The 57,671-nt window shown below is 30.6% G+C and carries 54 protein-coding genes, 1 tRNA gene and 1 pseudogene (2 of these 56 running past the window's edge); 18 read left to right on the top strand and 38 right to left on the bottom strand.

Translation table 11 applies throughout. The features are described from left to right. The 6 genes from BIV18_RS05560 to BIV18_RS05585 form a co-directional block, all read right to left on the bottom strand. Positions 1 to 855, bottom strand: partial view of a potassium/proton antiporter gene (locus BIV18_RS05560; protein WP_075659668.1) — the 5' portion only. It extends 747 nt beyond the left edge of the window; 855 of the gene's 1,602 nt are visible here — the first part of the coding sequence; its start codon is at positions 853 to 855; its stop codon lies off the left edge, out of view. 94 nt (positions 856 to 949) lie between these two features. Then, positions 950 to 1,231 carry a hypothetical protein gene (locus BIV18_RS05565; protein WP_075659669.1) on the bottom strand — a complete coding sequence of 94 codons (282 nt, stop codon included), beginning with the start codon at positions 1,229 to 1,231 and terminating at the stop codon, positions 950 to 952. Further along, on the bottom strand, positions 1,224 to 2,420 hold the full coding sequence (locus BIV18_RS05570) for a pyridoxal phosphate-dependent aminotransferase (RefSeq protein ID WP_075660383.1): 1,197 nt from the start codon (positions 2,418 to 2,420) through the stop codon (positions 1,224 to 1,226). Before BIV18_RS05570 ends, BIV18_RS05565 begins: the two co-directional genes overlap by 8 nt. An 11-nt stretch (positions 2,421 to 2,431) precedes the next feature. Then, on the bottom strand, positions 2,432 to 3,388 hold the full coding sequence (locus tag BIV18_RS05575) for an ATP-binding protein (protein ID WP_075659670.1): 957 nt from the start codon (positions 3,386 to 3,388) through the stop codon (positions 2,432 to 2,434). Further along, on the bottom strand, positions 3,363 to 4,373 hold the full coding sequence (locus tag BIV18_RS05580) for a DnaD domain protein (protein ID WP_075659671.1): 1,011 nt from the start codon (positions 4,371 to 4,373) through the stop codon (positions 3,363 to 3,365). The genes BIV18_RS05575 and BIV18_RS05580 overlap by 26 nt, the downstream gene beginning before the upstream one ends. Before the next feature lie 3 nt (positions 4,374 to 4,376). Beyond that, the gene (locus BIV18_RS05585; RefSeq protein WP_075659672.1) at positions 4,377 to 4,949 is read right to left on the bottom strand and encodes a GNAT family N-acetyltransferase; all 573 of its coding nucleotides are present in this window, start codon (positions 4,947 to 4,949) and stop codon (positions 4,377 to 4,379) included. 185 nt (positions 4,950 to 5,134) lie between these two features. On the opposite strand from BIV18_RS05585, the gene BIV18_RS05590 reads away from it, so the two are divergent. The 8 genes from BIV18_RS05590 to BIV18_RS05625 all read left to right on the top strand — a co-directional run bounded on the left by BIV18_RS05590 (position 5,135) and on the right by BIV18_RS05625 (position 12,499). Then, positions 5,135 to 5,620, top strand: a complete 486-nt coding sequence (locus BIV18_RS05590; protein ID WP_075659673.1) for an Lrp/AsnC family transcriptional regulator — start codon at positions 5,135 to 5,137, stop codon at positions 5,618 to 5,620. Between the two features lie 11 nt (positions 5,621 to 5,631). Further along, positions 5,632 to 6,336 carry a response regulator transcription factor gene (locus BIV18_RS05595; RefSeq protein ID WP_075659674.1) on the top strand — a complete coding sequence of 235 codons (705 nt, stop codon included), beginning with the start codon at positions 5,632 to 5,634 and terminating at the stop codon, positions 6,334 to 6,336. Beyond that, on the top strand, positions 6,336 to 8,135 hold the full coding sequence (locus tag BIV18_RS05600) for a HAMP domain-containing sensor histidine kinase (protein WP_083635535.1): 1,800 nt from the start codon (positions 6,336 to 6,338) through the stop codon (positions 8,133 to 8,135). The genes BIV18_RS05595 and BIV18_RS05600 overlap by 1 nt, the downstream gene beginning before the upstream one ends. Continuing rightward, positions 8,119 to 9,456, top strand: a complete 1,338-nt coding sequence (locus BIV18_RS05605) for a hypothetical protein (protein ID WP_083635536.1) — start codon at positions 8,119 to 8,121, stop codon at positions 9,454 to 9,456. The genes BIV18_RS05600 and BIV18_RS05605 overlap by 17 nt, the downstream gene beginning before the upstream one ends. Before the next feature lie 4 nt (positions 9,457 to 9,460). After that, positions 9,461 to 10,309, top strand: coding sequence for a two-component system regulatory protein YycI (locus BIV18_RS05610; RefSeq protein WP_075659676.1), 849 nt, complete (start codon positions 9,461 to 9,463; stop codon positions 10,307 to 10,309). 47 nt (positions 10,310 to 10,356) lie between these two features. Continuing rightward, positions 10,357 to 11,142, top strand: a complete 786-nt coding sequence (locus BIV18_RS05615; protein WP_075659677.1) for an MBL fold metallo-hydrolase — start codon at positions 10,357 to 10,359, stop codon at positions 11,140 to 11,142. Positions 11,143 to 11,154: 12 nt separating this feature from the next. Continuing rightward, the gene (surE, locus tag BIV18_RS05620) at positions 11,155 to 11,901 is read left to right on the top strand and encodes a 5'/3'-nucleotidase SurE (RefSeq protein ID WP_075659678.1); all 747 of its coding nucleotides are present in this window, start codon (positions 11,155 to 11,157) and stop codon (positions 11,899 to 11,901) included. Between the two features lie 157 nt (positions 11,902 to 12,058). After that, on the top strand, positions 12,059 to 12,499 hold the full coding sequence (locus BIV18_RS05625) for a DUF4825 domain-containing protein (RefSeq protein ID WP_075659679.1): 441 nt from the start codon (positions 12,059 to 12,061) through the stop codon (positions 12,497 to 12,499). A 101-nt stretch (positions 12,500 to 12,600) separates the two neighbouring features. On the opposite strand, the gene BIV18_RS05630 is transcribed toward BIV18_RS05625, so the two are convergent. The 6 genes from BIV18_RS05630 to msrB form a co-directional block, all read right to left on the bottom strand. After that, on the bottom strand, positions 12,601 to 12,831 hold the full coding sequence (locus BIV18_RS05630; RefSeq protein WP_075659680.1) for a hypothetical protein: 231 nt from the start codon (positions 12,829 to 12,831) through the stop codon (positions 12,601 to 12,603). 204 nt (positions 12,832 to 13,035) lie between these two features. Further along, positions 13,036 to 14,358: a magnesium transporter gene (gene mgtE, locus BIV18_RS05635; RefSeq protein WP_075659681.1), complete on the bottom strand. Its 1,323-nt coding sequence runs from the start codon at positions 14,356 to 14,358 to the stop codon at positions 13,036 to 13,038. 238 nt (positions 14,359 to 14,596) lie between these two features. After that, on the bottom strand, positions 14,597 to 14,764 hold the full coding sequence (locus BIV18_RS10960; protein WP_235860796.1) for a hypothetical protein: 168 nt from the start codon (positions 14,762 to 14,764) through the stop codon (positions 14,597 to 14,599). A 157-nt stretch (positions 14,765 to 14,921) separates the two neighbouring features. Continuing rightward, positions 14,922 to 15,116, bottom strand: coding sequence for a helix-turn-helix domain-containing protein (locus BIV18_RS10965; RefSeq protein WP_235860797.1), 195 nt, complete (start codon positions 15,114 to 15,116; stop codon positions 14,922 to 14,924). 386 nt (positions 15,117 to 15,502) lie between these two features. Further along, a complete protein-coding gene (gene glsA, locus BIV18_RS05645) occupies positions 15,503 to 16,471 on the bottom strand; it encodes a glutaminase A (protein WP_235860798.1) in 969 nt (322 codons plus the stop codon). A gap of 133 nt (positions 16,472 to 16,604) precedes the next feature. After that, positions 16,605 to 17,546, bottom strand: a complete 942-nt coding sequence (msrB, locus tag BIV18_RS05650) for a peptide-methionine (R)-S-oxide reductase MsrB (protein ID WP_075659684.1) — start codon at positions 17,544 to 17,546, stop codon at positions 16,605 to 16,607. 331 nt (positions 17,547 to 17,877) lie between these two features. On the opposite strand from msrB, the gene BIV18_RS05655 reads away from it, so the two are divergent. The 5 genes from BIV18_RS05655 to BIV18_RS05675 all read left to right on the top strand — a co-directional run bounded on the left by BIV18_RS05655 (position 17,878) and on the right by BIV18_RS05675 (position 23,583). Continuing rightward, complete coding sequence (locus BIV18_RS05655) at positions 17,878 to 18,525, top strand: ZinT/AdcA family metal-binding protein (RefSeq protein WP_075659685.1); 648 nt, start codon at positions 17,878 to 17,880, stop codon at positions 18,523 to 18,525. A 59-nt stretch (positions 18,526 to 18,584) separates the two neighbouring features. After that, positions 18,585 to 19,880: a metal ABC transporter substrate-binding protein gene (locus tag BIV18_RS05660; protein ID WP_075659686.1), complete on the top strand. Its 1,296-nt coding sequence runs from the start codon at positions 18,585 to 18,587 to the stop codon at positions 19,878 to 19,880. Positions 19,881 to 19,883: 3 nt separating this feature from the next. Continuing rightward, entirely contained in the window at positions 19,884 to 20,558 is a 675-nt protein-coding gene (locus BIV18_RS05665; RefSeq protein ID WP_075659687.1) for a metal ABC transporter ATP-binding protein, read from the top strand. Next, the gene (locus tag BIV18_RS05670) at positions 20,545 to 21,390 is read left to right on the top strand and encodes a metal ABC transporter permease (protein WP_075659688.1); all 846 of its coding nucleotides are present in this window, start codon (positions 20,545 to 20,547) and stop codon (positions 21,388 to 21,390) included. Before BIV18_RS05665 ends, BIV18_RS05670 begins: the two co-directional genes overlap by 14 nt. 189 nt (positions 21,391 to 21,579) lie before the next feature. Next, positions 21,580 to 23,583 (top strand): C69 family dipeptidase, encoded by a 2,004-nt coding sequence (locus BIV18_RS05675; RefSeq protein ID WP_075659689.1) that lies wholly within the window; start codon positions 21,580 to 21,582, stop codon positions 23,581 to 23,583. 67 nt (positions 23,584 to 23,650) lie between these two features. On the opposite strand, the gene BIV18_RS05680 is transcribed toward BIV18_RS05675, so the two are convergent. From BIV18_RS05680 to BIV18_RS05695, 4 genes are all read right to left on the bottom strand, one after another. Continuing rightward, positions 23,651 to 24,301, bottom strand: coding sequence for an aspartate/glutamate racemase family protein (locus BIV18_RS05680; RefSeq protein WP_075659690.1), 651 nt, complete (start codon positions 24,299 to 24,301; stop codon positions 23,651 to 23,653). Then, positions 24,298 to 25,491, bottom strand: a complete 1,194-nt coding sequence (locus BIV18_RS05685) for a hydantoinase/carbamoylase family amidase (protein ID WP_083635537.1) — start codon at positions 25,489 to 25,491, stop codon at positions 24,298 to 24,300. The genes BIV18_RS05680 and BIV18_RS05685 overlap by 4 nt, the downstream gene beginning before the upstream one ends. 64 nt (positions 25,492 to 25,555) lie before the next feature. Further along, the gene (locus tag BIV18_RS05690; protein WP_075659691.1) at positions 25,556 to 26,968 is read right to left on the bottom strand and encodes a dihydroorotase; all 1,413 of its coding nucleotides are present in this window, start codon (positions 26,966 to 26,968) and stop codon (positions 25,556 to 25,558) included. Positions 26,969 to 27,010: 42 nt separating this feature from the next. Continuing rightward, positions 27,011 to 28,441, bottom strand: a complete 1,431-nt coding sequence (locus BIV18_RS05695) for a sodium:solute symporter family protein (RefSeq protein ID WP_075659692.1) — start codon at positions 28,439 to 28,441, stop codon at positions 27,011 to 27,013. Positions 28,442 to 28,708: 267 nt separating this feature from the next. Here BIV18_RS05695 and BIV18_RS05700 point away from each other — a divergent pair, with 267 nt between their 5' ends. After that, positions 28,709 to 29,608: a LysR family transcriptional regulator gene (locus BIV18_RS05700; protein ID WP_075659693.1), complete on the top strand. Its 900-nt coding sequence runs from the start codon at positions 28,709 to 28,711 to the stop codon at positions 29,606 to 29,608. Positions 29,609 to 29,705: 97 nt separating this feature from the next. Here the strand turns inward: BIV18_RS05700 and BIV18_RS05705 are convergent, their stop codons facing one another. The 10 genes from BIV18_RS05705 to folE form a co-directional block, all read right to left on the bottom strand. Further along, the gene (locus BIV18_RS05705) at positions 29,706 to 30,662 is read right to left on the bottom strand and encodes a glutathione S-transferase family protein (protein ID WP_075659694.1); all 957 of its coding nucleotides are present in this window, start codon (positions 30,660 to 30,662) and stop codon (positions 29,706 to 29,708) included. A 107-nt stretch (positions 30,663 to 30,769) separates the two neighbouring features. Next, entirely contained in the window at positions 30,770 to 32,614 is a 1,845-nt protein-coding gene (ftsH, locus tag BIV18_RS05710) for an ATP-dependent zinc metalloprotease FtsH (protein WP_075660385.1), read from the bottom strand. An 85-nt stretch (positions 32,615 to 32,699) separates the two neighbouring features. Then, positions 32,700 to 33,740, bottom strand: a complete 1,041-nt coding sequence (locus tag BIV18_RS05715; RefSeq protein ID WP_075659695.1) for a ribonucleotide-diphosphate reductase subunit beta — start codon at positions 33,738 to 33,740, stop codon at positions 32,700 to 32,702. 20 nt (positions 33,741 to 33,760) lie between these two features. Further along, positions 33,761 to 36,289, bottom strand: coding sequence for a ribonucleoside-diphosphate reductase subunit alpha (locus tag BIV18_RS05720; protein ID WP_075659696.1), 2,529 nt, complete (start codon positions 36,287 to 36,289; stop codon positions 33,761 to 33,763). A gap of 213 nt (positions 36,290 to 36,502) precedes the next feature. Then, positions 36,503 to 38,257, bottom strand: a complete 1,755-nt coding sequence (locus BIV18_RS05725; RefSeq protein ID WP_075659697.1) for a copper amine oxidase N-terminal domain-containing protein — start codon at positions 38,255 to 38,257, stop codon at positions 36,503 to 36,505. Positions 38,258 to 38,704: 447 nt separating this feature from the next. Further along, complete coding sequence (locus tag BIV18_RS05730) at positions 38,705 to 39,424, bottom strand: hypothetical protein (RefSeq protein WP_075659698.1); 720 nt, start codon at positions 39,422 to 39,424, stop codon at positions 38,705 to 38,707. A gap of 37 nt (positions 39,425 to 39,461) precedes the next feature. Further along, on the bottom strand, positions 39,462 to 40,034 hold the full coding sequence (locus BIV18_RS05735; protein ID WP_075659699.1) for a glycoside hydrolase family 73 protein: 573 nt from the start codon (positions 40,032 to 40,034) through the stop codon (positions 39,462 to 39,464). Further along, on the bottom strand, positions 40,024 to 40,842 hold the full coding sequence (gene folK / locus BIV18_RS05740; RefSeq protein WP_075659700.1) for a 2-amino-4-hydroxy-6-hydroxymethyldihydropteridine diphosphokinase: 819 nt from the start codon (positions 40,840 to 40,842) through the stop codon (positions 40,024 to 40,026). The genes BIV18_RS05735 and folK overlap by 11 nt, the downstream gene beginning before the upstream one ends. Positions 40,843 to 40,852: 10 nt before the next feature. Next, positions 40,853 to 41,347, bottom strand: a complete 495-nt coding sequence (locus tag BIV18_RS05745; RefSeq protein ID WP_075659701.1) for an HD domain-containing protein — start codon at positions 41,345 to 41,347, stop codon at positions 40,853 to 40,855. Continuing rightward, a complete protein-coding gene (folE, locus tag BIV18_RS05750; RefSeq protein ID WP_075659702.1) occupies positions 41,347 to 41,901 on the bottom strand; it encodes a GTP cyclohydrolase I FolE in 555 nt (184 codons plus the stop codon). The genes BIV18_RS05745 and folE overlap by 1 nt, the downstream gene beginning before the upstream one ends. 174 nt (positions 41,902 to 42,075) lie before the next feature. Here folE and BIV18_RS05755 point away from each other — a divergent pair, with 174 nt between their 5' ends. Then, positions 42,076 to 43,434, top strand: a complete 1,359-nt coding sequence (locus tag BIV18_RS05755; protein ID WP_075659703.1) for a D-alanyl-D-alanine carboxypeptidase family protein — start codon at positions 42,076 to 42,078, stop codon at positions 43,432 to 43,434. A gap of 188 nt (positions 43,435 to 43,622) precedes the next feature. On the opposite strand, the gene BIV18_RS05760 is transcribed toward BIV18_RS05755, so the two are convergent. From BIV18_RS05760 to BIV18_RS05775, 4 genes are read right to left on the bottom strand one after another with little or no spacing between them, the layout of a single operon-like run. Continuing rightward, positions 43,623 to 44,801 carry a pyridoxal phosphate-dependent aminotransferase gene (locus BIV18_RS05760; RefSeq protein WP_075659704.1) on the bottom strand — a complete coding sequence of 393 codons (1,179 nt, stop codon included), beginning with the start codon at positions 44,799 to 44,801 and terminating at the stop codon, positions 43,623 to 43,625. After that, positions 44,801 to 46,201, bottom strand: coding sequence for a dicarboxylate/amino acid:cation symporter (locus BIV18_RS05765; protein WP_075659705.1), 1,401 nt, complete (start codon positions 46,199 to 46,201; stop codon positions 44,801 to 44,803). Before BIV18_RS05765 ends, BIV18_RS05760 begins: the two co-directional genes overlap by 1 nt. Positions 46,202 to 46,247: 46 nt before the next feature. Beyond that, positions 46,248 to 47,531, bottom strand: a complete 1,284-nt coding sequence (locus BIV18_RS05770; RefSeq protein WP_075659706.1) for an aminotransferase class V-fold PLP-dependent enzyme — start codon at positions 47,529 to 47,531, stop codon at positions 46,248 to 46,250. A 24-nt stretch (positions 47,532 to 47,555) separates the two neighbouring features. Continuing rightward, positions 47,556 to 48,512: an aminopeptidase gene (locus tag BIV18_RS05775; protein WP_075659707.1), complete on the bottom strand. Its 957-nt coding sequence runs from the start codon at positions 48,510 to 48,512 to the stop codon at positions 47,556 to 47,558. Between the two features lie 184 nt (positions 48,513 to 48,696). Here BIV18_RS05775 and BIV18_RS05780 point away from each other — a divergent pair, with 184 nt between their 5' ends. Then, positions 48,697 to 49,350, top strand: a complete 654-nt coding sequence (locus BIV18_RS05780; protein WP_075659708.1) for a GntR family transcriptional regulator — start codon at positions 48,697 to 48,699, stop codon at positions 49,348 to 49,350. Between the two features lie 333 nt (positions 49,351 to 49,683). Here BIV18_RS05780 and tnpA read toward each other — a convergent pair. Continuing rightward, positions 49,684 to 50,157: pseudogene (gene tnpA / locus BIV18_RS05785) on the bottom strand (IS200/IS605 family transposase). Between the two features lie 232 nt (positions 50,158 to 50,389). Here tnpA and BIV18_RS05795 point away from each other — a divergent pair. Then, positions 50,390 to 50,466 (top strand) — tRNA-Arg (locus BIV18_RS05795). Positions 50,467 to 50,502: 36 nt separating this feature from the next. On the opposite strand, the gene cutA is transcribed toward BIV18_RS05795, so the two are convergent. Beyond that, entirely contained in the window at positions 50,503 to 50,820 is a 318-nt protein-coding gene (gene cutA / locus BIV18_RS05800) for a divalent cation tolerance protein CutA (RefSeq protein WP_075659710.1), read from the bottom strand. A gap of 89 nt (positions 50,821 to 50,909) precedes the next feature. Between cutA and BIV18_RS05805 the strand changes: the two genes are divergently transcribed. After that, positions 50,910 to 51,242: a phage holin family protein gene (locus BIV18_RS05805; protein WP_075659711.1), complete on the top strand. Its 333-nt coding sequence runs from the start codon at positions 50,910 to 50,912 to the stop codon at positions 51,240 to 51,242. Between the two features lie 169 nt (positions 51,243 to 51,411). On the opposite strand, the gene BIV18_RS05810 is transcribed toward BIV18_RS05805, so the two are convergent. The 6 genes in view from BIV18_RS05810 to gyrB are tightly spaced (at most 9 nt apart) and all read right to left on the bottom strand, a layout consistent with a single transcriptional unit that may run on beyond the window. Next, entirely contained in the window at positions 51,412 to 52,053 is a 642-nt protein-coding gene (locus BIV18_RS05810; RefSeq protein WP_075659712.1) for an HlyC/CorC family transporter associated domain-containing protein, read from the bottom strand. After that, positions 52,053 to 52,838, bottom strand: a complete 786-nt coding sequence (locus BIV18_RS05815) for a SigB/SigF/SigG family RNA polymerase sigma factor (RefSeq protein WP_075659713.1) — start codon at positions 52,836 to 52,838, stop codon at positions 52,053 to 52,055. The genes BIV18_RS05810 and BIV18_RS05815 overlap by 1 nt, the downstream gene beginning before the upstream one ends. 9 nt (positions 52,839 to 52,847) lie before the next feature. Beyond that, positions 52,848 to 53,195 carry an ATP-binding protein gene (locus tag BIV18_RS05820; protein ID WP_075659714.1) on the bottom strand — a complete coding sequence of 116 codons (348 nt, stop codon included), beginning with the start codon at positions 53,193 to 53,195 and terminating at the stop codon, positions 52,848 to 52,850. Between the two features lies 1 nt (position 53,196). Beyond that, positions 53,197 to 53,508, bottom strand: coding sequence for an STAS domain-containing protein (locus BIV18_RS05825; RefSeq protein ID WP_075659715.1), 312 nt, complete (start codon positions 53,506 to 53,508; stop codon positions 53,197 to 53,199). A gap of 8 nt (positions 53,509 to 53,516) precedes the next feature. Then, on the bottom strand, positions 53,517 to 55,946 hold the full coding sequence (gene gyrA, locus BIV18_RS05830; protein ID WP_075659716.1) for a DNA gyrase subunit A: 2,430 nt from the start codon (positions 55,944 to 55,946) through the stop codon (positions 53,517 to 53,519). Between the two features lie 9 nt (positions 55,947 to 55,955). Then, on the bottom strand, positions 55,956 to 57,671 hold the 3' portion of the coding sequence (gene gyrB, locus BIV18_RS05835; RefSeq protein ID WP_075659717.1) for a DNA topoisomerase (ATP-hydrolyzing) subunit B. Its footprint extends 198 nt past the window's final position; only the last 1,716 of its 1,914 coding nucleotides appear in the window; its start codon lies beyond the right edge, outside the window; its stop codon occupies positions 55,956 to 55,958.

Here is a 57,671-nt window from a genome sequence, read left to right on the forward strand (position 1 = left end):
TATTATCAAGTGTATGTCAGACAAAAGTCCCAATAAGAAAAACATTGCAATCTGAAAAATTGTTGAAAGCCCGTCATAGAAAAATACTACATCTCTTTTTTTTCTAAACTCGTGATTTCCAATGTAAATTCCAAGGATATATAATGCTAAATATCCGTTGCCACCAACAAGTGATGTTAGAGAATAAGTTCCCAACATCATCGTTGCTATAAAAACTGAGAAGAGTCCTTCTTCGTCAAGGGATAATATCTTTATAATTTTTATAAAAATAAATCCAAGTAAAAATCCACCGAGAACTCCAAGGACAACTTGTTGCAAAATAATTACTGGAACTGAAACACTATAACCAGATAAAATTGACAAAAACACCATTGTCATTGTATATGCCGTAGGGTCATTAGAACCGCTTTCGATTTCAAGAAGTGATGCTGTGGAATATTTTAAGTTTAAGTTTTTTGAAACTAAAATATTGGATACAGAAGCATAATCTGTTGAAGCAACAACTGAGCCAAGTAGCATTGATTCCAAAAAATTAATTTTTAAAATGTAATGGCAAAAAAGTCCAGTTAATATTGCAGTTGCAAAAACACCTAAAGTAGCAAGGCTTATGGACTCTTTGGCAGTAGGACGACCCATTGTCCAGTTCGTTCCAAATCCACCGTAAAAAATTATTATCATAAGTGAAATTGAGGCAATGTTTTCTGCAACTTTATAATTATTAAAATCATACCCTAGTGCTGAAAATAAAACTCCCAGTGCCAAGAACAAAAGCAGTGCGGGAAGGCCTGATCTGTTTGAAATTTTTGTGGCGATAATCGCCAATAATAATACTAATGTTATAAGTAATAGATTCATAATTCTCCTATTTTTTAAAAGGAACTGCCTATGACAGTTCCATATATTTTAATTATAACATATTTAATTAATTAAAGTTGCAAAATAATCAAATTTAAATTTTATTTGCAGATTTAAATACATAGAACAAAATTCCCGTCAAAGCGTAAAATCCAATTAAAATAAAAAACAATGCTCTATTTTTATTTATCGCTGCCATTAAAAGAGTTAGTAATACTATGACAATTGCTAGAATAATTTGTACCCTTCTTAGAGTCTCATTTATTGCACCTGCACTTGTCTTTATATATTGATTTGCTAAAACTGAAATCATTATAAGTGTTGCTATAAAAATTAAAACTTTTTCTAAAATTTTTAAAATCTTATCTCTATTCATTTTCACTCACATAAGCCTTAATTCCTTCTTTTAAAATTTTCATGCTTTTTTTAAGAGCATCTGTATTTAATATAAAAGCAAGTCTTATCATTTGCTTTCCTTCTTCTTTGTTTTTAAAAAATCCCTTTGCTGGTGCAAATACAAGAGTTTCTCCGTCAATATCAAAGTTTTCAATCATCCATATTGCAAATTTTTCTGTATCGTCGACAGGAAGTTTTGGCATTACATAAAAAGCTCCCTTTGGTTTTTTTACTTTCACGCCTGGAATGCTAATTAATTCTTCATAAATTACATCGCGTCTTTTTTGATATTCTTTGTTTACCTCTTCAAAATAACTTTTGTCTATTTCATATAGTTTTGCAGCAGCCATTTGTTCAATAGTTGGTGCAGCAAGTCTACAATTGCAAAGTTTATTTATTCCATCATTAAAGGCTTTGTTTTTTGATGCAACTGAGCCAATTCTTGCACCACAAGCACCAAATCTCTTTGAAATTGAATCGATTAAAATTAAGTTTTCTTCGATTCCTCCCACCTCTCCAAAGGATTTATAATTGTTGCCATCGTAGACAAATTCTCTATACACTTCATCTGCTATAATGAATAAGTCGTATTTTTTTGCGAGATTGACTATTCTAATAATTTCTCCTTCAGAATAAAGTGCTCCTGTTGGATTAGTTGGGTTTGAAAGTAAAATTGCAACTGTCTTGTCTGTAATATGCTTTTCAATTTCTTTCTCCTCAGGAAGGGCAAAACCCTTATCTGGATCAGTTTTAAAAACATTTAATTCAACTCCAAGTTGCTCGAATACTGTCATGTAATTTGTATAGAAGGGATCCGTTGTGAGAACTGCATCTCCTTCATCGGCAATAACTTGAAATGTAAATAAAATAGCTTCACTTGCTCCATTTGTGATGTAAATATCATCTGCATCAAAATTTATATTTCTTTTTTTATAATAATTTGCAGTTGCCTCTCTTAATTCGCTAATTCCCTGTGCATATGCGTAAGGGAGCGGACCCTTTTTAATTTTTTGAAAAGTGTCATAATAAATATCTGGCACGTCAATATCTGGTGCGCCAATATTAAGTTCATAAAGTTTTTTTCCATCTTTTTTAGCCCTATCAACATAGGGTGTAAGCTTCCTTATTGCAGAATACTCTACACCTTCAATTCTCTTTGATAATTTCATCTTTTCTCCCTTCATTGCCATCTAAGGTCTGGTCCAAAAAACCTAATTGGCACAAATTTTTGAAAAACTCGTGAAAAAACTCTATCAGTATAGGTTTCCGAAAGTTCTTTAGGCGATAAATTTGTAGAAATTAAAGTTTTTTTCCCTCGCAAAAGTCTTGTGTTAATAATGTTAAAAATCTCTGAAGTTGTAAAAGAGTTTACAAGTTCAATCCCAAGGTCATCTACGATTAAAAGATCGGACTCAAAGTACAAATTGTACTTATCGTCATCTATATTCTTAAACTTTCTATCTTCAATTGTCTTTAGAATTTCATAGGCAGTCTGATAAATAACTATTATGTCTTTTTTTATGAGTTCAGAGGCTATGCAATTAAGTAAAAAGGTCTTGCCCTGTCCTGTTGGTCCCCATAAAAGTAAATTCACATCATTTTTTTCATCGAAATTATTTATAAAGCTTTTTGAAATTGCAAGGATGTTTTTCATATTTTCCCTTGGCGACATATTGAATTCTTCATAAACTTTTTCAGAAAAAACATTTAAATCAAATTTATCGAAATTTTCTTTGTCAAGCATATAGGAAATTGAGCTCATGTCGTATAGTTCAGATACAATTAGTTTCTTTAAACAGTGGCATTTCTCGTTATCTTCATTGATCCCTGTATCTAGACAATCTTTGCAGGTATATATCTCTTCAAGATAATCTCTAGGATAACCTTCTTTTTCTAAAAATTCCATCTTTTTAAGTTTTAATGTATAAATTTTTTCCGACTGCTCTATGGATTTATCTTGATTTGGATTTTTTATCTGTTCAATGGAAGCCCTTAGAGCAATATCTCTAATAAGCCCATCGATTTCCCTTACTTCTGGGATTTTTTTGTAAATTTCTTCCACTCTTTTTTCATGAGTCTCAATGTTTTTCTTTCTCAAGTTTTCGTAATAATTACTTATCTTTGCCGTGAGTTCCATAATCAACACCTAATTTTTTAAAACCTTCACGCTGTTTTCGCATTGCAACATCAACTAATTCATCTTCTGAATATTTATCTGTGATTTGCTTAAAATTATGGAAAGCCGTTGGTTTTCTTTTCTTTTTCTTCTGGTCCTTTTCTTCAATTTCTTCAACTGAATTAATATTAAGTTCCTTCCATTTCCTCAAAATAGCATCGACATAATTTACATTGGGCTTAGAAATTTTTGAAGTCCTATTGCAAGCAGCTAGGATCAAGTCCTTGGAAAAATTAAATTCATCAAACCATGAATTAATAATATTAAAATCAACTTGTGAGAATTTTTTGTCCACTCCAATATATCGCATGACCTTTTTATATCTATAATATTTTACATCGTGTTCAATATAAGATTTTTCAACATCCTCCATGGTCCTAATATTATCGCGAGACCAATTTCTTACGACTTGCTCAGCATAGGAAATATTGTAAATTCCCTTAATTTCCGTTGTATAAAAAAATGCCTCTTCGATTAAATCAGCTGGCATATTGTAAGATGTAATCCAATTAATAATATCAATTTTTTTCATTGGAGCAATGGGCTCTCTCATCAAAAATTCTACTCTAGTGAGTAAATTCGCATAAGTTGGATTCTCTACGATTTCTGAATAACCCTTTTCCTTCTTTTTCTCTTCTTTCAAGTTGTAAACATTGTTGATGTAGAGTTCTTTTAAATTCACAAACTTTATCTTTTCATTTTCTATTTCAACTATGCCCATCTTTTGCCAATATTGCCACGCTCTATTGACATCAGATTCCAGTATGCCAAGGTAGTCGGCGAGCTTTTCATTAGTCAAGTCTTCTCTATTTTCCTTTGCAAATTTGTAGCCTAGTATATAGACTTTAACAAATTCACCATTGGCTCCAGGCATAAAATCATTTATAAAAATATTTTCTATGGAAGTCTCTCCAAGGTCGTATTTATTTTTTTCAAGTAAAAACATATATCACCAATCCCTTTCAAGGTCTAGTTCCATTTTTACGGAGTAATAAAAAGTTTTATTAAAAATAATTTTAAAAGATTCACTATTATTTTTAAAATCCAAATTATTTTCGTCATATTCTCCATTGGTAAAGCGCATAAGAAACTTATACTTTTTTGTAAACCCAAGGCTTTTGTAAACTTTTCTTGCTCTTTTATTGTAATCTGCTACAAGTAAAATTATCTTTTTAAAATTTCTATTTTTTAGATAATCTAAAAAAATTTTTAGGATTTTTTTGCCAATGCCCTTATTTATATAATTTGGATCAAGCACTATTCCAAGTTCTCCTCTTTTTAAAAAAATATTGATGTTTTTTAAGGATAGGTAGCCAATTATTTTCTCTTCTAAAAGAATTACATAATACTCTGAAAAGGGTCGCTTGGTCTTCCAATTGTACCAATCTATAATATTTTCTTCTCCCTCTTCAATAAAATTGTATTCTAAAAATAAAATTGAATTATGTTTACCCCAGTTTCTAAAAGTAAAAACATCCTCTACTTCCATTTTTCTAAAACTAAGAGCTGAAAAATTTTCCATAAACTCCTCCGTATAAATTATTATATACTATTTTATAATCTCTATAAAGATTTATCATTTATTAAATAATATTTTTGGAGTTTATATAATTCTACAAAGTTTAAATATATATAATTTTTTTTAATTTATGTTAAAATAAAGTAGGATAGTAAAAAATTATACAATTCGTAACGAGGAGAGTCTTTATGCGGAAAAATGAAAATTTAGATGAAATAGATATCGAAATTTTAGAGCTTTTGAGAAAAAATGGAAGAATGAGTCATGAAGATATTTCAAAGCAGTTAAATCTTACAAGACCTGCTATCCATAGAAGAATATACAAAATGGAAGATGCTGGGTTTATCAAGGGCTATAAAGTCTTAGTTGATTGGCAAAAAATCGGCTACAATATAGATACTTATGTCCTTGTAAAAGTTAATACAAATAATTTTGAAAATCTAATTTCTAAAATCATGGAAATAAAGGATGAAAAATTTAAAATTTTTGAATGTTTTAGAGTTACAGGTGAACACTGCATTATGTTGAGAATAAAAACTGTAAACACTTCAGACCTTACAAGGTTTTATGATATTATTTTAAAAATAGAAGGAGTAATCGACACAAAAACTCTGTTAATTCTATATTCAGAAAAGGGAAATGACGAAATTTTCACAAAAATTGATAAAAAATAAAGGATGGTTTTATGGAAGAGAAGATACTCGTAGTAGACGACGAATCTGCAATTTCTGAAATTATAAAATTTAATTTTGAAAAAGAGGGATATGTAATTGACACTGCCGACAACGGCAAAAGTGCAATTGAACTTGCAGGCGAAAACAATTATGGTTTAATTCTACTAGACATTATGATGCCAAAGTTAAATGGTTTTGAAGCCCTTAGAGAAATAAGAAAATTTTCTGATGTACCTGTTATTATGCTAACAGCTAGAGAAGACGAAGTTGATAAAGTCCTTGGACTTGAGCTTGGTGCAGATGATTATGTGGTCAAACCCTTTTCTATGAGAGAGCTCCTTGCAAGAGTAAAGGCAGTCCTAAGACGCTTTGATTCACAGGAAAAAAAGGAAGAAGATACAAAAGTCTTAAAGGTTATGGATCTTGAAATCGACTTAAATAAATATCAAGTTAAGAGAAAGGGCGAAAACATCGAACTCACTCTCCGTGAGTTTGAACTTTTAAAATATTTAGCTTCACACCCTGGTATAGTTTTTTCAAGAGAAGAACTCCTTGAAGAAGTTTGGGAATATGAATATTATGGCGATATAAGAACAGTTGATGTAACTGTAAGAAGACTCCGTGAAAAAATTGAGGATGAAAACAAAGATTTTAAATACATCAAAACTAAAAGAGGAGTTGGATATTTATTTTCATCAGATAGTGGAGAATCCTAATGAGCCATTCTATTAAATCGAGATTTATTTTAATTTACGTAGTACTTGTTTTAATCTCCATGTTCATCGCCTCTACATTTATAATAGATAGACTTGAAAATGTGCAGATAGAAACTGCAACTACTTCCATGGTAAAAACCATGGACACACTTGCAACAACAACTTCAGCTTTTTTTAAAGATAATAATTATGAAACACTACCCCAGCTTGATGCGACTCTAAAAGACTGGGGTATTTCCAGTGAGGAATCCGCTTACATCATTTCCCCAGAAAAAGCTCCAAGGATACTTGCAAGCACAAAAAATATTTCATCAGAAAATTTTAGGGATGCCTATACCCTTAAACTCATTGAGCCAAAACTTGTAATGGATGCATTAAGAGGCAAAACTCGTGAAAAAATAGTTGAATATAAAAACGAAGGCAGCATTGAAAAACATATTGCAAGACCAATTTTATCTGGCGATGGAAAAATTCTTGCAATTATTTATATGACGAGAAATTTAAATTCTATTTATTCTGTAATAGAGGACTCAAAAGTAATAATTACTTATGCAACTATTATTTCTCTTGTTACTACATCAATTTTGGGATATTTTATAGCAAATTCCATTACAAACCCAATTCGTGCCCTTACAAAAAAGGCAAGTGCCATGGCAAAGGGTAATTTTAACCAAAGCGTTGAAGTAAAAAGCGACGATGAAATTGGTGAATTAGGTCTGATGTTTAACTTTTTAACAAAGGAACTTCGCGAGACTATAGAAAAAATGGACCTTGAAAAGTCAAAGCTAAACACAATTTTTAATTACATGGCTGAAGGTGTAATTGCCATTGACAGAAATAATAAATTAATCCACGCAAACTCCATTGCCAAGAAAATTTTAAATATTTCTGAGAAGGACTTCAACCGTGAAATAAATTTAAAAAGTATAAATCTTTACAATATCGACTACAAAAACGAAGATACTTTAAAGGGAGAAGAGCTTACAAAAATTTCCGACACTTTCTACAAAATTAAGTATGCCCCTTATAAATCCGATGCCTTTATAAATTCTGGACTAATAATTGTGCTTCAAGATGTAAATAAGGAACACTTGCTCGATATTATGCGCAAGGAATTTGTGGCAAATGTAAGTCATGAACTAAAAACTCCCATTACTACAATTAAATCTTACACAGAAACTCTTTTAGATAGCGACCTAGACACTGATTCTGAAAGGAAGTTTTTAAAAGTAATCGACAGAGAAAATTCGAGGATGTCTAGGATTGTTACAGATCTCTTGTCTCTATCAAATATAGATTACAACAAGGACAATTTTAATTTTGTAAAATTTGATACCTATGAATTTATTGACGAGGCTATTGAATCTCAATCATTACTTATCATGCAAAAAAATCACAAAATCGAATTTGACATTGCAATGGATATAAAGGACATTTACGCTGACAGAAATGGTGCTGACCAAATTCTTACAAATATTATTTCCAACGCCTGCAAGTACACCCCAGACTTTGGAAAAATTTCAATATTTGCAAAAAATGTTGGAGATTTTGTTGAAATAAAAGTTTCCGACAATGGTATTGGTATACCAAGAGAAGATCTTCCACGAATTACCGAGAGATTTTACCGCGTGGAAAAGGGTAGAAGTAGAGAAATGGGCGGCACAGGACTTGGCCTTTCTATTGCCAACGAAATGATAAAATCCCTTGGTGGAAATTTAAAGGTAGATTCAGTTTTAGGAGAAGGCACAACAATTACTCTACTCTTTAAAACAGGTGATAAAGATGAAAAAATTTCGTAGATATTTATCTACTTTGTCAATAATATTTTTAATACTCCTATTAGTTTTCCAATCAAAAAATCTTTGGCTCTCCTTTGACACAAAAGACAAAAATACAAAAACAGTTGAAGATGTAAATGAATTTTTAAAGGAAATTTTAACTCCTCAAAGAATTGTCGCAAATTTAGGCGATAGAGAGCATTATATGACTACAGATCTTTCTGAATATTGGAAAAAAACTGCCCAAGATATTTCTGAAAAACTACAAAAAGCAACTTCTGATAATTTAAAATTAATTGACACTGAAGAATATTTGAATCTACAAAAGAAAAAATCCATTGTATTTAAATTTAGTTCGCCATTATCAGGATCAGTTTTTGTAAATTTAATTGGCGACAATAGAAATAGCAACGATATAAATCTTAGTGTAGACTCCATATATATATCTGATCTTGGAGAAATCTACATATCTGGGATCAAAAATTTTTATAAACTAATGGACATTAAAGTTGATTTTCCCATTGACGATATAATAGATGAAGTAAAGGAGAAGGGGATTCGCTCCATAAATTTTTATGAAGCCTATGGGATTAAAAAGGATATTTACATTCCTGACGAAGACTATATTTCTCTTCAAAAAGTTTCTTATATATCTGGACTTTATAATCTTGAAGAAGATAAAAAGTCTACTCTTGCCGAAAGATTTTTAAACGTTCCTATCGATTACATTAGAGAAATCACCGTAGATGGTAAAAATACTTATATCTATGAAAATGAGTACCTATCACTTTCCTACGATGGTATGATAGAATATTCTCTAGAATCACTTTTTGATGTAAAAGCGAGAGATCTAAATAAATCCCTCAATAGAGCAGTGGAATTTATTGCACAAAAAACTGGAATTAGCAGTGGAATTTATCTTGAAAAAATTGAACCCTGCAATTACAACGAAAATCTTGGCTACAGATTTTATTTTAACCTAAAAGATGGACAAATTCCCCTTGTACTTCCTTCAAAGGAACATAGTTTTATCGAAATTGATGTGTATTCTGAATTTGTAAAAAATTATAGGGAATATTACATTAGGAAAGACGACAACCCAATTTACAAAAAAGAAAAAATTTATCTTAAAAAAATTCACAAAATTATAAATAAAAATAAAGATTTATTTAAAAATAATTCAACCATGGATATTTTAAATTCAATAGAAAATTTAAATTTAGTCTATTTAATCTTTAGCGATGTCAAGGCAGCTGAACCAACGCTTGCCTACGAAATTCTCTACATGGGTAATATTTATTATTTTGACACAGAAACTGGAAACTTAATGATGGTAAGGTAGTATTATGGATTGGAAAAAAATTAAAAAAATTTTAATAATAGCATTATTAGTTGCCAATGCAATTTTATTTTTCTACACAAATTACACTAACTTCAGACTCAGAAATGAATCTACGACAAGGGATTTTGTAAATAAAGTAACAGAACTCTTATCTGAAAAAAATATTAAATTAGACACAAAAATTCCAAGAAAAATTAAAAAACTTCCCTCTGTTTTAGTTTCCTTTGAAACTTCAACAGAAGAAGATATAAACGACAGATACTTTAAGGGAAAGGGTCAAATTGAAAGACCTAGCACTGACCTTGCAGAGATTTCTTGCGGCAGCGAATATATAAACCTTGTTAATGGAAGGCGAGCCTTTTACGAAAATAGAATTAAGGAAAATAAATATAAAATTGACAGTTTAGAAGAAGCACAAAACATTGCCCAAAAGTTTTTATTAGATAAGAAATACGACACAAGGGATATTTATCTAAGTTATTACAAAATTGATGGCGATAAATACATTTTAAACTACACAAAAATTTTCGATAGCACACCAGTAGAAAGTTCTTACACAAATTTTGTCATTGACTCAAGAGGCGTAATGTCAATGGATAGACTTTGGCTAAATGTCATGGAGAAGTCCGACCAAAAAATATATCTAGTACCTGCGCCACGTGCACTCTTGACACTATTAGACAAAACAGATTACTATAACAAGACCATTGAAAAAATTATGCCCTGTTTTTATTTTAATCCCGAAGACCAGGGTTATATCGAAGACATAACTCGTGCAGTAAATGGTCGTGCAATTCCAGCTTGGAAGGTAAAATTTACTGACGGAGAATACACAGTCCTATCCAATTACTAGCTTAACAAAAAATTGGCACTGTGTTAGAATAGGCTTGGAGGTTTTTTATGAAATTTTGCTCATTGGCAAGTGGCTCTAGTGGCAACTGCCAATATATCGAATATAAAGATACAAAAATCATTATAGACGCTGGACTTTCAGGCAAAAAAATCGAGGACAACTTGGAAAAAATTGGAGTAAAGGCAAATGAGATCGATGCAATTTTAGTAACTCACGAGCATATTGACCATATAAAATCTGTGGGAGTTTTGTCGAGAAGACATAATATAAAAGTTTTTTCTAATATGATGACCCTTGAAGGTATGCTTCCTGTTGTGAAAAAGCTTGACCCAAAAAACACTTTTATCTTTGAAAATGGGAAGAGCTTTACCTTTAAAGATTTAGAAATTATGCCCATTTCTACTTTTCACGACTGTGCAAGTGGTTGTGGCTTTGTAGTAACTGGCGACAAAAAAATTTCACTTCTCACAGACACAGGATGGGTAAACGCAGATGCAATGGAAAAAATGGACGATTCAGAACTTTTTTATCTCGAATCAAATCACGATGTCGACATGCTAATAAATGGAAGTTATCCTTATCCCACAAAGCAAAGAATTTTATCTACAAAGGGACATCTTTCCAATGAAAATGCAGCAGAAGTCCTATCAATGCTGTTAAAGAAGAAAAAGGAAAAAATTTTGTTGGGACATCTTTCGTCGGACAACAATTTACCAGAAGTAGCACTAAAGACTGTCAAAGATTTGCTCTCAGCGGAACATAAAGAAGATAATATAGACTACACAATAGATGTTGCCCCAAGATTTTTGCCATCGAAAGTGTTTGAACTTTAAAGGGAGGAAAATTTGAATATACTAGTTACTAATGATGACGGAATTAACGCCGAGGGCATAGAGATCCTAGCAAAGGCACTTATTAAAGAAGGCCACGAAATTACAATTGCAGCACCAAATGTCGAAAACTCGGGAAAATCTCACGCAATAACCTTTAAAAGCCCCTTAATTGTACAAGATACAAAATTAGAAGGACTTGAAAATGTAAGAAGCCTTTGCGTATATGGCACGCCAGCTGATTGTGTAAGAGCAGCAGTACATCTCTTAGACGAAAAATTTGACTACTGTTTCTCAGGGATTAACTCTGGATTTAACACCGCCACAAATGTACTCTACTCTGGCACAGTTTCTGCAGCCATCGAAGCAAATCTATTTAACATACCATCAATTGCAGTATCAGCTCAATGGGTTAAAGGTCATTCAAAATTTGAAACAGCAGCAAAAGTTGCCATGGATGTTTTTAATAAACTTGAAGATTTTAAAAAGTTGCAAGTTTTAAATATTAATGTTCCCTATCTAGATTACGAAGAATTAAAGGGGATAGAGGTATGCAAAGTTGGTGCCGATGTCATGAGTATATACGACATATCAGAAGACGGCGAAAGTTACAACATGAAGCTAAAGGGCTTTCCAAAGGAAAATAGTGCCAATGATTCAGATGTATATTTTCTTGGACAAAAGTATGCGACAGTGAGTCCACTTTTATACGATGTTACAAACTTAACTCTAATAAATGAATTAAAGGAAATTTTAAAATAAATTTGAGGAGAAAAGCGTGAACTACAAATTTACCCTATTATTTTTAATAATTTTAATTTTTGGAATATTTTTAAGAACTATAATGTAAACTTTGAACTTAAAAAGTCCTTGCGACTTTTTATTTTTTTATTATACTTTAACAAGGAGGTGGATTGAAATGAAAAAATTTTACCTAGTACTTTTAATCACTTTTATTCTTATTTTTTCAGCTTGTCAAAAAAAGGAAAAGACATTATACGATTTTAAAACCGATTTTGTCGGCGACAACTCAAAAGTTTCCCAAATAATTAATAAGCAAAAATACCCAGAAAATTTTCAAACTAGTGAAATAAAAATTCTATCAGAAAAAGAACCCTATGGTTTAAAAGTCTTCTGTAAAAATTATAAAAATTTAGAGAAAAAAGATTTGTTTAAAAATGCAGTCACAACTCTTTCCCTAATAAAAAACTTAGATAATTTATATTATGTAGATGAAAATGAAAAAGAAATCTTTATATATAATCGAAAAGAAGTAGAAGAAAAGCTAGAAAAAGAAAATACAAGTTTAGAAAAAATATCAGAAAACAAGGAAAACTTAGAAAATTTTATAAATAATTAAAAGGGGAGACTACAATTAGTTTCCCCTTCTTTAAGATTTACCAAAGCTATGCCCCAAAATATTTGGCATAGTTTTTTACATAATTTTTTGTCTTCTAATTTTTATTTATCTGAATTTGTAAAAATTTGTGTAGGCCCATCTGCTCCACCAATCATTTTTAAATCTCCATCACGAGTCATTTCTTTCCACTCATCTTCGGAAATCTTTCTATTGAGCAATTTTTCCATTTGAGTTTTTGTCAATCCTTGGTCTTCTTTTGCAATAGTCTTATTTGTAAAAAAACCTGCAAAAAATGATAGACATACAAGAAGAATAATTAAACCTTTTTTCAAAATTTCACCTCACTTATGGAATTCTAACACTGGTAATATTTTTAAATCTCTGAACAAAATTGACAATTTTTCATACTTTTTCATGCTTAATATTTTCACTTTGAAAATATACTGTTACCTCCTTTGTGTCAAGTGTTAATTTTTATTTTCCATTTAAAAAGAGGAAAACTTTTAAGTCTTCCTCTAACTTTTTCATCTATTAATTTAAATGCTTATTAAAACTGTTGCTATTTCAAAATATACAAATAATACTAAAGTATCTACTATTGTTGTGATAAGCGGTCCCGCCATAATAGTTGGGTCGATTTTTAGTTTCTCTGCAATTAATGGAAGTATTCCGCCAATCATCTTTGACAAAACTATGGTAGTAAGTAGTGTAGCTGATACTGTTAGAGTTACGCCAATGTCCACAGTGTCTAAAATTGACATTCTAATTATATTTACTACTACTAGAATTAATCCAACAATAATTCCAATGCGAAATTCTTTAAACATTACCTGTAAAAATTCTTTAAATTCAACTTCGCCTGTGTAAATTCCACGAATTATTGTCGTGGAGGATTGTGTTCCTGCGTTTCCGCCAGAGTCCATTAGCATTGGAATATAGGCTGCGAGTGCTACGCTTGATGCTAAAAGTGTTTCATACCTTTTTATTATAAAACTTGTAAAAGTTGCTGTTACAAGACAAATTATAAGCCACATAGTTCTATCCTTTGCAAGCCTAAATACAGATTTGTCCCAATAATGTTCTGGTGATGATTCGCTAATACCGTGGATATTTCCCAAGTCCTCTTCATATTCATCGTGCATTACGTCAATTGCCCATTCAACTGGTACAATACCTACAAGCCTTCCTTCAGAGTCCGTCACTGGAATTTCTGATAGATCGTATTTATGTGCAAGTTTTGCCACAACTTCTTGATCATCTGTTGCATAGACGCTGGAGTTTATTGGGTGCATAAATTCTTCGATATTTTTATTTTTGTTGCGAAGTAGGTCTGCCAAGTTTACATAACCAATTAGCACAAGGGACTCGTTTGTAACCCAAACTTGTTCCAATCTGTCTGCGTCTAAGTCTGAATGAATGATTTTTTCTAGTGTCTGAGTTGGCGTTGCTGTCTTTTTTACAAAAATAAATCCAACAGACATAATTGAACCAACAGATTCTTGAGGATAGCCCAAAAGTTCATTTATAACTGGTCTTCTCTCTTCTTCTATAAAGTGGTTCATGAGCTTTCTAACCATATTGGCTGGCAGCTCTTGCAAAGTGTCTACAAGTTCATCTTCTTCCAAATCTTTCATAAGAGATAATATTTTATCTTGGGAAAGTGAACCTATTATTTCAACTTTTTTATCTCCAGGCAAAAGGGAAAAAGCATCTGCCAAGAGGTCTTTGTTCAAAAGTTTTATCCAAATGGCAACATCTTCCTTTGGAAGTTCCTCTAGTTGTTCTGCGATATCAACTGGATCCATTCTATTAATGGTCTCTTGTGTCTTTAATAATTCTTCTCTATTGTATTTTTTCATAAAGCCTCCTTAATTTTTATGACTTTTTTGCATAAAAAAAGCCGCTGTCTAAGCGGTAAAGAGGCATGATTAAATAGACTTATGAATTTATAAGCCTTATAGATTTCTCCTTTATCGCATAGACTAATACATTTTTCCAGGGTCGACTGGTATCCATGTAAACACCTCCATATAGATATCATTTTAACATAAAGGGCATTTTAAGTCCATTTTTAGAGAAATTTTTACAAAAAATATATTATAAACTAGATTCTTTATTCTTTAGAATGAAGTATAAAACAATTATGAGAGCAAAAATATAAACTAAAGACAGCACCACCTTTGAAAATAAATTGTACTCAATGTTTTCTATTTTCTTTTCCACAAACTTATAGGCTTGAGGAAAGGCGATTGTTCCAATTGTCATATAAATTGTCAAATTTATTTGAGGCAAATCTTTAGATCAGGTTTTAAAAATTCTTTCATAAACAAATAATAGGCTGCAAAAAATATTATTCCCAGAAAATATAAGACTATATAAAAAAATAAACTAGCACCTTCTTTTTTTATTATTTTCTTATTGCTTAATTTATTTTTTGATTCTTTTTCTCCTTCCTCAATAAAATATGACATATTAACTCCATAAATTTTCCATAGTCGGCGATGCCTGTCTTTTTCCATTTTAAAATTGCTTGTCTAGTTACAAAAAGCTTATTAGCTAAATCTTCTTGTGATAAATTTAATTCTCTTCTTTTGTCTTTAATTTTTCGTCCATACATAAAAAATCATTTACTTTCACTTTCTAGCTTCTAAATTTACATCTAGATTATAAGTTTTCAATCTGTAAATTTCCTAAAAAAATTATGTTTTTTAACAAAAAACAAAATTGTAAAATCATCACAAGAAAATATGCCGCAACTTTTGATTGTATAAGCATTTTTTCAATTTCTCTTCTATAAAGTTTGTAAAATTAATATAACTCAAAAAATTAGTGCTAACTTGAAGTAGTTAAACAAATTTTTACTCATGAGAAATGGAGATAGAAAGAAAATAATTTAATTTTTATGCAAAGAAATTATAAATCCTAGTTTGTTTAATACCACGTTGTTTTTAATCAAAAAAGACCTAATTGCTTAGGTCTAATACTATAATTTTATTAATAATTTTAATAAATAGACAAATCTAGTTTTTCTGATAAGTATTCTAACATTCTAACGCCACTGTAAGAGTTGCCATGTTTGTCTAGCCTTGGTGCATATACTGCAAGTCCAGTTTTATTTCTTGATGCGGTAACTATACCTCCGCCCACCCCAGATTTAGCAGGTAGTCCAACTCTTATTGCAAAATCTCCTGAATAATCATAAGTTCCGCAAGTTGCCATAAGTGCTCTTAAAACTTCTGATTCCTTTTTGGTAATAATTTCTCTACCTTTAAGATCTACTCCATTGTTAGAAATTACATAAGACATATGTGCTAAGTTTTCCGTACTTACAAGAATTGAACATGCTTTAAAATATGTATCTAATACTTCTTCGACTTTTGTATCGCTTGGCAAAATTTCCTTAGCTAACATTAAATAAATTAGCGTCCTATTTGTAAAGGAAGATTCCTTTTCTGATTGTGCAATTTTTCTGCTATAATCAACTTCTTCTCCTAGAAATTCTCCTGCTTTTTCAAGTATTACATCAAAGGTTTTTTCTCTATACACATTATATAGTATAGCTACTATAATAATTGCACCAGCATTTATAAAGGGGTTAACGGGAATCCTTTTTTCTGAAAGCTCTAGCTCTATAACAGAATTAAAAGGTTTTGCAGATGGTCTTACGCCAACATATCTTTTAAGTTCTGATACTCTATAGTTTTTCATTGCAAGGGCGTATAAAATTACTTTTACAATAGATTGGATTGAATATTTGACTTTTGAATCGCCTACACTATAAAGATCTCCATCTTCAATTTTTGAAATTGCAATCTTATTTGGATCAACTTTTGCGAGTTCAGGAATGTAATTTGCAACAGCCCCTTCATGTAGGTATTTTCTGCCTATATTAAGAGCTTCCTCTAAAACTTCTTCTGTAAAAATCATTGTTATCACACCTTTGTTTTTATTTGGGATTGTTTTCCCAGTCATAATAGGTTATCATATCACAAAATCTTTTTCAATCTATTTCTAAAACTATAACCATAAAATTACAAACTATTACATTTATAAAAGCTACTAAAAGGACCTAATACACTTTAGGTCCTAAAATCATTGCAAAATTTTATTTAACAAAAATTTTATATTCACAATATCCTCTATCATCCATTTCTTCATAGGGGATAAATTCAAGTGCCGCACCATTTATGCAATATCTAAGTCCACCCCTATCTACTGGACCGTCTTCAAATACATGGCCAAGATGTGAATCAGAAGATTTTGATTTAACTTCAGTGCGAAGCATTCCAAGGGAAGTATCTTTTCTCTCTTCTAAATAATTTGAAACAATGGGACGAGAAAAAGACGGCCAGCCACAACCTGCGTCAAATTTGTCCCTTGATGAAAAAAGAGGTTTCTTTGAAAGTTTGTCGACATAAATTCCCCTTCTATATTCTTTATTAAGTTCACTAGTAAAAGGTCTTTCAGTGCCTGCCCTTTCCATTACATCGTAGGAGATATCATCTAAAACCTCTCTTTTGTTTTTCTCGATAAATTTTCTGTCATCGTCAATTATTGGGTCTTCAGCTGAATTTAAATTTATATGACAATATCCATTAGGATTTTTATCTAAATAATCTTGATGATATTCCTCTGCTTTAACAAAATTTTTAATAGGAGAAACTTCAACAGCAACTTTTCCTATTTTTTCTTCCTCATATTCTATAAAGTCTTTCACAATTTTTTCAGAATTAATATCCCTTTCTTCCCAATAAATTCCCGTACGATATTGTCTTCCAATGTCATTACCTTGTCTATTTATAGATTTTGGATTTATAATTCTAAAATAATGTAGAAGGATCTCAGTTAAAGAAATTTTGGAAAAATCATAATAAATTTTTACAGTTTCTGCATGATCTGTCCTTGATACAATTTCATAATTAGTTTCATCGCTATCGCCATTTGCATATCCTACTAAAGTCTTAACAATTCCCTTTAATTTTTTAAAATAGGCTTCTGTTCCCCAAAAACATCCGCCAGCTAAATATATAACTTTAATATTTTTCATACAATCACCAGTAATACTATACCCAATTTTTGTAAAATCAATTTCTAAACAATAATTATTATTGTTTATTAAATAAATTTTAGTAAATTCCTTAATATATTTTTAAAAAAATTGATAAACTATGTATTAAGTGATAATTAATATCAATTTATGCTTTGTTTTATTTATTTTATGGAATTTTAAGCTTTGATAAAAATCTTTGACATATTTTCAAATAATAAATCTTGTAAACTCTTTTATAATATAAATTTTACTATTTTTTAATTATAAATTTAGCTATTTTCATATTTTAAGCTTAAACAAAAGCAAAACTTAATAATTAGGAGGAATTATGAAGAAAAATTTTAAAATGTCCTTGGCAGTTGTTCTCATGTCTTCAACTTTACTTGTTGCTTGTAATAAAAATAATTCAAGCCATTCAACAAATCATGCAAGTTCAAAGGAAAACCACACTAAGGTGGAACAAAATATAGCTGCAAAGACTGAAGAAAAATCTCAAGATGTTGCTCTTTCTGATTGGTCAGGAGAATGGAATAATATTGCTAATTTTATCGACGACGATGCTTTAAAGGGAGCCTACGACGAAGTTGCTAAGAGAGATAATATTACAGCGGAGCAAGCTAAGCAAAATTTTGCCGACCGCACTGCTGTTGATTTTGGTGCAATTAAAGTTGATGATGATAGCATTACATTTTTCTCTAAACCAGGTGGAGAAGAGTTAGAAAAAGCTAATTTCAAATATGTTGACAAACATCCTATGGAACATGGTGGGAAAACTTTATATTGGTATGAATTTTCTTCCGATGGAAAATATCCTACAATTTTAATGATGCCTGTCCATGGAGAAGAACACATGCCACACTTCCACTTGAGAGTAGGCGAATCTACAGAAGAAATGTTAGCAAAGGACAATTGGTATCCTACTTTTGTAAGTCCAACAGTTACAATAGATCAAGTTTACGAAGAAGTTGCTGAATAATATTTTTTCTTTTTCTTATCCTCGATTTTTATCGGGGATATTTTTCTGAGAGGAGTAATATGTCAAAAATAATAAAAATTATATTGGTAATTCTATTGGCATCTTCTTTAATTTCTTGTAAAAAAGAAAAAAATACAATAGATAAACCTGTAGTTTACACTTCTTTTTATCCAGTTTATAGTCTTGCTAAAAGTGTAGTTGGCGATACTGTTGACCTTAGAATGTTTATGCCAAAAAATCAAGATCCTCATTTGTGGGAGCCTACTCCCAAAAAAATTAAAGAATTATCAAAGGCAGATCTTTTGATAATAAATGGAGCAAATTTAGAACATTGGTCCGATGCCATTTCAAAAACTCTTCCAAATTTAGATATTCTTAACTTGGCAAGTGGTGTAAATCTTATTTCTTATAAAGGTGCTGCAGCAATTGGCGACTTCCAATACATGGTTATGGGTAATTTCGGCAAAGAGACTTACTCCTTTGATTTTGGACACACTCACGAAGACAATATGAGAATTGCTTTTTTATATTGTGATAGAGAGTATTCCAATAAGGAGCTTATTAAAATTGGAAGAAAATTAATGGAAGATACTGGCGAAGATATTCCACAAAAGCATTTAATTAATGTCGTAGATAAAAAAGTCTATAAGCTGGAGATGGGTCATGAACATGGTGAAATTTATTATAAGCTACCTAAAAAAGGCAAGTGGATATTGTTTAGTGACAGAGTTTCCACAGACTTGCTTTCTTATAAAATGCTTGACCTTGATGGTAATGACCTTAATTTAAAAGTTTTGCGAGATACCTCCACTACTAATGAGGACAAAATAACCTATGATCCTCATTCATGGATGAGTATTAGAAATGCAAAGAGATATGTAAATGATATTGAATACAAAATGAGTCAATTATATCCTGAAAATAAAAATATTTATAGAAAAAATGCTTCTAAAACTCTGAGAGAGCTCACAGCTTTAGACTATAAGTATAGAGATCTCTTTAAAAATACAAAGAGAAAAGAATTTATAGTGAGTCATTTTGCCTTTGCGTACTTGGCAAAGGACTTTGATTTAATTCAGTATCCGCTACAAGGCCTTACAAGCACAGATTCTCCAAGCATTAAAAAACTTATAAAGGTTATTGAAGATTCTAAGGCCAGACATATTAATACAATTTTCTATGAATATGGGATGCCTAAAAATGGTGCGGATATTATTGCTGAAGAAATTGGTGCTGATCTAAAGGGGCTTATTTCTATGGAATATATAAATAAGGATATTGAAAATCAGGTTGGCAAAGATTATATTGACATGATTGAATACAATCTAAAAACTATTTACGATTCATTGAGGTGATTTATGAAGGCAATCGAAATAAAAAATGCCTATTTTTCCTATGATAGAGATCCTATCTTGAGAGATTTGAATTTAACTGTTAAAAATAAAGAAAAAATCACTATCATTGGAGGAAATGGCGTTGGAAAAACAACTTTAATAAAAATAATTGTGGGTGAACTTAAACTTGATAGTGGTAGCATTAAAATTTTTGAAGAAGATTTTAATAAAAATATACTTAAAAAAATTGGCTATGTACCACAATCACAAAAGGAAAATTTATATACTTTTCCAATTACCGTTAAGGAACTTGTCACCTTGCAGTTATACGACAGTCTTGGCAAGTTTAAAATACCTAGAAAAGAGCATTACCACAAGACTATGGTTTTGTTAAAAGAGATGAACTTAGAAAAATATGCCGACTATCCCATAAGAGAGTTATCAGGTGGCCTTAGACAAAGGGTAGTCATCACTCGTGCTCTTGTAAATGAGCCCGATATTTTGATCTTTGACGAACCAACTTCTGGCGTCGATGAAAGTTCTAAAGCACAGTTTGCAAAAACTATTGAAGAATTAAATGAAAAATTTGAAGTTTCAATAATTTTAATAACACATGAGTTGGACTGGGTAATGAATAATTTAAAAATGGATTCTATTTATGAACTAAAAAAGGGAGGTCTTGTAAATGTTTCAATATAGTTTTATGATTAGAACTCTTTTAGTATCAGTTATGATTTCCATAATAATACCACTTATTGGGATAGTAATAGTAAATCGTGGAACTGCCATGATCGGAGATGCCCTTTCCCACGTGTCCCTAGCTGGAGTTGCCATTGGTCTTATTTTTTCTGTTAATCCATTAATAGGTGCAATAATAGCTTGTATTATAGGTGCCTTTTCAATTGAAAAAATAAGAAAAAAATTTCCTCAGTTTGGAGATATGGCAACCGCTATTATTACTTCAGTAGGCCTTGGACTTGCGGCAGTACTTTCCGATTTTTCTCCAGGTGGCAATAGCTTTGATGCTTATTTATTTGGAAGCATTGCATCTGTTTCTAATATTGATGTAATAATAGTGCTTGTAACTTTTATTTTTGTAGTTGCAATATCTTTTATTTATTATTTTGGACTTTTGAGCATAGCTGTAGATAAACAACTTGCAAAGATGAGTGGAGTTAATGTGGAAAGAATAAATGCAATTTTCACCTTTCTTTCTGCAATTACTATTGCACTTTCATCAAAGATAATTGGCGCACTTATGGTAACATCTCTAATAGTTTTGCCTGTGGCATCTTCACTTTTAATAAGTAGAAGCTACAAAAAAACTTTTTTTAATACTATATTCTTGGGAGTTGTCTACACACTTTTAGGCGTAACTCTCTCTTATTACTTTGATGTGAAACCAGGTGGTTCAATTGTAATAATTGCATCTCTAGGAATGTTAGTATGTCTACTTATTTCAAAAATTAATCGTAAAAATAATTCTAAAAATTTTTCAAAAATACAAAATAGTGATATCTGTAAAGTTTAAATTTGCAGATATTTTTTATGAACTTTATTGCATCGATTTTAAGTTTTATTTACCAAAATCATTGTACTTTATTAAAACATTGACACTATTATAGTCTAGTGTTAATTTATATTAAGAATACTCTTTAAATTTGTATTTATACATAAGGAAAACAATTTTATAAAGAGAAATTTTTATGAGGAGGTTACTATGAAAAATAGTAAGAAAAAATTATTAGTGGCAGGTCTTGCCTCTACACTAATTATGTCTATGGCAATACCAACTTTTGCCTGTACAGGAATTATTGTAGGAAAGGACCTTACAGCTGACGGATCTTTTATCTTTGGTAGAACTGAAGATTACCAAAGAAATAGAACTATGAGGCTTGTAACTCATCCGCGTGGAGAATTTAAAAAAGGCAGCAAATTAGTTGACGTAAACAACGGATTTGAATACATACACCCTGAGGATTCATTAAAATTTTTCTCTACTCCAGATTCAAGTGTTAAGCCAAAGGATATGGAACAAGGGGTATACGATGCTGCTGGCTACAACGAAGCTGGCGTTGGCATTTTCTGTACAGTTTCTGCTGATCCATCTGAAGAAATTGAAAAAGCTGATCCTTTTGTTAAAAATGGTGTAAATGAAGCAAGCATGACTACATTTTTACTTGCACACGCAAAATCTGCTAAGGGAGCAATTGAACTTTTAGCTGATACAATTGACAAACAAGGTGCTTCCATGGGAGATATAGTTGCTTTTGGTGACCAAAATGAAGTTTGGTACATGGAAATTTATTCTGGACATCAATATGTTGCAATTAAATACCCTGCAGATAAATTCAGTATTTTCCCTAACGATTTTTGGCTAGGTGGAGTTGACCTTAAAGATAAGGAAAATGTAATTGCTTCCAAAGATATTGTAAAAATTGCAAAGGATGCAAAGACTTATAAAGAAACTGAAGAGGGTTTAATGGACATGGCTGGATCTTACGGACCAAAGGAAATTTCTGATACAAGCCGTTCAAGAATTTGGTCAGGCATTCACGACTTAGATCCAAATTCTAAAATTCCTTACGACGCTAAGAGATTTGACCTATTAAACGATCTTTCTAAAGATTCAGAAAAAATTACAATTGATCATGCTCTAAACGTATTTAGAAATAGATTTGAAGGAACAGATTATATTCCATCAGATAATAAAGCTGAAAGGAAAGCAAACCCAAAGACTCACAAGAGGCCAATTGGTAGCATCAATACAATGCAAGCTCACATCTTCCAAATCAAGGAGGGTTATCCAAAGGATGCACCTGGAATTATGTGGATGACTCTTGGAAGCCCTTTAAATATCCCTTGGATTCCAATTTTCCCTGACATAAATGATTCAACTGATGAAGCTAAAAATAATTCTGCAACTTATGATGCAAATTCATATTACTGGGTTGGCTCATCTGTAAATGATTTAGTTTCAGGAAATAGGGAAGAGCTTGGCGAACCTACTCGCAAGAAAATAAATGAATTTGAAGAAAAAGTTAAAAAGGAACTTCCAGAAGTTGAAAGAGAATGGATTGCTCTTTACGCAAAGGATAAAGAAAAAGCAGCTGAATTTTCTACTGCAAAGACAATGCAATGGGAAAAAGAAGTGTTTGAGCTTGAAAAATCACTTCAAAGTGAACTTTCTAAAGTTTCAAAGGCTGACTTAATCGATCACTGGGCAAGAAAACCAATAATTGAAGCTATAAACAAAAAATTAATGGTTGGTACATCTGATCTTTACTTCTCTCCAAATGAAAAAATTTCTCGTGGAGAATTTGTTACAATTTTAGGTAGATTTGGCAAAATTGACACAAAAAAATATGCTGAAGTTAAAGATGAAAATATTGAATCAGGAAAATTCTACACTGAATACATGAATTGGGCAGTTTATAATAAACTTCTTCCAAAAACTTCAAAGGCAATAGCTTCCGAAAAAATCACTCGTGAAGAAATGGCACATATTTTAGCATCTTATTTAAAATTAATAGGCGACGACACTTCAACTCTTAAATTAGTTAATTTCGCTGACGAAAAGGAAATTTCTGATTGGGCTTATGAAGATATTCAATTCTTAGTAAATAAGGGAATTTTAATGGGAACTTCAGAAAATAAATTCTCTCCAAAGGCAAATCTTACAAGAGCAGAAGTTGCTCAAATTATTTCTAAACTTTCAAAATAAAATAAAGATTCATTAAAATATTCCTTTAAAAAATCCTAGGCGTAAAAAACCTAGGATTCTTTATTTTTTATTTATTATTTTTATATTTTTTATACTTGGCGTAATCATCTGCTATCATTAAAGACACTATTACGCCATCTATTACATCTCTATCTATCTTTGATTCTATATATGAATCAAAGTCTACAAATCCAGCACATCCTAAAACTATTGCATCAGAATTATAATTATTTATTGCTTTCTTACTAGCATCAGATAATCTTTCAACTAATAAATCTGAAGATTCATTATCTGGATAACCTATATAATCTAAACCATCCTCAGCTCCATATCTAGATACCATATCATTTTTTAATTCAACAGTTTTTTCAGATGAGCCCACAATTGAAAATCTCTTTCCGAGCATTTTACAAAATAATAATGAACACTCTCCAATTCCAAGTATAATTTGTTTTGTTTCAGTTCTTAATTTTTGCAAATTTGGATCTAAATGACAAGCTAATATAAATAGGTCAAATTTATCTTTATTTTCAAGTATGGTTTCTTTAACTGAATTAAAGCTCTCAGCTATTGTCTCTTTTGAACCTATAAATTCTGGCGTATCTTTCATTCCAATAACTTCTATTTCTATATTATCCAAGGTAAATTTACTAACCAATTCTTTTAAATTGCTTGTCATTTCATAACTGCTGTTTGGATTAATCAATAAACCTTTCATTCTAAAAATCCTCCCGATAAACTAACAACCATTTCATATATTAGATTTATCCCTTTTTTTAAATCTTCTTTTTCTGTAAATTCTTTAGGTGAATGACTAATGCCATCTTTACTTGGAACAAATATTAATGAAGTTGGAACCAAGTGGCTTATTTCTTTTGCATCATGCCCAGCTCCACTACTCATGACTTTGTACTTAAATCCTAGTTTTTCTGCTTTGCTTTCTGCTAATTTCATTAATTCTTTATCTAATATTACAGATGGTTTTTCTACATTTTTGACAAATGTATAATCTTTTATTTCTGTATCTAAATACTCATATACATCTTTAAAAAAAGTATCTATGTTATTTTGATTCAAATCTCGAACTTCAATTAAAATCTCTGCTTCTTTTGGAATTATATTATACATTCCAGGTTTTACTAAAATGTCACCTACTGTCATTACAAATGGATGATTATAACCGTCTGCTAATTCATATAATTTTTCTAAGACTTTTGGAAGTTTTTTTATAGGATCATTTCTTAATTTCATAGGAGTAGTTCCTGCATGATTTGCACTTCCATTTATCGTTATATTGTATCTAGTAATCCCAACTATTCCATCAACTACACCTATATCTAATCCTTCATGTTCTAAAACCCCACCTTGTTCGATATGTAGTTCTAAAAAACATAAAATCTTTTTAAAATCTATAATACTATCTTCCAAATCCCCAATAGTTAAATTATACTTTTTAAGTTTACTCTTCAAACCTTCATCATTTAAATTATTTCTGCCAGTAATAGTCCTACTACCAAAGGTACCACCCATCTCGCTACCCTCTTCTGCATTAAATGCAACTGCAATGATTCCATATTTAGATTCAACTTTATTTTCTTTGATTGTTTCTAATACTTCTAATGCAGTAATTGCACCTAAGGCTCCATCATAAAGTCCACCAGATTTAACTGTATCCATATGGGATCCAAGCATTATAAACTTACTAGAGTTGTTTGGATTATAAATAAAAAACAAATTCCCAACTTTATCTCTTCTTGTTTGTATCCCTTTATCTGCTGCATATTTTTCTAATCCTTCTATTGATTCATAATATTCTTTAGAAAAGGCTAACCTTGTTATACCTCCATCTTCAGCTCTTCCCACGCCGGCAAATTTTTCTAAATTCCCATAAAATCTTTCAAAATTCATTTCATTCTCCTTTTCAATAAAATAAGACTACAACTAAATTTGTTGTAATCTTATTCTATATAAATTATTTTTTATTTAGATTGGCTTTTACAAGTTTACCCCATCCTTTAGTTCCATCAGCAATTGGGTCAACTTTTCCATCTTTCATTACAACTTTTCCTCTTATAATTGTATAGTTCATTTTACAATTTAATTTCCATCCGTCATATACTCTTGCAATTTCTTTAGATCCTGAGTAGTTATCTCTCCAATCCACAACAGTGTCTTCATCAACACTGAAAATAGCTAAGTCAGCATCTGAACCTGGTTGAATCACTCCCTTTTGAGGATATATGTTAAATGCTTTAGCTGGGTTTTCACAGCATAGTTCAACTACCCTTTCTAAAGTTAATCCTCTTTTACCAGATACAGCTTCATTTATAAGTAGTGGAATTCTTAAATCAATTCCAACAAAACCAGCTGGTGCAACAAATATATCCTCTGCATTCTTTTCTTTTTCTGATTTTAAAAATGGAGCATGGTCACTTCCTATATAATCAACAGTTCCATCTAATACATATTCCCATAATTTATCTACTGTTTCTTGTGGTCTTAATGGAGGATTGCATTTAGCATATGCACCATGTTCTAATAATGCATCTTCATTTAATAACAAGAAATGCGGACATGTTTCTAAGAATAATTTCTGTCCTTCTTCTTTCGCTTCTTTTGCCATTTGCATTGCTTCTGGTGTTGAAATGTGAACTAAATCTAAAACACACCCTGTTTCTTTTGCAAATAAAATCATCTTTTGTACAGTTGAATATTCTGATATAGGTGGTCTTGATTTACAGTGATATTCTGAGCTAGTTTTTCCTTCATCTCTATAATGTTTTATAAAACCTTGAATCAAGTCATTGTTTTCTGCGTGTGAACCTAAAGGTAACCCTGTCTTTGCAACTTCTTTCATCCCTATGAGGATTTCGTAATCATTAGCCATGGTTAATCCTCTAAACTCATCGTCTCTTCCTTCAGGAGCTTCATGTAAAAAAGTCTTAAACGCGACTATACCCTCTTCGGCAAGTTTAGTGATTTCTTCTGGATATTGTCCTCCAGCAGCTCCGAAGAAAGCATAGTCAACGACTCCTTGTCTTTCTTCTGCTACTTTTTTTCTATTATCTAATATTTCTTTATTATATTGAGGTGGTGATGATATAGGATGTTCTAATATTGTCGTATTTCCACCAGCCACAGCTGCTTGAGACTCTGTATAAAAAGTTCCTCTTTCACTATGCCCCGGATCTCTAAAATGTACGTGTGTGTCAATTCCACCAGGTATTACGTACTTTCCTTTTAAATCAATAACCTCATTATAGTCTTCGAGCATTCCTCGCTCAGAAATCATTGCAAATTTTTCATCCTTAATTCCTAAATCTACTTCTCTAAACTCTCCGTCTATATATACTTTACCATTAATTACTGCTAAATCTAAATTCATTTTAAAATCCTTTCTTTATTAAATTTTAACTAAAATATAACTCTAGACTTCTTCGGGAAAGAATGGTTCCAATTCTTCCTTTGTCATAGGTTTTGTAAATGAGCTAACTATTATCATTACTAATCCTGAGCTAATTGGTCCTGCTAATGCTGGCGAAATTCCGTATGGCTGTCCCAATGAATACCAAATACTAGCTACTATAAAGCCTGCTATCATTGAAGCCATTGCTCCAGCTTTTGTTATCTTCTTATTAAATGCTCCTATTAAAACTAACATAGCCATTGAAGATCCCATTAGTGTTATAGCTCGTGCATGGATTGATTGAATTACATCGCTTTGCATGAATGTTAAAACTACACCTATTATTCCAATTATAATTGTAACGATTCTTGACATATTGAGCTCAAAATTACTTTCCATTTCTGGCTTAATGAACTCTTTCCAAATATCTCTAGTAAATGTTGTACTAGCTAATAACAATAGAGAATCTGCTGTAGATATTATAGCTGCTATTACTGCTGCAAACATTAAACCACCAAGAATAGGATGTACTGTTTCAGTAACTAGTGAATTGAACACTAGATCTTGATGCTCTATTCCTGGAAGGATTAATCTTCCTCCAAGTCCTACTATTAAAAGTGGAGTAATAAATAATCCTAACATAAGAGCTGTAATAGCCTGACTTTTTGATGCTGATTCAGGTGTCGTTGCTGACAAAAATCTACCTACAAATTGAGGTGCTCCAAAATTACAAATTCCCCAAGTTGCAAGCCAACCTAAAGCTGTTAATGGAGTAATTGCGTCTGAAAAAGCTGAAACATACTGCGGATTAATTTGATGTAATCCTTCCATCATACTTCCAAAACCACCTAATTTAATTAAGAAATTAATTGCCATTGCCCATACACCAATAATTATTGTGTAGGCACAAATAGTGTCTGTCCACGCTACCGCTAGCATGCCTCCAACTGCTGTAAATAATACAAACACAATCAAAACTAATATACTTATTAGTATTGGATTCCAATCCACTATTGCCCTAATCACTACAACCGCTGCAGTAATTTGTGCTGATAATAAAGTAACAGATCCAATCAATATAACAATCGATGCTAACAAAGAATGTGTTTTGCCAAACCTTCTACTTATATATTCCGGGAATGTCGTATCTCCATATTCTCTCATTCTTTTAGCAACCCATAAAGCTGCTAAAAATGAAGTTAGTAATGTTCCACCGAAATTCCACATTCCTGGCCAGCCATTTAAATAATAATATCCTGTATAACTAACAATTGACGTTGCACTTACTATTGTTGCAAAATATGTACCTGATAAAGGTATAATACCTAAACTTTGACTTGCCGCTACCCAATCATCTGGATCCTTTATTGATCTACCAATTAATAAACCTAAAATTCCTAATCCAACCATAAAAAGGATAACAATACTAATATAAATTGTTTCTTTTGCCATTTTATTTTCCTCCTAAAATTACCCATATCTTACTTTTTGTTCTTGTTTTTTAAATAAAAAAATGGAAATATACTCATAAATCCCAAAAATATCCAAGCGATTTTCAAGCTTAATGTTGATATCATAATTTGCCCCCTCCCATTTACTTTATCGTGTTGTTGTAGTATAGTTTTAATTGCTCTTTAATTATATCAAGGGCATCATTTTTAAAAAAATATAAAAAAACGTTTTTTTCAATCGGAAAAATCGATGGCAAGGAGTTAAAATATGAACTATCTACAAATTGAATCTTTCCTTAAAACTATAGAATTAGGTAGCATGACTAAAGCATCAAATGCTCTATTCATTAGTCAATCAACTCTCTCTGATAGAATAACAAAACTTGAAGATGAGTTAGGATTTAATTTATTTACTAGAGGTCATGGGTCCAGGGGAGTTAGTTTAACAGAAAGAGGAATTAGTTTTGTTGGTTTCGCAAAAAAATATTTATCTTTAATGGATGATATTGAAGATTGGAAAATAGATGACTCAGAAAGAGTAGAGTTGAGGATTGGAGGTCCTCATAGTTTAAATAGTTTCTTATTAAATTCTTTTTATAGAAACTTTACTGATTCTAACAAAGTAAAACTATATATTAGTTCACATTGGAACTATAGCATTTATACTTTAATAAATACTTATGAGTTAGACTTAGGTTTAGTTTCCCGTCCCTTTGGTTATAGACATTTAAAAACTAAAGAACTTTTTAAAGAGGAATTATACATAGTTTATAATAATAATTATTCAGATTATTCAAGTATTAAGAATGAGCTTGATCTTAAAAAAGAAGATGAGATTCACTTAGATTGGGGACCTGATTATGAAATTTGGAACCAAAATTTTTGGAGCGAAACTTCCAAACCAAAAATTTCAGTTGATTCAGCTGAATTAGTTTATGAATTTCTTAAATCAAAAAACGCCTGGGCTGTTATGCCTGTTTGCGTATATAACTATTTAAATAAATACAATAACAATCTTTCTAAAATTAACGGATTGGATAGTATTTATAGAACTATTTATTTAGTTACTCAAAGAGAACCCAAAGATATAGTTAGTAATCTTACAAAAAAATTGGAAAGCTATATTTTAGAACTAGAGAAAAATGGTTTATGCCAAAATTTATTATAAAGTTATTCTAATTGTCAAAAAATCCTAGGCGTAAAAACCTAGGATTTTTTTGTTTATTAAATTTTAAATTTGCAATAGCTTTAAATTTTATCTCTCTTTAAAGCGAGAAGTCTATCTCTGGACCTATTGGAACTATCTTATTTGGATTTATTAGGTCGTGGGACATGTAGTAGTGGGTCTTGATGTGGTCCAAGTCTACTGTCTCTGGCACTCCCTCCATGTTGTAAATAACTCTTGTATATCTCCAAATATTTTCATAAGAAGTAAGGGGTCTTAGGTTGCACTTGAAGTGACCAAAATAAACTGGGTCAAATCGAACTAGAGTGGTAAAGAGTCTTATGTCTGCTTCAGTAAACCTATCGCCAACTAAAAACTTATTCTTTGATAAGATTTCTTCTATCTTATCTAGTGCATCAAATACATTTTTCGCTTCCTCTTGGTAAACTTCTTGCTTAGTTGCAAAACCTGCCTTGTAAACTCCGTTGTTGATCCTGTCATAGACAAAGTCGTTTATCTCATCTATCTCATCTCTAAGCTCTTCTGGATAGAAGTCTCCCTCTTTTGCTCCTAAGTCGTCAAAGGCGTGGTTGAAGATCCTAATTATTTCTGAGGATTCGTTGTTGACGATTTTTTCTTCCTTGGTGTCGTAGAGAACTGGCACAGTTACCCTGCCAGTGTAGTCAGGCTTCACATGGGTGTAAAGCTCATGAAGGTACTTAAAGCCATGAACCTTGTCCTCTGTTGCACCCGGATATTCTCCAAAGGTCCAACCCTTGTCATACATAAGTGGACTTACAATTGAAAGACCAACTATGTCTTCAAGTCTCTTGAGCTTCCTAACCATTAGGGCCCTTGCTGCCCAAGGACAAGCTAGGGAAACATAAAGGTGGTATCTTCCCTTTTCTGCTGGGTAGGCCTTCCTGTCCTCATCATCAATTTTTCCATCCTTTGTTATCCAGTCCCTAAAGGAGGAGTCCTTCCTAACAAACTTTCCTCCAGTTGATTCTGTGTCATACCACTCATCAACCCATTTACCTTTTACTAATAATCCCATGTTCATCTCCTTTTCTTTCTCTAAATTTTTCTAACTATACTTATACTTTACCCCTGCAAAATTTTTGCAATCAAAAAAGGCGGCTCATGCCGCCTTCTTCATAATTCTTATTCTTCTTCATCAAAGTTCTTGTACTTTGATAAAATTTCCATAAATTGTTTGCCAGTTATTGTTTCTTCTTCTAACAAGAATTCAGAGAGTTCCTTCATGGCATCCCTGTTGTCTGCAATTAATTGTCTTGCATTGTCTTGGGCTGATTTCACAATCTTAACCATGAGGTCGTCAATTTCTTTTCTTGTTTCTTCAGAGCAGTTCATGTTTCCATTGTCGCCCATGTATCGTGAACCAGAATCTTGGAACTTAACCATTCCAAATTCCTCAGCCATGCCATATTGAGTGATCATTGCCCTTGCTGTGTCTGTCGCCTTTTCAATGTCATTTGCAGCACCAGTTGATACTTCATTAAAGATTACTTCTTCTGCCGCACGACCACCACATAAAGTTGTTATATGATTTATAAGATCTTCTCTCGTGTAAAGATTCTTCTCGTCCTTTGGAACTTGCATTGTATAGCCAAGTGCACCAGATGTCCTTGGAATAATTGTAATTTTTTCTACAGGTTCGGATCCAGTTTGAAGTGCAGCTACAATTGCGTGACCAATTTCGTGATAGGATACTCTCTTCTTTTCTTCTGGAGACAGTATATCTTGCTTTCTTTGTGCACCTGCAATTACAACCTCAATGGATTCTTGAATGTCTTCTTGTCTAACTTTGTCGCAACCCATTCTAACTGCACGAAGGGCAGCTTCATTTAAAATATTTGCAAGTTGAGCTCCAGATGCACCTGCAGTTGATCTAGCAATTAATGAATAGTCTATATCCTCTTCCATTTGGTAGCTCTTTGCGTGAACCTTTAAAATTTCAATTCTATCTTTAAGAGTAGGAAGTTCAACTCGAATTTGTCTATCAAATCTGCCTGGTCTTAAAAGTGCGGGATCTAAAATTTCAGGTCTATTAGTTGCAGCAAGCATTACAATTCCAATATTGCCATCAAAACCATCCATTTCAGTCAAAAGTTGGTTAAGAGTTTGCTCTCTTTCATCGTTTCCAGAAATTCCAGCAGAATCTCTCTTTTTTCCAATTGTGTCGATTTCGTCAATAAAAATAATACATGGTGCGTTTTTCTTTGCTTCATCAAAAAGTTCTCTAACCTTTGCAGCTCCACGACCTACGAACATTTCTACAAATTCTGAACCTGCGATGGAGAAAAAAGGTACATGGCTTTCGCCAGCAACTGCTCTTGCAAGTAGTGTCTTTCCAGTTCCAGGAGGCCCGACTAAAAGTGCTCCCTTAGGACATTTTGCACCAATCTTTGTATACTTGCCCGGATTTTTTAAGTAGTCCACAATTTCTACAAGAGATTCCTCTGCTTCTTCCTGACCTGCAACATCGTCAAAATTTACAGTTTCGCCATTAGGTTCGTACTTTTCAATTTTCTTTCCTCCCCCAAAAATTCCACTATTTCCTCCAGCCATGCCTTGTATTCTCTTTGCAAAAGCTCTCTGTAAAAAGAAAAATAATAAAATTGGAATTCCCCAAGTCATTATAAAGGACATAAATAAACTTGGTTTTTCAGGAATTTCTGAAGAGTAATCTACATTTTTTTCTTCAAGATCCTTCACTATATTTGGATCTTCCATTTTTCCAGTTTTATAAACCTTTTTATCTTCCTTTAAAGTGAAAAGAATTTGGTCCTGTTTAAATCTAACTTCATCTACTTTTCCTTCGCTTAAATTTTTTCTAAAATCAGAATAAGCTGCATTCTCTATACTATTCTGCGAAAGCATGGGAATAATCAGCCAATTAAGTGCAAAAACTGCGAGGATAGCAATTAAATAATATCTAAGTAAATTATACTGGGGTCTTTTATTTTTATCGTCTTTATCATTCATCATTTTAACCTCCTATTTATTGCGATATGTAGAAAATTTTTAATTAAAAAACCGGACACAAGATCCGGCTAAAATTTATTTCTTATTAAAGATCATCTTCGATTACAGAAGATTTAGAATAAGCAGATGGTTTTGCTTCAAAAAAATCTGTTTTTATTTGGTTTGGATCTGAATATTCGCTGACCCACTTCATTGATTTAGGTTCTTCAATGTTTTCATCAAAAAGATTTCCAAAACCTAAATTTCTTGAACGCAAATTTCCAAGATACATTATATAATCTTCAATCATTTTTTCATTTAGACCTCTAATTTCATCGCCTATTACATATTTACCCCAAGATATTTCTTCTTCAACACCTTTTTTAAGCATTGCTTTATAATTTTTTATGTTTTCATCAGTGAATATTTCTGGATTTTCCTTTTTCATTTCCAAAATAATACTTCTAAAGAGCCAAAGATGTGTATTTTCATCTCTGTTGATGTATCTAATTTCAGAAACTGTGCCAGGCATTTTCCCCATTCTCCCAAGATTGTAAAAGAAAGAAAATCCTGAATAAAAATAAATTCCTTCCAAAATATAATTTGCAATTAGAGCTTTCATAAAATTATCTAAATTTTCATCTTCGTAAAAATCTTGATATTGGTCGCCAATAAATTTATTTCTCTTTAAAAGAACTTCATCGTCTTTATATTGATACAATATTTTTTCTCTCTCTTCTGGGGAGCAAATTGTATCCAAAATATAAGAATAAGATTGAGAGTGAATAGACTCTTGATAGCCTTGAATTGAAAGGCATAAATTTATTTCATTTGCAGTTACATAGGATTGAAGCTTAGGAATTTGTGCAGTTTGAAGAGAATCCAAATAAATTAAAAAAGACAAAATTTTGTCATAGGCAGTTTTTTCGTGCACATCTAAAATCCTATAATCTTTTACATCTTGAGAAAGATTTATTTCTTCTGGAATCCAAAAATTATTCATGGCTTGGCGATACCAGTCGCTAGTCCAGCTATACTTCAAATTGTTAAAATCATTTAGATTTGTAGTGTTGCCATTAATAATTCTTCTCTTATATGTTTCAATGTCTCCCTTTTCGTTAAAGAGACCTCTTTTTGAAAGTTTCATAATTTCCTCCTAATTTTAAATTATGACGCACAATAATCGCAGTCTTCAACTTCTAAAGACTTACTTCTAACATAATAAACTGACTTTATTTTTTCCTTTGCAGCCTTGATATAAAGATTTAAAATTTTTCTCATAGTAAAGTCCGTAGTAATATAAAAATTAATTGACTGACCTTGGTCAATATGTCTTTGTCTTATTGCGGCAGCTTCAATTACAAGATTTTGATCTAGCTCATGAGCATTTTCGTATAGCCAAAAACTTTGTGGCGTTAAATCTGGTGCAACTCTAGGTAAAATTGAACCCTTTTTTTCCTCCAAGAAATACCTGTTCATTACAGGATCTACACCTGCAGTAGTTGCAGAAATAATAGAAGTGGAACCCGTTGGTGCAATTGCCATTATATATCCATTTCTAAGTCCATTTTTATTTACATCTTTACGAAGTTTTTGCCACTTGTCGTCCTTATAACCTCTCAAATCAAAATAATTTCCATTTTGCCAATCTGAACCTTCAAAGAAATCATATGATCCCTTTTCCTTTGCAAGTTCCATGGAAGCAGTGATTGCATGATAATTTATCCTTTCATAGACATCATCAGCCCACTTTAAGTGATCTTCAATGTCAGAAAAAGCTATACCTGCTTTTACAAGAGCATGATGGTAACCACTTGTTCCAAGTCCAATAGATCTATACTTTCTATTTGTTACTTTTGCGTAGGGAACTGGATAATAATTTAAATCTATTACATTATCAAGTGCTCTAACTGTAGTTTTTACAATGTCCTTTAACTCTTCATCATCTTGTAAGTCGATATTTCCAAGTACAAGAGATGCAAGATTACATACCACAAAATCTCCTGGTTTAGTTTTTGTAACTATTATTTCATCGCCAGCTTCAGTCTCTATTTTAGTTTCAAGAGTTTCTATTGCTGACATATTTTGCATAATCTCTGTGCAAAGATTTGAAGAATAAATCATTCCCACATGCTTATTTGGATTCATTTCATTTACATTATCCCTATAAAAGGCAAAGGGTGTTCCTGTTTCTGTTAGAGATTTAATAATAAGTCTAACTAAATCCTTGACGCTCATTTCACGTCTTGAAATATTTTTGTCAGAAATGCACTCTCTATATTTTTCTTCCCACTCTTTTCCATAGTAATCTTCGAGAGAATAACCCTTCTTCTCAAGAATTTCGTGAGGATCAAACATATACCAAGTTGCATCAATGTCTTTTTCTGCTAATTCAAAAAATAAATTTGGATAGCAGATAGCAGGGAAAATATCGTGAGCCTTCATTCTATCATCGCCATTATTTGTTCGAAGTTGCAAAAATTCTGGGATGTCTTTGTGCCAAGCATCAAGATAACATGACACCGAGCCTTGTCGAACACCAAGCTGATCAACTGCAACAGCTGTGTCATTTGCAAGTTTAATCCACCTAATAACTCCTCCAGCAACACCCTTAAATCCTCTTATGTCAGAACCCGTTGCACGAACCTTTCCAAAATAAAGACCCATTCCGCCACCGTGTTTAGAAATTTGTGCAAAATTATCAATTGAGCGATAAATTCCCTTTAAAGTATCAGGAACTGTATCTATAAAGCAAGATGAAAGCTGATTGTAAGGCTTTCTAGCATTGGACATAGTTGGAGTTGCAACTGTTACTTTTAAAGTGGAATAAATGTCATAAAACTTCTTCGCCCAATAAATTTTGTTTTTTTCAGGTATTGCAAGGTGCATTGCAATTCCCATAAACATTTCTTGTATACTTTCTACAAACCTTCCGTCGTGACTTCTTATTACATATCTCTTTATGAGAAGATCAAGACCAGAATAATTTAAAAGCCTATTCCTAGAATTATCTATATAATTCTCTAACTCTAAAATTTCATCCCGAGTATAATTTTCTAAAATGTATTTTCCATAAAGGTTCTTTTCAGTTAAAAATACAATTTTTTCGTAAAAATTATTTATATTAAAATCCTTTAAATTTCTTTCTATTTTCTTTTCCAAATCGTAATTTAAAAATAAGGCTGCGATAAATTCCCACTTTGGTGAATCTTTGTCTGTTAACTCACTTGCAGCTTTTATAATTTCAGAAAGATAGGCATCTTCACTTTGATCTTTCTTTACAAAAGATTCAAACTTTTTGTATAAATTTTCAAGTTCATATTTTTTTTGGTCATAATTTTTTCTCACAAATTTTAAAATCTTTAGGACTTTTTCATCTTTTATGAAATTTCCAAATTTATCTAAAATTTGCCTTTCCTCAGAATGTCTATTTCTATAAAGAATGTATGCCTTAACAACTTCAATTTCCTTTTCGTCAATTAGCTTTAATTCAACTAGATCCTGAATTTCCTCAACAGTGGGTGGATTCTTTGGATCATAGTTTCTTATAAGTTTATCCTTAATATCAAGAGCATAATTATTTATAACATTGTCGTCATACTTTTTACCGACAGAATCAAAGGCTTTTTCTATTGCATTTTTAATCTTCAAATGATCGAAAGTTACCTCTCTCTTGTCTCTTTTTAATATTTTCATGAATCCCCCATATAGTATATTATTTTAATATTTCTTTTTAAATACTACTATATATTATCACAAACCAAATATTATAAGTAGACCCTTATTAAATAAAAATAACTTTAGATTTTTGTTCTTATAAATTTTTTTAAAATTTTATTATAGACTTTTAAAAGTATTATCTAAAGGCATAAAAAATCCCAAGCCCTTGAGCTTGGGATAATTATCTAATTATTTAATTACTGAAAATAAAACTTTTGCTGCTTTTTCTGCAGTTTTTTCTGTTTTATCAGCAATCTTTTCGTCTTTAACTTCTTTAGTTTCTTTATTTTCAGCTGTATCTTCTTTAGAATCTTTTCCTAGAACATCTTCCATTTCCTCTTTAATTTGGTCTTGGTATTTTTTTAGAAGTTCTGGATCTTTATCAAGATCTGCTTTTGCTGCAAGAACTTTTTCTAATTCTTCACCTTCATAAATATCTTTAATCGTCTTTACAATTTCTTCATCTTTTTGACCAGCTGATTTCATAGAAGCAATCATTTTATAATTATCTTCTTTTTCAATTTCTACTAATTTATCTGCAAGTTCCTTTTCTGTGATATTAAAGATGTCAACTGTTGGCATTCCTTGGTTTGCATCGTATTTAACTTTATAACCAAAAGCTTCAGATACAAATCTTACTGGAATATAAGTTTTGTCATTGATGATAGTTGCTGGTGAATCAAGTTTAACTTCTTTACCATTTACAAGAGCTTTATTTGCTCCAACTGTAAGAATAATTTTGTCATTATCTTTAGTTACAGTTACAGTTTTATCTTTTCCATTCCAATCAACTTTAGCACCAATTTTTTCATAGAAAGTACGAGCTGCAAGCATAGTTCTATCGTTTATAATCTTTGGAAGAGCATCTGCATCTTCAAAAGTAATATCTTCTCCATTTACTCTAACAGTAACTATGTCCATTTTTGGCATTACTAAATTCATATATTCTTCTGTAGTTAATTTTTTAACTGAAGTAGGGAAGTTAATTTTTACATTTTCGTCTTTAACTGTTTCAACATTTCCATTAACAGAAACTTTTATAATATCAGTAAAGTTAAGCTTAAGACCAATTTCTTGTGTATACTTATTTTCTCCAAAAGTAGTTTTTTCAGAGATACTAGATCCCTTAATATTTTCTTTAAATTCGTTAGCAGCTTTCTTTAAATCCTCTGCTTTGTAATCTTTGTTAAATTCTTTAAAATCTTTCTTTTCTTCATCAGTTAATGGGAAACCAACTTTATCAATAATTGTAAGTAAATTAGTTGAAACAGCATCCCAATTCTTCATAACTCCATCAGACGCCTTGATAAGTTCATCAATGATTTGATCACTAGTTGCATTTAAAGTATAAGTATTTCCTTCAACTTTGTAGTCAATTCCTTGTTTTACATCTTTAAAAGCAATATTCATTAACTTTAACAAATCAGCCTTAAATTCTTCAGAATTAAAATATTTTATAGCTTCTGGAGAAAGAACATTTGCTTCATCAGCAACGGAGATGTAGTCTTCTTTTATGTCCTTTAGTCCATTTCCAGCAATAGCAAAGATGTCCTTTGATAGGATAACTTCGTTGCCATTAACAAAGATATCCATTTTAATATTGTCTGGTACATCCTTGTTTATACTTGTTAAATCTTCTTCTGACTGAGCTTTTTTAGCAATTATTTCTTTGAACTTTGAAAAGTCCATATTCACTAAAACATGAGCCTTGTCTTTTCCAACTTGTTCACCAGTCATTGTAACAGGAATGTCAATTTTAATTGTTTCTTTACTTTCAGGATCTTTAACTTCTATATTATAGTCAAGTTTTCCTGAAACTTTTGCTCCTTTCCAGTTTCCAACTTTTTCAGCTGCATCTAGGTAAGATGTAGTGTTTGCACTACAAGCACCAAGAGTAATTGCAGCTACTAATACAAGTAAAATAGTTAAAATTTTCTTTTTCATTGTATACCTCCTATTTGTTTTGACTTTACTATGAATGAAAAGCTTTTGCAATCTCAAAGTTTTTCAAAACATAAGTAATTTAAAGTGTATATGCTTTATATTTACACTTTAAATTATCTGTATTCATTTGTCAAGAACTTTTATAATCTTATTAGAAATTATTTTTTAATTTCTTACTTTTAGAATTTAAAAATTAAATTAAAAAAGACCCTTTCGAGTCTTTTAGTATAAATGTTCAATTGTTATGTAACTATAGCTCTATATCTCTTAAATTAAGCATTCAACCTTTAGCAATAAGCTACTTTCAAAGGAGATACTTTGCTACTTTTCCCTTTCGGGATAAATTAAAAATCTTCATTGGAATCACCTTTTCTTAGTTACCAATTTGTTTTCATTAGCTAGCTTAACTATAGTATAGAGCATGAAAGTTGTTTTGTCAATGTTTTCCTAAAAGTTTTTTATCTTTTTTAAATTTACTTTTTTCTCGTCAATTTTTCCTTGATTTAAAGCATTATTCACTTCAATAATTACTTGATTTGCGGAATTTAAAGAACCAATTTTTACAATATAATTTTTTGAATCATCTTTTCCCTTTATTACTATTTCATCGTCTTTTGACTTGGAAATAGATTTCATATTTTCATAAGAGAAGTAATAAGTTCCTATAACTAATCCCTGTTCATAGGATCCAACTACATTTCCAAGAATATCATTGCCATCTCTAAAGGAACGCTTCTTTGAAATTTCATATATATCTGTTTCTTTTTCTTCTTTTTTAAGAAACTTTCCATTTTGCAGATTATATAGGAATAATAAAAATAACCCAATTATAACTAGTGGACTTGCCAAGTAATTTATTATTTTTACATTTCTTAAATATATCTGTTGCAAAAAATATATATTTACAAAAATCAAAAATCCTATGTAAACAATTATATTTATAAAATAAGTTCTCTTTCTAATTTTTAAACCTGGAAGTTTTAAAATTTTATTAAATTTTGAAATAAAATCCGCTGTAGTCATTAAAAATAAGTAATTTATAATTCCCCAAAATACAGAATACATGAAACTTCCTTGACCTAACTCACTTTTTAGTCCTGAAAGATAAAATCCAAATGGTATTATTATAGAAATTGCGAGAATTAAGTTTTGTAATTTTTTATTCATTTATACTCCCTTCTAATTAAAATAACTTCTAATAAGATTATTGCTCATCGTATTTATTTAAGTCGTATTTTTCTATTACAGATATTATTTTGTTTGCATAATTAGGATCCGTTGCATATCCACCTTCTTGAATATATTTTGCAGCTTCTTTGTAATCCTTTGCAGTCTTGACCTTATTATATCTATTTGCTGTTGTAAGAAGCTTTGCATAGTGATTAAAGGAATCTCTTTTTGAAGAATATTTTTTAAAATTCTCCATGTACCTTCCAGCCTCATCCTCCACGTATTCTTCTGTCTCAAATACTATGCCATCCTCTTTTTTAACTGCCTTTATTCCGAAATAATTATTATATTCTTGTGAAAGCTTAGACTTTCCCCAATTGCTTTCAAGAATTGACTGTGCAATCATAACTGATGGAAAGAGCTTATTTTTCTTTGCAATTCTTACTGCTAAATTTGCCGTCTCAGCAATATAAGTTTCCCTATAATTTAATTCTTCCAAAGCTCTTTTTTCTGATGCTTTATTTATTAAAAAGCTCATGACAAAAATAATACCTAAAAAAGCTAAAATAATTGTGAGACATCCGCAACAAACTTTCTTAATTTTCATTTTTCACTTCTTCATAAAGTTTGCTTATTTTTTTGTTTAATATTGGATGAAAATAATTTGGAATTAGTTCGTTCAAAGACTCCAAAACAAATTCACGCTCTGCAATATATGGATGTGGCACCACTAATTCGTCTGTAAAGTGGATTTCTCTATCTATTAATAAAATATCTAGATCAATTGTCCTTTCACCCCATTTTTCGTGTCTTACTCTTCCCAAATCAATTTCTATTTTTTGTAAAATATGAAGAAAATCTAAGGGATCTTCGTAAGAATTTACCTTTACAACTGTATTTAAGAAATCTTTCTGATCAGTTTTTCCCCAAGCCTTTGTCTCGATTATACTTGCTTTTTCTATAATTTTAAGACCTTCATCTTCCATCATTTTAAGGGCACTATTAATATACCCTTCTCTGTCGCCAAGGTTTGTGCCAATTCCAATATAATAATTTCTTCTCTTTTTATTACATCTAACTGAAGCCGTGTCCAAGGGCAAATTTATTGGTGCCCACGGTTTTTTTATAGTTAAATCGACAGACTCTGCAATTTCATAATTTTCAAAAATAAATTTTGTTAATTTATAGGCAAGCGTCTCAATTAAATCTTCATTTTCACTTGCAAATAGATCATATAACTCGTGGGATAATTTTCCATAATCTATGGATTCATCCAAGTTTTTTTCTATTGCACATTTTCTAAAACTAAGTCCTATCTTTGCACTTATTAAAAATTTTTGTCCAAGTTTTTTTTCTTCTCTAAAAAGTCCATGATTTGCATAAACTTCAAGATCTTTTATATTTATGAAATCCATAATTCTCCCATCAATATATTATTTCGTGATTTTTCTTTTGGAAGCTCCAATTGCATTCTTTATAAGCAGGACATCTAAAACAAGCTCTAGATAATTTATCTGCTCTATAAAAAATATTAAAAAATTCATCCTCTGCTTTTTCTTTTTTCCTATGATAACTTATACAATTTAAAATTCTTTTTTTATCTTCCTCTGAAAAATCTGTGAGTTTTAAAATTTCTCTTGCAATTGTAACTGATGCCAAGGCATGATTTACACCTTCTTTTATTTCAATAACACGACCCAAATCGTGCAATAGTGCAGTGGCATAAATCATGTCTTTACAAACATCTACATTTTCCTCTAATTTTAAAATGTAGCAAATTCTAGCGACCGATATAAAATGTTCATAATCGTGTCTACAGAAGAACCTATCACTTTCAAGCTCTTCAAGTTCCCTTAAATAATTATTATAGATTTTACTCTTTACAATTATATTTGTTTCTTTTAAATATATATCTTCCATTAGAATTTAATCAATCTAAAAGCCTCTTGCTTTTGTTTTTCATCAGTTTCAAAAACTCCCCTAGAAACAGAAGTAACAGTTTTTGACCCTGGCTTTTTAACACCTCTCATGTTCATGCACATATGCTCAGCCTCAATTACAACTAAAACTCCCTTTGCTTCAAGATATTTCATCATTGCATCGGCTATTTCAATGCTAAGTCTTTCTTGCAATTGCGGTTTTTTTGCATAAGTTTCCACAGTTCTTGCAATTTTAGAAAGACCTGCAACTTTTTGATCTGGAATATATGCAATATGTGCTTTGCCATAGAAGGGTAAAAAATGATGCTCACACATTGAGAAAAAATTTATATCCTTTACTACGACTATATTGTCTTCAGTAATTTCAAAAGTTTTTGACAAATGTTCTTCAGCAGTTTTACCTATACCTGCAAAAATTTCCTCATACATTCTAGCAATTCTAGCTGGAGTTTCAATTAAACCTTCTCTGTTTTTATCTTCTCCAATGGCTTCGATTATCATTTCTACAGCTTTTTCTATTTTTTGTTTATCCATTAAAATCTCCTCATAAATTTATTTATAAAATTTATAAATTTTATTATAACACATTAGTGTTTATATTAATAACTAATACCGATAAATTGACTATTATAAAATTATTAAAAAAGCGTATTTCTCTTTAATTTACAATTTATTTATAATTTGATACAATATTTGCCGAGGTGTAAGATGAAGAAATTACTTCTATACTTATCTATTGCCATAATATTTTTAACATCACCAGTAAGCGTAATTGCTGAAAACAATCAGGCAGTAGAAAATTCAAGTTTAAATACAAATGAAAATTTGAATACTAATGAATCAGATCAAGTTGTAGATCCCTTAGCAATTCGAAATCAAAACTTTTTAGTACCGACAAAACAAGGTGTGCAAAAAGCAAACCAATATGAAGCAGATAAAATAAAAAAATTAGAAGATGTACCCTTAGAAGGACTTACAAAGTCCTATCTACTTGGAGATTATAAATCAGGAAAAATTATGGAAGGTTATAACTTAGATGAAGTTCGTGCAATGGCATCAACTTCAAAATTAGTTTCTATATTTGTAGTCCTAGATAAAGTAGAAGATGGTACAATTTCACTAAATGACGAAATAAAAATTGACCACGAAGTAGCATCACTTACAGGATCTTCCTTCAAGCTAAAAGAAGGCGATAATGTAAGCGTAGAAAAATTAATAGAAGCATCCATGGTAGTATCTGGAAATGATGCCATAACAGCACTTGCAAAATATATTGGAGGTACAACGGATGGTTTTGTAAAAATGATGAACGAAAAATGCAAAGATCTTGGATTGAAAAATGCCCTAATGGTCAACCCAACAGGACTTACAAATTATGAGATCACAGATTACAATAAGATGACCACTAGAGAGATGTTTAAACTGGCATCAGAATTACTAAAATATCATCCTGAGGTTTTAAAATATACAAATATTGAAAAATTAGAAGAACCTGAAAGAAATTTCATTGAGTATAACACAAATCCCGTTCTTGGAATTGTTCCAGAAGTTGACGGACTAAAAACTGGATACACAAATGCAGCAGGAAGATGTGTAATTTTAACAGGACTTAAAAAAGGTGTGGACGAAAAATCCAAGGATATGAGGTTAATTTGTATCACGACTGGTTCTAATTCTGACTTTGAAAGATTTGTAGCTTGCAAAAGACTTATAACAAAGGGTTTTGAAGATTATGGTTACAATGCCATAGGTGATACAAAAAAAGAAGTTAGAACGATAGAATTTCTCAACTCTCAAGATGAAAATATTCCAGTTTACCAAAAAAAAGTTGGCTATATTCTCTCAAAAACTGATGAAAAGTTTAAGGAAGTAATAAGCATAGACGAAAACTTAAAAGCTCCTATTGAAAGAGGCTCTTCCGTCGGAAAAATTAGCTTTTACAAAGACGACAACTTAATATATACAACAGATTTAATAGTTAAAGATAAAGTTTATGAAAGAGGGATTTTTAATAAGTTTAAAAGAGTCTTTGAGGAAATATTTGTAAATATAGAAAAAGCTGCTTAAAAACTAATAGAAAAGTATGTTTTACTTGGTATTATAAACATGTATCTAAATAATAAAAATATCTGCTAGATTAAATCTCTAACAGATATTTTAAATTTTATTAAATATAATAATAAGATGTTACCTTTTATATAATCAAACTAATAAAAACCCTCAAATTTTTATAAATTTCTATTAATTTAGTTATTTTAAATATTTATTCTTTTTACAGCTTTATCAATTCTATCTATTGCCTTCTTTATATTTTCTTGCGATGTTGCATAGGAAAGTCTAAGATGTCCCTCTCCATATTCCCCAAAAGATGCACCATCTAACACCGCAACATTAGCTTCTTTTAATAAATAATCTGAAAGTTCTTCTGATTTTAATCCTAATTTTTCAATATTAGGAAATACATAAAAAGCTCCTTCTGGTTTTTTACAGCTTATTCCATCAATTGAGTTTAATCCGTCTACTATTAAATCTCTTCTTATTTTAAATTCTTCACGCATTTTATCAACTTCATCTTGAGGTCCTCTCAATGCTTCTATAGCAGCAACTTGCGCTACTGCAGAAGTGTTAGATGTGACATTTGCTATCATTCTATCTATTTTTTCGATTAAATTTTCATGCATAATGCCATACCCTATTCTCCATCCTGTCATTGCATAAGTTTTAGAAAAACCGTTTAATATAATAGTTTTATCTTTCATATATGGAATTGAAGCTATGGAAAAAGGTACTGTTTTATTATATACTAATCTATCATAGATTTCATCTGATAGAACATATATTTCTTTGTCTTTTATAATTTCTGCAGTTTTTTCTATATCTTCTTTAGTTAGTATACCACCTGTTGGATTAGCTGGAGAATTTAATATAATCATTTTTGTATTTTTGTTTATTTTTGTTCTTAAATCATCTATATCGACTCTGAAGTCATTTTCTTCTATTAGTGGCATTGGTACTGGTGTTCCACCTGCAAATCTTATTAAAGATTCATATATTGGATAGCCTGGGTTAGGATAAATAACTTCATCTCCTTTTTCAACTAAAGCCATTATTGTATAAAACATTATGGGTTTTCCACCTGGTACAACAGCTATTTCATTAATATTTGTATTAATATTTTTATAATTTTTTGTATAATCTACTATAGCTTCTCTCAACTCAATTAATCCAACATTTTGTGTATAATGAGTATAACCATGATCTAAAGCCCATTTACCTTTATCTATAATGTTTTTAGGTGTATTAAAATCAGGTTCTCCTATTTGTAAATGAATTATATCCTTACCTTCCCTTTCAAGTTCTCTGCACTTTGCCAAAACTTGAAATGCTTTTTCTGTTCCAATATCTAATACTCTATTTGCAAATTTAAAATTCATTAGAATCTCCCTTCGACTATTTCTTCAATTTCTAAGTCTCTTTTATAAACTTTCTTTCCATCATAAATATCTTTATCTAACTCATTTTCTGATTTAGCTACTAATATTGTTGTAGTTGCATCTCCAACTATATTTAGTGGTGTCAAAAACATTTCTACTGGCTTATTAATAGCAAGAATTAGAGAATATATAAGTAATGCAGTTTCATTTACATATCCTACCCCATTAACTACTGTAAATAATAGTACACTTCCTGCAGCAGGTATTGCTGGAGTTCCTGCAGCTGCAAGCATTGAAAGTAATGCCATTAACATAATTTGAGGAACTGTAACTTGATATCCAGAAATTGTTCCAATAAATATAGTTCCTATAACATGCATAATAGCTGTCCCATTCATATTTATAGTCATTCCTAGAGGTAAAACAAAGTTTGCTATTTCTTCACTTACTCCAAATTTTTCAACATTAATTTTTATATTTAAAGGTAATGCTGGTGAACTTGCCGCAGCTGAAAAAGCAATTAAAACTGGCTGAATCATTTCTTTAATAAATTTCTTAGAATTTAACTTTGCAAACAATTTTATTATAATTGGATATCCAATTAATAGAAATATAAGTAGTGTCATAATTGTTATTAATATATATGATATAACAGGCTTTATTTGAGAGAATCCATATAACGCAAAGGCTCTAACTATTAATGAAAATATTGCATAAGGTGCAACTCTATTCATCAATACATCAAGAAATAATGTAATAATATTATTTAGATCTTCCACTACCTTTTTAATATTTTTAGCTTTATCTTCTAAAAATCCAATACTTATTCCTAATATTACTGAAATAAATACAACTGAAAAAATTGCCTGATTATTTGCAAAAGCTGCAGTAACATTTTCAGGGAAAAAAGCCAATATTGTGCCCATTGGATTAGGTGTTTCTACTAGCTGTATATTGGATGTATCTCCTCCAGCTATATCAGGCATATACTTAAATATACCTAAATTCACAGAAGTCATACCTACTATTCCTGCTAATAGTGTTGCAGCTACATACATTAATACAAAGGTTAAAATTGTTTTATAAGCAATTCTACCTAATTTTCTTAAATCAGTTATACTGCTCATAGCTAGAGTTAAGGATGTAAAGACTAGCGGTATAATAGCTAATTGTAAACTATTTAAAAATATTTTCCCAATTATATATAATATGCCTATTCCTGCTGCACCTTTTTCAGTTACATCAACAAAAAATATTGCATTAATTATATTCCAAATTGATCCATTTCCAGATTTATTTAAATTTTCTTTTAAAAAAACACATATTATACCTACTATAAATGCAGAAGCTAATGCTATCATCATTTTTTTTATAATAGGATTAGATTTTTCTTTTATCATATTAACACCCCATTTTAGTAATAGACTACCTCTTGTGATGTAATCTTTATATTTTAGCTATTTCTTTTGTTATTTCAAGGAATCTATCTATATCATCACTTGAATTGCAATGTAAAGGAGAGACTCTTAATACTCCATCTTTTATATCAAAAGATTCTAGCATTCTCTTTGAGTACATACTAGATTCTAATCTAGGTGCTACAATCACTTTTCTTTTTTCATATTCTTTTGCTGCAGTAGCACAGTTTATATTTGTAAAACCCATAGCAATAATTAAATCTCTAGTAGTTAAGTCTTTGCTATCAACAAATACTTTAACGTTTTCCTGATTTCTAAGTCCTTTAACTTTTTCGCTTCCATTTAAAAGTCTATTTAGCAAAGCTCTTTCTTGTAATTTTATTCTATTCATTCCTTCTACAAAAATTTCTCTTTTATCTTTTGAGTCTGTAAACTTACTTCCAATCCATGAAACATAATCAAAAATAGCTTTAATAACAGCAAATTGTGAAGGCACTGGAGTACCTAATGCCCAAACTTCATCTTCTCTATGAATTAATTTTTCATGTCTAAACTTGGAAACTCTATCTGAAACATAACCAAGTCCTGAACCTCTTGTCCCATAAAATTTATACATTCCAAAATTTATTCCATCAATATTATATTTTTGTAGATCTATTATTCCATGAGGTGCATGTTGAACGGCATCAATTACTATATATAAATCTTTTTTTATTTTTCTAGCTTCTTTTACTATTTCTTCAATATCAAAAATTCCCCCAGTTAAATTAGATGCATACATAATACTAAGTAATACTGTGTTTTCATCAATAAGTTTTGCAACTTCTCTTGGATCAACCTTACCATTTAAAGGATTACTTTTTGCAACTCTTAGCTCTCTACCCGTTTTTTCTGCAAAATATCTTGCTGCGTCAAACGCAGAAGGATGTTCCAATACACTTGTAACAATATTATCGCCCTTTACACTTTCAGCGATTGTCCCAACGATTTTAAACATTGCTTGAGAAGCAGTTAAAGAAGTTACTATACTGCCTTTATTACCCGCATTTAATATTATTCTAAATGCATCCTCCCCTTCTTGCATCTTTTTTTGTAAATAATAAGAAACTTCATGAGTTCTTTCTGGACAATCTGGAATTTTCTCTAATTCACTTTGAACCTTAACAGCTTCTTTTAGTCTAAAAGATCCACCTGCATTATCAAAAAACAACCTTTTCCCCATAACTGGACATTCATCTACATAATAAAATTTATCTTTAATTTCAGCCATTAATTCATCTGAAAAAAATTTACCTTTTGGATAGTTATTCATTTGTTTCCCTCTTTTCTAAATAATTTATAAAATTACTTTACCTTTTTCTAAAATTAATTCTCCATCTACCTTCATAGTAGGCTTTTTAATAATAATATCTAAATGCATTGGACAGGCTACTATTCCTCCAAACCCTAAATTATCTCCTGCACCAAAATGTAATGTTTCTGCACAACCTTCATCTTCTAACATTCTTCCAATTAATTTACATTCACTATTCAATCCAATTCCTATCTCTCCAATATTATAAGTATTTGGATCATTATATTCTTCCAATATATCTTTTAAAATTTCAGCTTCTTCTCCTCCTAAAATTTTTGTAATTTTTCCTTTTTTTACAATTAAAGTAATATCTTCTTTAATTACTCCTAGCTTAGGGTGAGGAATACTTCCATCTACAATTATTTTTCCATTAGCAGTATTTTCTACAGCACATGTTGCACATTCAATATCTGGAGGAGAAGATGAAGTGTTAGCTTCTAAACTTCTTCCATATTGAGGATTTGGAGCTCTATTTTCTATAGAACAAGTAAAATATGTTCCTTTTTCTGTTGTAATAATACATTCTTTTTTATCCTTTAGTTTTTCTGCCACTTTTGTACAAGTTTCCCCTATTTTTATAAAATCAGCAAACAATCCTCCTTTTTGTAACATTTCAAGATTATAGTCTGCCATATTTACAAACCTTGCACCATTCTTTACAGCTTCTCTTCTAGCTTTTGAATGGAATAGAGAAAAATTTGTCGCTCCAAAAATCACATCTGCTTCTTTCATAGCCACAGCTACAACATCATTAGGATCATCACCATGCATTTTAGTTTCTTCCATTAAAATTAAAGACTTTCTTGAAAAACCTTCAGCTGCATCATAAAGCGCCCTTGCAACCTCATATGAAGTTGGATCTGTTACAAATAACAATTTTTCATCTTTTTTGCTATTTGAGCAAGTGGTTAATAAAATTTTAGCTCCATCATAGATCATATTAAAACTCCTTTCTTTTATGCATCTTACATGTAAGTTGAATTTAAATAGATTTTATCATTGTATTATCGCAGTGTCAATATATTATGTTAAATTTTATTTAAATTTGTATACTTATATATAATCTTATATAATGCAAAATATGGTATAATATTTATATCTAAAATATTAGAGGAGAATGTAAATGCAAATTAAGAGAAGAGAAAATTTAACCGACCAAACCTATGATATATTAAAAAAAATGATTTTATCAGGTGATTTCAAGCCAGGTAAAGTAGTTAGTATTAATTCTTTAAGTCAAGAACTTAACATCAGCAGAACTCCTTTAACAAATGCTTTTCAAAAATTAGAATTAGAAAATTTTGTTGATATAATTCCAAAACAGGGAGTAATTATAAAACCCATAACACTAAAAGAAGCAAGAGAAATTTATGAACTTCGTGCTGCTTTAGAGTCATTTGCTGCAAAAAAATCATTTGATTTTATTACAAAACACCATGTTGATTGGATTAAAAATAGTATAAAAATTCAAGAAACTGCTGTTAAAAATAAAGATATTAAAAATTTTATGTCTGAAGATATAAAATTTCATATGTATTTATTAAAAATTTATGATAATACTTACTTTAATTCTATAATTAAAAATCTCTATGATAGAGCTTATATGCTTGGTGTTAAGGGAAGTCATTATAATAATAGGCTAAAAGATGCTTTAGAAGAGCACAAAACTATTTACAAGGCAATTTTAGAAAAAAATAAAGAAAAATATGTAAAAGCTGTTGAAGATAATGTCATAAAAGGATATATAAACTTAACTGGTTACTATAATATATATTAACAATATAATTCATCAAAAAATTCTTTTATTATTAATATATATTACTTGTCTAGGATTGTTACTAGTTTATATTTATATATTGATATTAGTAAATTTTATGCTTATAATAAGTATAAACTTACTAATTTCTATAACACTTTAATAATTATTTTTTCTCCTTATATTAAACTTTGCATATATTTTTATTATGTTAATATTATAATTCCTTAGCAATCATAACCACTGGCTAATCCGGTGGTTTGTTATGCACCTATAAGGGGCTGTTACCGGCAGCATTTCATGCTTTGAATTTTCTTTCTCGTGCACATTTTTCACAGCTAGTGCTAAAGCACTTTAGTTTCTGCTTTTGTTCACTTGCTCACCCGTAAACGGGTCTATAAATTCTTTCATACTTATTTGATTTGACATATAATCTTCTTTCAATTGATTCTTTATATATTCTTGTATTTTCTTTGCATTTTTTCCCGCTGTATCTACATAATATCCTCTACACCAAAAATGTCTATTTCCATACTTATATTTTAAATTCGCATGCCTATCAAATATTATTAAACTGCCTTTTCCTTTTAAATAGCCCATTATTTGTGAAATACTGTATTTTGGTGGGATTTCCAAAAGCATATGAATGTGGTCTGGACAACATTCTGCTTATATTATATTTATTCCTTTTCTCTCGCATAAATCTCTTAATATTTTTCCTATGTCTTGTTTTAATCTTCCATATATTATTTGTCTTCTATACTTCGGTGCAAATACTATATGATACTTACAATTCCAAGTTGTATGTGATAAACTATTTTTATCCATTTGGATACCTCCCTGATTTTGATTATGCTACTGCCTGTAACTTAATCATTATATCATGGGAGGTTTTTTGCTTGAAGCTAAAGCTATTATTCCTACCACCAGCATAGCTGGTGGTTTTTTCATGCTTAAGCGTACAATAAAATCTCACACCATTACAATATTACACACTCTATTATTTTGTATTTTATTTCTTTTGACATATATTATGTTTTATTATAAAATAATATATCATGTCCACGTAGCTCAGTAGGATAGAGCACACGCCTCCTAAGCGTGGGGTCGGAGGTTCGATTCCTCTCGCGGACGCCATATCACTTGCTTTTTGCAGGTGATTTTTTATGCTTATTAAGAATTATTGAGCTCTATTACATTTATAACTGGTACTTCATAAGGATGATTTTCTTTTATTATTTTCATTACTTTAGATAAGTCTTCTCGTCTTATTCTAAATTCAACTTTATTTTCTAAAACATCTTCTATTTTTCCAAGACTTCCTATATATGGATTTGCACCTTCTATGGGTCTAAAATGTCCTATAACTGGAGTTTCTGCATAGCAAAAGTCATAATTTTCCTCTTTTAAAAATCCGCCTTTATTTATTTTTTCCATTAGTTTTTTTGTATTTTCTTTTGGGATAAATACTTCTATTTTTACAAATTTCATTACAAACCTCCCATATTTTTATACCCAAATTAAATAAAAATTGTTTTAAATTTTATTCAATGGCTATAAATAAATTGGGAGGAGAAATTATGATAAAATTAATAATTAAAATCCTTGTAAGTGGATTAGCTATCCTTTTAACTTCTGCACTTTCTATAGGAATTCAAACAGATGGATATTCAACTGCTATTATGGCAGCTATTGTAATTGGAATTTTAGACTGGGCTATAAATAAATTCACAGGTATTGACGCTTCACCCTTTGGTAGAGGAGCTGTAGGTTTTGTAGTTGCAGCTATTATTCTATTTATTACAGGTAGAATTGTAGATGGATTTACTGTATCAATTCTTGGTGCTGTTGTTGGTGCTATCATTCTTGGTATTGTGGATTCCTTTTTACCAGCGGACAAAAAAACTATGTGATTAAATTTTAGGACTCGAGAAAATCTCGGGTCTTTTTATTTTTGTGAATAAGTCTTTTTATTTTTGAAAGTTATTCACATTTTTTATTTTTTATCTACATTTGTTACTAATATTTATTAAAAAAGCCTATGAGTTAAATAAAAATCTCATAGGCTAAAATTTTATTTATTTATTTTTTGTCTATTCTCTCTACTGAAATTATTTGTATAACTCCGCCAGTTGCCATTTTTACAATTTGGAAAATGTAATTTCCATCTTCCACAATTACTCCAGTATCTGCTTCTTCTGCATTTTTAATTAGTAGTGCAGATACATAACCTCCTAGTGTAGTTGATTCACCTGGGTCTATGTCAAATCCATACTTTCTGTTGAGTATTTTAATTGGAGTCGATGCAGAATATTCGTTTTGTTCATTTGCTGTACTATCCATGCTTACACCAGTCAATAAAAATTTTCTAACGGCAAATAATACTGCTATTGCAATTGTTGCAATAAGTAAGTCCACCATTGTGTCCGAGTATACCAGCATCTTTCTAGATATTACAAGTAATATTAAGTGAATAATATTTGTGTCAGTATGAGCAATCATCAATACCACAAATTCTATTGCTATTACAAGTAAAAGCACATGAGAAAGAAAATTTTGAAATATTTTATAAGAAAGTGTGGCATCGCTTGTTATTATTTTAAAATAGTATTTTAAAATATCAGGTACTGATATTACAACTCCAGCTATTAGCATAATAGACACAACTATTTCAAATATATTTACTAGTTTTAAAAGTGTAACTAGATACCTATTTCTATTCATTAAACCTCCATAGTTTTAGCAAGCTCTTTTTTCATTTTTTCTAAAACTTTCTTTTCTATTCTAGAAACTGTCATTTGAGAAATGTTTAGTTCCTTTGCAATTACAACTTGTGTTTTTTTGTTAAAATATCTGTCTATTAAAATAGTTTTTTCAACTTCGTCTAAATTTTCCATTGCTCTTTTAAAGAAGTCATTTGATTCTATTTTATCAAAATATTTTTCCTCTATTCCTATTAGATCAGATAGATTTACTTCACTTTCGTCACCTGATTCATAAGTTACATCAAGCGACTGAGGAGTATAGACTTTTGATGCTTCCATTGATTCCATAATTTCTTCTGGGGTTGAATTTAAAAATTCTGCAATTTCATCAATAGTAGGAGTTTTTTGATATTTTTGAGATAAAGTAACAGTTGCATTTGCTATTTTTTTAGAAAGCTCTTGGATTCTTCTTGGAACTCTAATTGTCCATCCATTGTCCCTAAAATACTTTTTTATTTCTCCAATTATAGTTGGTGTTGCAAAAGATGAAAATTCAAATCCTTTGTCTGGATTATATCTCTGTATTGCATAGATTAATCCAATAGATGCCACTTGATATATGTCGTCATAATCTATGCCCCTACCTGCGTATTTTTTAGATAGAATTTCTGCTATATAAAGATGCTCTTCGATTAAAATATCTCTTATTTCTTGGTTCTGAGTTTCGTGATATTCTTTAAAAAGTTCTCTTCTCTCTTCCTTTGTAAGTCTTCTATCTAAATTGTTGTATTCTTTTAAATTCATAATAAATCCTTAAAATTTTTTTGACAAAATAAATTTATTTCCATCAAAATAGCATTCATCTACAAGAGATTCAATAATAGTTTTTGAAAGAAATAATTTCTCAGATTTTTCTAACTTTTCTTCTTTGATCTCACTTACACAAATCTTTATATTTTTTTCTTCTATTTCAAATACTATGTCAATATGATCAAGATCAGTTAAACTTAATGAAATATTTAAGCTTTCTGTGACTGCCATTTTCAAATCTTCTATTTCTTCAATATTTCTATTTAGTAGATTTAAAATACCTGATAACATTAATCTTACTGTTGAAAAGTATTTGGCATCATTAGGTATTTGATATTTAAGTGTATCCATACTACCCCCTTATTTCAAACATGTCGTCAAGTTTTGTTATCTTAAAGAGCTTCATAATTGATTTATTTAAATTTTCAATTACAATTTTATTTCCATCTTTTTCTAATTCTTTTAAAATATAGATAAGTGAACCAAGACCTGTTGAATCAAGATATTCCAAATCACTACAATCAAATAAAATATCTTTTTTATATTTTTCATAATATTTTATAGATTTTTCTTTGAATTTTTTTGTATTATATACATCCAATTCTCCCTTTGGATATAAAATTAAAAATTCATTAGTGTCTTTTGATTCTAATTTAAATTCCATAAAGCCTCCTAATCTCCAATATAATTTGCTACAGCTACAACTTTTGCGTCAGTCAAATTCATAAGTTTAACGCCAGATGTGTTTCTTCCTTGTATAGAAATATCTTCTGTTAAAATTCTAATAATAACTCCAGAATCTGCAATTATCATTACATCATCTTCTTTTTCCACTACTGCTGCAGATGCTAAATCACCAGTCTTTTTAGTAATTTTATAAGTTAAAAGACCCTTTCCTCCTCTGTTTTGTGGTCTATATTTAGAAATTTCAGTTAATTTTCCAAATCCATTTTCGGATATTACTAATAAATATTTGTCATCATAGGCAAGATCTGATGAAACTAAAATATCTCCATCATCAAGATTAATAGATTTAACTCCCATAGAATTTCTACCTGATTTTCTAACTTGTTCTTCGTTAAATCTTATTGCAAGACCCTTTTTAGTTACAAGTATTACGTCTTCATTATTCTTTGTTAAATGAACATTAATTAACTTATCATCTTTATTTAATTTTATAGCAATTATTCCAGATTTTCTAATATTTTTGTAATCTTTAAAAGGCGTTCTTTTTATAAGTCCCTTTTCAGTAACCATTAAGAAATTCATGTCAGGATCGTATTCTTTCACTGGAATTATCGATGTAACTTTTTCTCCTTCTTCTAGTTGAAGTAGATTAATAATTGCAGTTCCTCTTGAAGTTCGGGAATCCTCTGGAATTTCATATGCTTTTAATTTAAATACATTTCCTAGAGATGTAAAAAATAAAATCATATCATGAGTTGATGTGACAAAAAGTTCCTTTACAAAATCTTTATCTCTCATATTTCCTGACGAAACTCCTCTTCCACCTCTTTTTTGTGGCTTATAAGTTCCCTCACTCATTCTCTTAATATATCCAAATTGAGTAAGTGTTATTACGACATCTTCTCTCTTTATAATATCTTCTACTTCTATATCAGTTCTGTCATGAGAAATTACAGTTCTTCTCAAATCTCCATACTTTGCTTTTATTTCAAGAAGCTCATCTTTTATTAGGTTCATAAGTACGTCATTATTTTCCAAAATTTCTTTAAACCATTTTATGTCAGCTTGAAGTTTTTCATATTCAGCTTCAAGTCTTTCTCTTTCAAGTCCTGTAAGTCTTCTTATTCTCATGTCTAAAATAGCTTGAGATTGTGCATCAGTTAATTTAAATTCTTCATAGAATTTTTTCTTTGCTTCAGAATCATCTTTTGATGCTCTTACTATCTTTATAATTCTGTCAATATTATCAAGTGCTATAAAAAGTCCTTCAACTATATGAGCTCTCTTTTCAGCTTTGTCTAAATCAAATTTAGTCCTTCTTGTAACTACTTCAACTTGGTGATCAACATAATATCTTATAATTTCTTTTAAATTTAGAATTTCTGGTTTTCCATTTACTAGTGCAAGATTTATAATTCCAAAAGTTGTTTGCATTTGCGTATTTTTATAAAGTTTATTTAAAACAACTTCTGCATTGGCATCTTTTTTTAATTCAACAATTATGTTGATTCCCTTTCTATTTGAAGCATCTGTAATATTTGAAATTCCATCAATTACTTTATTTTTTGCAAGATCTGCAATTTTCATTATAAGTGCAGACTTATTAACTTGGTAAGGAAGTTCTGTTATAACTATTTTTTCACGATTATTTTTAAAACTTTTTATATCTGCAATTGCCCTTACAATTATTTTTCCTCTACCTGTTTCATAGGCTTCTTTAATCCCTTCAGTACCCATAATTTGAGCTCCTGTTGGAAAATCTGGTCCCTTTATAATTTCATTTAATTCACTAATAGAAATATTGTCATTGTCAATATAAGCTATGATTCCATCAATTGACTCCTTCATATTATGTGGAGCCATATTTGTAGCCATACCTACGGCAATACCACTAGATCCATTTACCAAAAGATTTGGAAATCTTGCTGGAAGAATAGTTGGTTCCTTTTCATTTTCATCAAAGTTTGGAACAAAATCAACTGTATCTTTATTTATATCCCTTAGCATTTCTTCTGCAAGTTTAGTCATTCTAACTTCTGTGTAACGCATTGCTGCAGCACCATCGCCGTCTATATTACCAAAGTTTCCTTGACCATCTACAAGTGGATATCTAGTATTAAAATCTTGTGCAAGTCTTACTGTTGCTTCATAAATTGAAGAGTCACCATGAGGGTGATACTTACCCATTACATCCCCAACAAGCCTTGCAGATTTTCTATATGGTCCATTAGATGCAAGATTAAGACCTTGCATTCCATATAAAATTCTTCTGTGAACTGGTTTAAGTCCATCTCTTACATCAGGAAGTGCTCTCGCCACTATTACAGACATTGAATAATCGAGATAAGAAGACCTCATTTTTTTATTAATATCAACATCAAGTATTCCTGATTCTATAAAGTTATTTTCAGTCATCTTTCACCCCTATGCATCTATATAATCTGCATAAACTGCATTTTCTGTTATAAATTCTCTTCTTGGTTCAACCTCTGAACCCATTAAAATTGTAAAAGTGTCATCAGCTTCTGTTAAATCATCTATATTTACTTTTAAAAGAAGTCTGTTGTCTGGATTCATTGTAGTTTCCCAAAGTTGTTCAGGATTCATTTCTCCTAGACCTTTATATCTTTTAATATTTATCTTTGCATCTTTGTATTCTTTAAGTGCAAGCTTAAGTTCCTTTTCGTCGTGACAATATCTAAGTATTTTAGTTCCCTTTTCTATGCCAAATAGTGGAGCTTGTGCAACATAAACATGTCCCTCTTCTATAAGAGGTTTCATATATCTAAAAAATAATGTTAAAAGAAGAGTCATAATGTGGGCACCGTCTACGTCGGCATCAGTCATAATTATAATTTTATCATATCTTAGTTTTTCTATATTAAACTCTTCTCCAATTCCTGTCCCAAAGGCAGTAATCATTGCACGAATTTCAGATGAATTTAATATTTTATCTAATCTTGCCTTTTCAACATTCATGATCTTTCCTCTTAAAGGAAGAATTGCTTGATACTCTGAATCTCTTCCGTCCTTTGCAGAACCACCAGCAGAATTACCTTCGACCAAAAAGATTTCATTTCTCTCTGGATCATCATTTTGACAATCTGCAAGCTTACCTGGAAGAGTCATTGACTCTAGATTATTTTTCTTTCTAGTTAAATCTCTTGCCTTTCTAGCAGCTTCTCTTGCACGTCTTGCTGAAAGGGCTTTATCTAAAATTTGTTTTCCAATTTTTGGATTTTCTTCCAAGAAAATTGTCAAGTTTTCAGATAAAACTGAATCTACAATTCCTCTTGTTTCTGAATTTCCAAGTTTTCCCTTAGTTTGTCCTTCAAATTGTGGGTTAGGAAGTTTTACACTTATTACTGCAGAAATTCCTTCTCTTACATCTTCACCTGAAAGATTTTCTTCTTTTTCCTTTATAAGGTTATTTTTTCTTCCATAGTCATTTAACGTTCTAGTAAGAGCAGATCTAAAACCTGAAAGGTGACTTCCTCCTTCTTCAGTATTAATATTATTTGCAAAGGAAAGCACAACTTCTGAATAAGAATCTGTATATTGAATTGCAATTTCAACTGCAGTTTCTTCTCTTACTTCATCTATATATATTATTTCGTCATGAATTGGTTTTTTCTTATGATTTATAAATTCAACAAAGGATTTAATTCCACCTTCATAGTAAAATACTTCTCTTAAGTTTTTTCTATCATCTATAAATTCAATTTTAATTCCCTTGTTTAGAAAAGCCATTTCTCTAAATCTTTTAGAGAGAATTTCGTCAGAAAACTCCACAGTTTCAAAAATTGTATCATCTGGTTCAAAATAAATTTTAGTACCTGTGTCATCAATTTTTGTTTCTCCAATAACTTCAAGTTCAGTTTTTCTAATGCCTCTAGAAAACTCTTGTCTATAAATTTTGCCATCTCTTTTTACAGTAGCAACTAATTTATTTGAAAGAGCATTTACTACAGATACACCTACACCATGAAGTCCACCAGAAACTTTATATGCAGAATTGTTAAATTTTCCACCTGCATGAAGAATTGTAAGTACAGTTTCTACTGTTGATTTTCCAGTTTGTGGATGTATTGCAACTGGAATACCTGAACCATTATCAGAAATTTCTACACTTCCATTTTT

It is taken from the genome of Peptoniphilus grossensis, from assembly GCF_001940285.1.
Lineage (GTDB): Bacteria > Bacillota > Clostridia > Tissierellales > Peptoniphilaceae > Peptoniphilus_A > Peptoniphilus_A faecalis.

What these genes read in the sequence shown, in the direction of transcription:
- BIV18_RS05680 (WP_075659690.1), bottom strand. Translation starts at nt 24,301, where the DNA reads ATGAAAGGTTTATTGATTAATCCAAACAGCAGTTATGAAATGACAAGC.
- BIV18_RS05580 (WP_075659671.1), bottom strand. Translation starts at nt 4,373, where the DNA reads ATGTTTTTACTTGAAAAAAATAAATACGACCTTGGAGAGACTTCCATA.
- gyrA (WP_075659716.1), bottom strand. Translation starts at nt 55,946, where the DNA reads ATGACTGAAAATAACTTTATAGAATCAGGAATACTTGATGTTGATATT.
- BIV18_RS05760 (WP_075659704.1), bottom strand. Translation starts at nt 44,801, where the DNA reads ATGAATTTTAAATTTGCAAATAGAGTATTAGATATTGGAACAGAAAAA.
- BIV18_RS05780 (WP_075659708.1), top strand. Translation starts at nt 48,697, where the DNA reads ATGCAAATTAAGAGAAGAGAAAATTTAACCGACCAAACCTATGATATA.
- BIV18_RS05660 (WP_075659686.1), top strand. Translation starts at nt 18,585, where the DNA reads ATGTCAAAAATAATAAAAATTATATTGGTAATTCTATTGGCATCTTCT.
- BIV18_RS05610 (WP_075659676.1), top strand. Translation starts at nt 9,461, where the DNA reads ATGGATTGGAAAAAAATTAAAAAAATTTTAATAATAGCATTATTAGTT.
- BIV18_RS10965 (WP_235860797.1), bottom strand. Translation starts at nt 15,116, where the DNA reads ATGTATGGACGAAAAATTAAAGACAAAAGAAGAGAATTAAATTTATCA.
- BIV18_RS05770 (WP_075659706.1), bottom strand. Translation starts at nt 47,531, where the DNA reads ATGAATAACTATCCAAAAGGTAAATTTTTTTCAGATGAATTAATGGCT.
- BIV18_RS05720 (WP_075659696.1), bottom strand. Translation starts at nt 36,289, where the DNA reads ATGAAAATATTAAAAAGAGACAAGAGAGAGGTAACTTTCGATCATTTG.
- BIV18_RS05665 (WP_075659687.1), top strand. Translation starts at nt 19,884, where the DNA reads ATGAAGGCAATCGAAATAAAAAATGCCTATTTTTCCTATGATAGAGAT.
- BIV18_RS05685 (WP_083635537.1), bottom strand. Translation starts at nt 25,491, where the DNA reads ATGAATTTTGAAAGATTTTATGGGAATTTAGAAAAATTTGCCGGCGTG.
- cutA (WP_075659710.1), bottom strand. Translation starts at nt 50,820, where the DNA reads ATGAAATTTGTAAAAATAGAAGTATTTATCCCAAAAGAAAATACAAAA.
- BIV18_RS05805 (WP_075659711.1), top strand. Translation starts at nt 50,910, where the DNA reads ATGATAAAATTAATAATTAAAATCCTTGTAAGTGGATTAGCTATCCTT.
- BIV18_RS05615 (WP_075659677.1), top strand. Translation starts at nt 10,357, where the DNA reads ATGAAATTTTGCTCATTGGCAAGTGGCTCTAGTGGCAACTGCCAATAT.
- BIV18_RS10960 (WP_235860796.1), bottom strand. Translation starts at nt 14,764, where the DNA reads ATGACAATTGGAACAATCGCCTTTCCTCAAGCCTATAAGTTTGTGGAA.
- ftsH (WP_075660385.1), bottom strand. Translation starts at nt 32,614, where the DNA reads ATGAATGATAAAGACGATAAAAATAAAAGACCCCAGTATAATTTACTT.
- folK (WP_075659700.1), bottom strand. Translation starts at nt 40,842, where the DNA reads ATGGATTTCATAAATATAAAAGATCTTGAAGTTTATGCAAATCATGGA.
- BIV18_RS05695 (WP_075659692.1), bottom strand. Translation starts at nt 28,441, where the DNA reads ATGGCAAAAGAAACAATTTATATTAGTATTGTTATCCTTTTTATGGTT.
- BIV18_RS05745 (WP_075659701.1), bottom strand. Translation starts at nt 41,347, where the DNA reads ATGGAAGATATATATTTAAAAGAAACAAATATAATTGTAAAGAGTAAA.
- BIV18_RS05810 (WP_075659712.1), bottom strand. Translation starts at nt 52,053, where the DNA reads ATGAATAGAAATAGGTATCTAGTTACACTTTTAAAACTAGTAAATATA.
- BIV18_RS05700 (WP_075659693.1), top strand. Translation starts at nt 28,709, where the DNA reads ATGAACTATCTACAAATTGAATCTTTCCTTAAAACTATAGAATTAGGT.
- BIV18_RS05675 (WP_075659689.1), top strand. Translation starts at nt 21,580, where the DNA reads ATGAAAAATAGTAAGAAAAAATTATTAGTGGCAGGTCTTGCCTCTACA.
- glsA (WP_235860798.1), bottom strand. Translation starts at nt 16,471, where the DNA reads ATGACTGGGAAAACAATCCCAAATAAAAACAAAGGTGTGATAACAATG.
- BIV18_RS05600 (WP_083635535.1), top strand. Translation starts at nt 6,336, where the DNA reads ATGAGCCATTCTATTAAATCGAGATTTATTTTAATTTACGTAGTACTT.
- BIV18_RS05705 (WP_075659694.1), bottom strand. Translation starts at nt 30,662, where the DNA reads ATGGGATTATTAGTAAAAGGTAAATGGGTTGATGAGTGGTATGACACA.
- BIV18_RS05725 (WP_075659697.1), bottom strand. Translation starts at nt 38,257, where the DNA reads ATGAAAAAGAAAATTTTAACTATTTTACTTGTATTAGTAGCTGCAATT.
- BIV18_RS05670 (WP_075659688.1), top strand. Translation starts at nt 20,545, where the DNA reads ATGTTTCAATATAGTTTTATGATTAGAACTCTTTTAGTATCAGTTATG.
- BIV18_RS05565 (WP_075659669.1), bottom strand. Translation starts at nt 1,231, where the DNA reads ATGAATAGAGATAAGATTTTAAAAATTTTAGAAAAAGTTTTAATTTTT.
- msrB (WP_075659684.1), bottom strand. Translation starts at nt 17,546, where the DNA reads ATGAAAAATATTAAAGTTATATATTTAGCTGGCGGATGTTTTTGGGGA.
- BIV18_RS05570 (WP_075660383.1), bottom strand. Translation starts at nt 2,420, where the DNA reads ATGAAATTATCAAAGAGAATTGAAGGTGTAGAGTATTCTGCAATAAGG.
- BIV18_RS05735 (WP_075659699.1), bottom strand. Translation starts at nt 40,034, where the DNA reads ATGAAAATTAAGAAAGTTTGTTGCGGATGTCTCACAATTATTTTAGCT.
- BIV18_RS05655 (WP_075659685.1), top strand. Translation starts at nt 17,878, where the DNA reads ATGAAGAAAAATTTTAAAATGTCCTTGGCAGTTGTTCTCATGTCTTCA.
- BIV18_RS05815 (WP_075659713.1), bottom strand. Translation starts at nt 52,838, where the DNA reads ATGAATTTAAAAGAATACAACAATTTAGATAGAAGACTTACAAAGGAA.
- BIV18_RS05755 (WP_075659703.1), top strand. Translation starts at nt 42,076, where the DNA reads ATGAAGAAATTACTTCTATACTTATCTATTGCCATAATATTTTTAACA.
- BIV18_RS05690 (WP_075659691.1), bottom strand. Translation starts at nt 26,968, where the DNA reads ATGAATTTAGATTTAGCAGTAATTAATGGTAAAGTATATATAGACGGA.
- BIV18_RS05715 (WP_075659695.1), bottom strand. Translation starts at nt 33,740, where the DNA reads ATGAAACTTTCAAAAAGAGGTCTCTTTAACGAAAAGGGAGACATTGAA.
- BIV18_RS05595 (WP_075659674.1), top strand. Translation starts at nt 5,632, where the DNA reads ATGGAAGAGAAGATACTCGTAGTAGACGACGAATCTGCAATTTCTGAA.
- BIV18_RS05575 (WP_075659670.1), bottom strand. Translation starts at nt 3,388, where the DNA reads ATGGAACTCACGGCAAAGATAAGTAATTATTACGAAAACTTGAGAAAG.
- BIV18_RS05825 (WP_075659715.1), bottom strand. Translation starts at nt 53,508, where the DNA reads ATGGAATTTAAATTAGAATCAAAAGACACTAATGAATTTTTAATTTTA.
- BIV18_RS05590 (WP_075659673.1), top strand. Translation starts at nt 5,135, where the DNA reads ATGCGGAAAAATGAAAATTTAGATGAAATAGATATCGAAATTTTAGAG.
- BIV18_RS05765 (WP_075659705.1), bottom strand. Translation starts at nt 46,201, where the DNA reads ATGATAAAAGAAAAATCTAATCCTATTATAAAAAAAATGATGATAGCA.
- BIV18_RS05585 (WP_075659672.1), bottom strand. Translation starts at nt 4,949, where the DNA reads ATGGAAAATTTTTCAGCTCTTAGTTTTAGAAAAATGGAAGTAGAGGAT.
- mgtE (WP_075659681.1), bottom strand. Translation starts at nt 14,358, where the DNA reads ATGAAAAAATACAATAGAGAAGAATTATTAAAGACACAAGAGACCATT.
- BIV18_RS05775 (WP_075659707.1), bottom strand. Translation starts at nt 48,512, where the DNA reads ATGATCTATGATGGAGCTAAAATTTTATTAACCACTTGCTCAAATAGC.
- BIV18_RS05625 (WP_075659679.1), top strand. Translation starts at nt 12,059, where the DNA reads ATGAAAAAATTTTACCTAGTACTTTTAATCACTTTTATTCTTATTTTT.
- BIV18_RS05605 (WP_083635536.1), top strand. Translation starts at nt 8,119, where the DNA reads ATGAAAAAATTTCGTAGATATTTATCTACTTTGTCAATAATATTTTTA.
- folE (WP_075659702.1), bottom strand. Translation starts at nt 41,901, where the DNA reads ATGGATAAACAAAAAATAGAAAAAGCTGTAGAAATGATAATCGAAGCC.
- BIV18_RS05730 (WP_075659698.1), bottom strand. Translation starts at nt 39,424, where the DNA reads ATGAATAAAAAATTACAAAACTTAATTCTCGCAATTTCTATAATAATA.
- BIV18_RS05820 (WP_075659714.1), bottom strand. Translation starts at nt 53,195, where the DNA reads ATGGATACACTTAAATATCAAATACCTAATGATGCCAAATACTTTTCA.